The organism is Micromonospora sp. NPDC047793 (assembly GCF_040642635.1).
Taxonomy (GTDB): Bacteria; Actinomycetota; Actinomycetes; order Mycobacteriales; family Micromonosporaceae; genus Micromonospora.
The window spans coordinates 98,639-152,716 of the sequence record NZ_JBEYSG010000011.1 but is presented as its reverse complement, the minus strand read 5'-3'; the positions used below and the strand labels follow the sequence as shown (position 1 = coordinate 152,716).

The window sequence follows — 54,078 nt, the reverse complement described above, 5'->3', positions numbered from 1 at the left end:
ACTCCTCGCGCTCACCGGAGCCAACCTTTCGTTCGCGACTCCGGGGCTCGCAACCCCGGCTCACTCCTCGCGCTCACCGGAGCCAACCTTTCGTTCGCGACTCCGGGGCTCGCAACCCCGGCTCACTCCTCGCGCTCACCGGAGCCAACCTTTCGTTCGGGAACTCGGCCGACTCACCGGTTCACCGCCTCGTAGACGAAGTTCAGCAGTGCCTCGTCGCCGTCGCGCCGGCCGTACCCGGCGGCGGCCTCACTCATCGCGTGCAGCCGCTGCGGGTCGCGGACCAGCGGGATCACCGTCCGCTCCAGCCAGTCCGGGGTCAGCTCCGCGTCGTCGACCAGCAGGCCGCCACCGGCCTCCACCACCGGCAACGCGTTGCGCTTCTGCTCCTGGTTGCTGTGCGGGTACGGCACGTAGATGGTCGGCAGGCCGATCGCGGCCACCTCGGCACAGGTCATCGCCCCGCCCCGGCCCAGCATCAGGTCCGCGGCGGCGTACCCGGCATCCATGTCGGAGAGGTACGGCAGGCTCACGTACGGCACCGGGAGGTCGGTCGGGACCGGCACCGGCTCGTTGCGGGCGCCCATCACGTGCAGCACCTGGATGCCGTTGCGGGCCAACTCCTTGGCCGCCCCGGCCACCGCCAGGTTGATCGAGCGGGCGCCCTGCGATCCACCGGCGACGAACAGCACCGGCAGGTCGGGACGGAGTCCGAAGTGGGCGCGGGCGGCGTTGCGCATGGCGGCCCGGTCCAGCCCGGCGATGGCCCGGCGCAGCGGCACCCCGACCACCCGGGCGTCACGCAGCGACTCGGCCTGGGCCGGCTGGTGCGGGAAACCCACCGCGATGTGCTTGGTGAACTTCATGCCCAGCCGGTTGGCCACCCCCGGTGGCACGTTCACCTCGTGGATCACGATGGGCAGCTCCCGCCGCCACGCGGCCAGGTACGCCGGCACTGACACGTACCCGCCGAAGCCGACCACCGCGTCGGCGCGCACCTCGTCGATCACCTTGCCGGCCGCGCGGGCCGCCGTCCACATCCGGCCCGGGGTACGGACCAGGTTCAGGTTGACCGACCGGGGCAGCTGGTAGGCCGGGATGTTGCGCAGGTCGTAGCCGGCCGGCGGGATCAGCTCGTTCTCCAGGCCCTTGGGTGTGCCGAGGCAGGTGATCCGGACGCCGGGGTCGTGTCGGCGCAGGCAGTCGGCGAAGGCGAGCAGCGGGTAGATGTGCCCCCCGGTGCCACCTCCTGCGAGCACCACCGAACGCAGCGGACCCATCAACGTCTCCTCTCGTCCGCCGACCCGCCACGGCCCCGGCCCTCCCGGGTGCCACGCGGTGCGGCCTGGTCGTCACTGCGCCGCTTGCGTGCCTGGGGTACGGACCCACGGGCAGCCGTCGGCGGCGCCGCGCGGCGGCGTCGGCCGGGAAGCGGCGGCAACGGAGCCCACACTAGTCGGACCCACCGGGCCGGCGGACGGGCATGCAGGGCCCGGGCCGCATCGGGTTCCGCCCGGGCGAACGAGGCCAGCATGCCGACCGCCGCGAGCGTGACGACCAGGGCGCTGCCGCCGTCGGAGATGAACGGCAGCGGCACACCGGTCAGCGGCAGCAGGCCGATCACGCCACCCATGTTGATGAACGCCTGGCCGACCAGCCACGCGGTGGCCCCGGCGGCGGCCAGCCGGCGGAACGGGTCGTCCACGCGGCGGGCGATCCGCAGGCCGGTGTAGGCGAGGACGGCGAACAGCACCACCACCACCGCGCAGCCGACCACCCCGAGTTCCTCGGCGATGACCGCGAAGATGAAGTCGTTCTCGGCCGCCGGCAACCAGGCCCACTTGGTGCGCCCCTGCCCCAGCCCGGTGCCGAACCAGCCGCCGTTGGCGATGGCGTAGCGCGCCTGGACCATCTGGTAGCAGAGCGCGTCGCGGCAGTCGTCCAGCGGCGGCGGGTTGAAGAAGACGGTGAGCCGGGCGAGCCGGTAGTTCTCCTCACCGCGTACGCCGGAGCCGGCGCCGAGCGAGGCCACCGCGACCAACAGGCCGATGCCGGCCAGGCCGATCGCGCCGAGCGCGGCGAAGATCCGCAACCGCACCCCGGCCGCCCAGAGCAGGCCGACCACCAGGGCCAGCAGGCAGAGCATGCTGCCCAGGTCGTTGTAGCCGACCAGGACGAACATCAGGGCCACCACCGGGAACAGCGGGGTGGCCAGCTCCCGCCACCAGCCCAGCGCCGCGCCCTTGCGGGCCAACACGTACGCCCCCCACAGCACCAGGGCGAACTTCGCCAGCTCGGAGGGTTGCAGGCCGAACCCGAACACGTACAGCCAGAGCAGATCGGCCTCCAGCGGGCCGATCCGGGGCTCGCCGTCGGTCAACCGCCCGTACGCCTCCAGCAGGTTCAGCACCACCAGCAGTGCCACCGAGACGGCCAGCGCCGGCCGACCCAGCGACCGGTAGGTGCTGGCGGGCAGCCGCTGGCAGGCCCAGAACACCACGATGCCGATCACCGCGAAGATCGCCTGCCTGGTCAGCGACGTCGAGGCGCTGCCGCCCTGCGCGTAGTCGCGCACGCTGGTGGCCGAGAAGACCATCGTCAGGCCGATCAGCAGCAGCAGTCCGGCGCTGGCGAGCAGCAGGTGGTAGGAGGCCAGCGGCCGGGAGAGCAGGCCACGCAGCGCGGCGAGTCCGCCCACCGCGTCCAGGCCACGCCACGGCCCACCACCCGGCGTCTCGCCGGACGCACCGGACCCGCCGGCACGACCGGTACCCGCCCCGGCTGTCGCGGCACCGGCCGTGCGCGTGCCACCGGCCGCTCCCGATCCGCCGGGTCGCGCCGCGTCCTCGGTTCCGACCGCCGCGGCCGATCCCCCGGTGGTTCCTACCCGGGACGACCGCCGGGTCGACCGCGCGCCGTCGTCTTCTCGCACCTCCCCCACAGCGCCATCATCGCCGCTCCGGGGACCTGACACCGGCGGTACCGGCTGGTCGGCGTGTCGAACGTGCGTTCAACCACACTCCGCCGCCTACCGATCACCCTCCGCCACCCACACACCCCTCCCCACCCCACCGCCCGCCCCGCCCGCGCCCGCCCGCTCGCCCCCGCGATCAGGGAGTAGTGGTCGGCGTTTCATGCCGGTACGGACGCATTCGTCCATACCACGACTCCATGATCGCGGGGGCGAGGTCGGCGGGAAGGCCGCGAGGGCGGGTGGGGCGGGTGGGGGTGGGGGTCAGGGGGTCGGGGGGGTCTGGGGGTCAGCCCATGTTGGCGAGGAAGTCGCTGTAGAAGAGGCCCAGGGCGATGGCGACACCGATGCCGGCGATGATCCAGAACCGGACCACGATGTTGACCTCGCTCCACCCGGCCAGCTCGAAGTGGTGTTGCAGCGGCGACATCCGGAACACCCGCTTGCCGGTGGTCTTGAAGGAGATGATCTGGATCACCACGGACATCGTGATGATCACGAAGAGCCCACCGATGATCGGGAGTAGCAGCACCGTCCGGGTGGACATCGCCATGCCGGCGATCAGGCCACCCAGGCCGAGCGCGCCGGTGTCGCCCATGAAGATCCGGGCCGGTGAGGTGTTCCACCAGAGGAAGCCGACACAGGCACCGGCGGCGGCACCGGCGATCAACGCGATCTCCAGCGGATCCCGGACCGCGTAGCAGTAGTTGTTCGGGTTGGCGGTGTACGACGGGTCGGCGCACCAGTGCCGGTACTGCCAGAACGCGATCACCGCGTACGCGCCGAGCACCATCACCGAGGCGCCGGTGGCCAGGCCGTCGAGGCCGTCGGTGAGGTTGACGCCGTTGGTCGCCGCCATCACCACGAAGATGAAGATGACCACCGCGCCGATCTTGGTGACGTCCAGCGCCGGGATGTCCCGGATGAAGCTGAGCGTCGTGCTGCCGACGGTCTCGGTGTTGGTCACCTCGCCGCTGGCGTCGGTCATGGTGGACGGGAAATAGAGCGCCACGACCCCGAACAGCGCGCCGACCAGGATCTGGCCGAGCAGCTTGCCCCGGGCGCTCAATCCGCCGCTGTGCCGCTTGCGCACCTTCAGGAAGTCGTCGACGAAGCCGACCGCGCCGCAGAAGACCATCAGGCCCAGCAGCACCAGCGCGGTGATGGTCGGCTCGACCTGGGCGATCTGCGCGTCCGGCAGGGTGGTCAGAGCCAGGTGGCCGGCCACGTACGCGATCACGGTGGCCAGGATGAACACCACCCCGCCCATGGTCGGGGTGCCCTTCTTGCCCTGGTGCATCTGCGGGCCCTCGGCCCGGATCGGCTGGCCGGCCTTGAGCCGGGTGAACACCTTGATCGCGATCGGGGTGCAGAACAGCGAGACGAGGAAGGCCACCCCGATGGCCACGATGACCGCTCTCACGAAGCGTCACCCTCGCCGTCTGCGGCCACGTCGACGCGCAGCGCGTCGGCCACCTCCCAGGTCCGGTACCGAGAGCCCTTCACCAGGACGACATCGCCCTGCCGTAGCTCGCTTCGCAGCACCTCGACGGCCGCCGCCTGATCGGTGAGCAGCACCGACTCTCCTCCCCAGTCACCTACCGATGTCGCCCCGTGGTGAATCGGCGCCGCGGCCTCACCGACCACCAGCAGCCGGGCGACGCCCAGCTCGGCCGCGAGACGGCCCATGTCGGCGTGCCCCTGCGTCTCGAAGTCACCCAGCTCGGCCATGTAGCCGAGCACCGCGACGGTACGCCTCCCGCTGCCGATGCCGGCGAGCGCACGCAGCGCCACCGCCATCGACGCCGGGTTGGCGTTGTACGAGTCGTCGATCACGGTCACCCCGTCGGTGCGTTCGAAGACGTCCATCCGACGGGTCGAGACCAGCCCGAGCGCGCCCAGCGCGACGGCCAGCTCGGTCAACGGCATGCCCAGTTCCCGGGCCACCGCCGCGGCGGCCAGGCTGTTGGAGACCTGGTGCCGTCCGGTGAGCCCGAGCCGCACCGGCGCGTCGCCCTCCGGCGTCACCAGGGTGTACGACGGCCGGCCGCGCTCGTCCAGCGTCACGTCCTCGGCACGGATGTCGGCGTGCGCCGCCTCGCCGTAGCGGACCACCCGGGCCACCGTACGGCTCGCCATCGCGTCGACCAGCGGGTCGTCGGCGTTGAGTACCGCCAGGCCGTCGGCCGGCAGCGACTCCACCAGTTCGCCCTTGGCCACGGCGATGTTCTCCTGGGAGCCGAACTCCCCGATGTGCGACACCCCGACGTTGAGCACCACGGAGATGCGCGGCGGTGCCACCTCGCAGAGGTAGCGCACGTGGCCGATGCCCCGCGCGCCCTTCTCCATCACCAGGTAGCGCGTCGTCGGCCCGGCCTGCAACGCCGTGTACGGGTGCCCCAGCTCGTTGTTGAACGAGCCGGGCGGCGCCACCGTCTCGCCGAGGCGCGCGGTGAGCTGGGCGATCAGATCCTTGGTGGTGGTCTTGCCGGAGGAACCGGTCAACCCGATCACGGTCAGCTCCGGCAGCCGGTCCACCACGGTCCGGGCCAGCCGACCCATCGCGGTCAACGCGTCGGCGACCACGATCATCGGTACGCCGGGCACCTCGCGGGTGCCCAGCACCGCCACCGCGCCGTCCGCCACGGCCGCCGCCGCGTAGTCGTGCCCGTCGACCTTCTCCCCGTCGAACGCGACGAACAGTCCACCGGCGGCGACCTTGCGCGAGTCGAACTCGACGCTGCCGATGATCCGCGCGTCGGGGTCGGCGTCGACCAGTCGACCGTCGACGGCCGAGGCGACCTCGGCCAGGCTGAGCGCGATCACCGCTGCCCCGCCAGGTCCCCGAAGCGGGCCCGCAGCGCGTCGGCGAGCTCCGTCCGGTCGTCGAACGGGTACGTCTCGCCGGCGATCTCCTGGCCGCGTTCGTGCCCCTTGCCCAGCAGCGCCACCACGTCCTGCGGCTCGGCCAGCCGGACCGCCTCGTCGATCGCCGCGCGACGCCCGGCCACCTCGACGATCCGGGCCGCCGTACCAGCCTGGTGGGCACCGGCGAGCACCTCGGCGCGGATCGCCGACGGCTCCTCGGTACGCGGGTTGTCGTCGGTCACCACGACCACGTCGGCTCCCTCCGCGGCAGCGGCACCCATCAGGGGCCGCTTGCCCCGATCCCGGTCGCCGCCCGCACCGATCACACAGATCAGCCGGCCGGCGCTGAGTCCGCGCAGTGCGGCCAGCGCGGCCACCACGGCGTCGGTCTTGTGTGCGTAGTCGACCACCCCGCGTACCCCGCCGGCCACGCCCACCGACTCCAGACGCCCGGGTACGCCACCGCAGGCGGCCACACCCTCGGCGGCGGTCACCGGATCGACTCCGGCGGCGACCAGGGTGGCGATGGCCAGCAGGGCGTTCGCCACGTTGTGCCGGCCGGGCAGCGCCACCCCGGCGGGCAGCGTCAGCCCGTCCGGGCCGTGCACGGTGAAGCGCTGGGCGTACCCGTCGCCGTCGACCTTCTCGGCCCACCACGTGGCGGTCGGGTCACCGGCCGCCGAGTAGCTGACCGTGGCCGGGGTGAAGAGCGGTTCCAGCGCCGGGTCGTCGCGGTTGAGCACCTCCACCGCGCAGCGCCCGTCGAAGAGGCGCGCCTTGGCCGCGAAGTAGTCCTCGGCGTCGGCGTGGAAGTCCAGGTGGTCGGAGCCGAAGTTGGTCCAGCCGCCGACGCCGAACCGCACCCCGCCGACCCGGCCCATCGCCAGGGCGTGGCTGGAGACCTCCATGACCACCGCGGTGACGCCCCGCTCGCGGGCGGCGGCGAGCATCGCGTGCAGGTCGGTGGCCTCCGGCGTGGTCCGCACGCTGTCCACCACGAGGTCGCCCAGGCGCGTCTCGACGGTGCCGATCAGGCCGGTGGTGTGGCCGGCGGCGCGCAGCCCGGACTCGACGAGGTAGGCGGTGGAGGTCTTCCCGGCGGTGCCGGTGACCCCGATCGTCAGCAGGTGCGCGGTCGGGTCGCCGTAGATCGTCGAGGCGACCGGGCCGAGCGCCGCGCGTGGGTCGTCGACCACCAGGACCGGCAGTCCGGTGCCGGCGGCCGACTCGGCACCGGCCGGGTCGGTCAGCACGGCGACCGCGCCGGCCTGGGCCGCACCGGCGGCGAACTCCGCGCCGTGCCGGCGGGCGCCGGGCAGGGCCGCGTACAGGTCGCCGGGTCGGACCTCCTGACTGGCATGGGTCGCCCCGGTCACCACCGGATCGGCGCTGGTAGAGGGCGCCACGGCGAGCCGGGCGGCTAGGTCACCGAGCCGGATTCCGGTCACGGTACGGGGACGAGGATTGCCGCGCACGGCGTCAGACCCTACCCGGTCGCCCGGGTCCGGCCGCACGGCGCGCCTGAATCTCCGCCGCACGAAGTCGAACCGCAGGTGGCGGCCGGTGGATGCGGCAGGCGTACGCCCGACGGCCACGATCGGGCACCCGACCGGCGGGTGTCCCGGCGACCGTCCGCCTCCCCAGGGCGACCGCCCGCCTTCTCGTTAGGACGCGACCAGACGACTTCCGGCGTCGACGACCATTCCCGCCGACGACGGATACGGAAAGACGACGCATCCGGGCACGGTCGCCACGAAAAGGCCGGAAAGCACACCGGCGAATATGCGTACGTCAATTCCTCGGGTCACCGGTGACGGAACCGGTGACCCGAGGATTGACGTCGACGACAGTTACGGGAACACGGTGAATTTCGGGGCCGGATCACTCGACGGCGGCACCCGGAAATGGCGCAGCGCGAAGGTCATCATTTCCTTGAACGCCGGCGCCGCGACCCGGCCACCGCCGCCACTCGGGCTGTGCACGAAGACCGCGATCACGTACTGCGGCTTGTCCGCCGGGGCCATCCCGATGAACGAGGCGACCTCGCCGGGCTGCTTCTTCCCCTCGACCAGCCGCCACCCGGTCCCGGTCTTGCCCGCCACCCGGTAACCGGGCACCGCCGCGGACAGTCCGGTGGCGTTGTCCACGGTGGTGACCGCCTCCAGGATGTGCCGCAACTCGGCGGCGTTCTTCGGGCTGAGCACCTGACGGGTCACCGGCTCCTCGGCCGGTGTCGGCTTCCCGTCCGGCCCGATCGTCTCCTTGACCAGCCTCGGCTGCACGTACGTGCCGTCGTTGGCGATGGCGGCGTACGCGGCGGCCATCTGCAGCGGCGTGGCGTCCACGCTGTGCCCGATCGGCACCGAGCCGTGCGACGACTCGCTCCACTCCTGCACCGGCAGCAGTCGTCCGCCCGCCTCGCCGGGCATGCCCACACCGGTCGGCTTGCCGAGCCCGAACCGCTGCTGGTAGTCGAGCAGCCGTTCCGGGCCGAGCTGGTCGGCGATCTGGATGGTGCCGACGTTGGAGGAGTGGGCCATCATCCCGGACACGCTCATCCGCTTGCCGTCCGCCGGGAACGTGTCCCGGAACCAGGTGTCACCCTTGCGGATTCCGTTGGCGACCGGGAAGACGGTGTCCTTGGTGATGACGCCCTCCTGCAACGCCGCCCCGAACGTGATCGCCTTGTGCACCGAACCCGGGTCGACGATGAAACTGGTGGCCGCGTCCTCCCGGTCGGTGGGGTCGCTCGCCTGCGGTTTCGCCGCGTTGTAGGTGGGATGGCTGGCCTGGGCCAGCACCTCCCCGGTCCGCGCGTCGAGCACCACCGCGGCACCCGTGCTGCCCTGCACCGCCTTCATCTGCTCGCTGAGGATCCGCTGCACCGTGTACTGCAGGTCACGGTCGATGGTGAGCACGATCGAGCTGCCCGGCTTGGCCTTGGTGGTGCGGCTGTAGCCGCCGGGGATGGGCGCGGCCAACGCGCCCAGGCCGACCTCGAAGACACGCTGGCCGTCCTCGCCGTGCAGCAGGTCGTCGTAGCGCGCCTCCAGGCCCTCCAACCCGACCATGTCCAGGCTGGTGAAACCGATCAGGTTGGCGGCCAGGTCACCGCCGGGGACCTCGCGCCGCTCGTCGCGGTGCACGGCGATGCCCGGCAGACCCAGCTCCATGATCTCCCGGGCCCGGGCCACGGTGACCCCGCGCGCCAGGTACTCGAACTGGGAGTCGACGCCACTGATCCGCTTGCGGGGCTTCATCTTCTCGGCCAGGTCCGAAGCGGGCATGCCGAGCAGCGGGGAGAGCGTCTGCGCGGTCGCCGGGATGTCCTCGATCCGGGTCGGGTCGGCGTAGACGTACCGGGCCTCGACGCTGTGCGCCAGGGCGGCACCGTCGCGGTCGAAGATCGCCCCGCGCGGCGCGGGCAGCGGCACGGTTCGCAGCCGGTCGGCCATGCCGCCGTCGGCGTACGCCGGAGTGTCGACGGTCTGGAGCACGACGAGCCGCACGCCGATGGCGACGAAGAGGGCCAACGCGAGCGCGGTACCCAGCCGCAGCCGGCGTCCCGGGTCGGCGAGCCGGGGCGGACGCGGCGCCTTGCGGGCCGGGCGGCGCGGGGCGGCCGGGCGGTCGCCCCGGCGCGGCTCCCGTCCCCCGACGCGACGCCGGGGCGTCCCGGCCGGCGCCTCGCCCCGAGGGGTGCGGTCGGTGACGGTCCGGACCACGGTGGTCCTGCCGGCGGTGGACTCCCGCCGGGATGCGGCACCCGACCGGGCACCGGCGCGGGTGGCGGCGGAGCGTCCGCCGTCGAGCACCTGCAACGCCGGGCGGAACGGGTCCTGGGTCCGGCTGGTGCGCGGGCTGCGCCGCTGCTCGGCCCGGCCGCCGCCGTCCCGGACGGTGCGCCCCCGGGGGGTGTACGCGCGGGCGTCGGAGATGCCGCCGATACCCGGCTCGCCGCCGCGCTCGTCCGGTGCACCCCCGTTACGGGAAGAACCGCGCCGGGAGCCTGTGGCGTCCCGGCGCGGTTCGTCTGATCTCGAGGGCACGGCCTACCCCTCCGAGCCCTGCTGGCTGGTGATCGACACCTGCCCGCTGGCCGGCTGCGGCACGCCGATCATCTTGCCGTCCGGCAGCCGGATGTACGCCAGCTCGCCCGACTCGACCAGCCCCAGACGGCGGGCCTGGGCCTCCAGGTTGCCCGGCGACTCCGACTCGGCGATCTGCTTCTTCAGCTGCTGCTGCTCCACGTCGAGCTTGGCCTGCTGCTGCTGGAGTTCGTCGAGCCGGAACGCATTCTCGTTGATCTTCGTGTTGACGGCCAGGATGCCGAGCACTCCACCGACGACGAGCACCACCACGAGCGCCGCGAACGGTGCCCGGGGCACCCGCACCGGCGGCGGCGGGGCGACCCGCAGCCGCGGCGACTCGGCCCTCTCCGGCTTGCCGGTGTCGGCCCGTTCCACCGGACGCAGTGCGGCGCTGCCCTGGACGGGAAACTCGCGCGCCCCCCGGGCGCGAGTGTCGTCCAGCCGGCTCACCCGGTCCTGCCGCCGGGTGTCGTTCCCGGCTACTCGGGTCCGCTCCGCCGCGATCCGGCCCCCCGACCGCGGTGTGCGCTGCCCGACGCCGGCGACGTCCCGACGCTTGCTCACATTCATATTCCCTCCCCCTCTTCGTCCGTGTCCCCCGGCGTCCGCCGCGGTCCCCCTCCGGTTTCCGCGGCCGACCCCATCCCCGGTTGGTGCATCGCCTTGACCCGGCGCCGGTACCGTTCGCGGTCGGTACGCCCCTGGTGCCGGGCCTGCGGGTCGATCCGTTCCGCCGCCCGTAGCCGCACCGATGCGGCTCGCGGGTTGGCGGCGACCTCCCTCTCCCCGGGCAGCTCCGCGCCCCGGCTGAGCAGCCGGAACGTCGGCTCCGACCCGGGCAGTTCGACCGGGAGGTCGACCGGGCCCGTACTGCGGACCCGGCCGGCGAGCGCCTGCTTGGTGAGCCTGTCCTCCAACGAGTGGTAGGACAGGACCACCATGCGACCGCCGACGGAAAGTGTGTCCAGAGCGGCCGGCAGCGCCGTCTCCAGCACTGCCAGTTCTCTGTTTACCTCGATCCGTAAAGCCTGAAACGTTCTCTTTGCCGGGTGTCCCCCGGTTCGCCGGGCCGGCGCCGGGATCGACTCCCGCACCAGCTCGGCCAGACGCGCCGACGAGGTGATCCGGCCCCGGTCCCGTTCCCGGATGATCGCCGAGGCGATCCGGCCGGCGAACTTCTCCTCGCCGTACACCCGCAGCACCCGGGCCAGGTCCGGGTGCGGATAGGTGTTGACCACCTCCTCGGCGGTCACCCCCCGGGTCTGGTCCATCCGCATGTCCAGCGGCGCGTCCTGTGCGTACGCGAACCCGCGGTCGGGCGCGTCGAGTTGCAGTGAGGAGACACCGAGGTCGAAGAGCACACCGTCCACGGACGGGTAGCCCAAGCGGTCCAGCACCTCGGGCAACTCGTCGTAGACCGCGTGTTCCAGATGGACGCGATCGGCGAACCGGGCCAGCCGTACCCGAGCGTGTGCGAGTGCCTCGGTGTCCCGGTCCAGGCCCACCAGGATCGTCTCCGGATGCGCCTGCAACACCGCCTCGGCGTGCCCGGCCAGGCCGAGCGTCGCGTCGACGTGGACAGTACGGCCGCCTCGACCCAGCGCGGGGGCGAGCAGCTCGAGACACCGCTCAAGCAGCACCGGCACATGCGTGCCGCGTAGCTCCCCCATGTCGCCCCCCACTGGTTGAACCGGTCTCGTTGTCGCGTCCTGCTCGTCGGACGACGCCGTGCCGTCGTACCGCCAGATCCCCATCCGCTCTCGACTCGTGCGCCTGGCACCGGGGAAGGGATGCCAGGAACTCGAAAGCGGCTGGAGATCTCGCAGTACGTCGGGCGTCGCCACGCCCTACAGACCGCCTGGCAGCACCCCCTCCTCGATGTCGGCGAAGTCGTCTTCGCTCTCGGCGAGGTAGGTCTCCCAGGCGACCTTGTCCCAGATCTCCACCCGGGTGCTCGCGCCGATGACCACCAGGTCCCGGTCGAGCCCCGCGTAGCTGCGCAGGTGTGCCGGGATGGTCACCCGGCCCTGCTTGTCGGGTATCTCGTCGTGCGCGCTGGCGAAGAAGACACGGCTGTAGGCCCGGGCCGCCTTGTGCGTCATCGGCTGCGCGCGCAACTGCTCCGCGATGTGCTGGAACTCAGGCGTCGGAAAGACGTAGAGGCAGCGCTCCTGCCCTTTGGTGATCACGACACCCCCCGCCAGCTCATCCCGGAACTTCGCCGGAAGGATCAACCGGCCTTTGTCGTCCAGGCGCGGAGTGTGGGTGCCGAGAAACATCGGCCCAACCCCCTCGCCCTTTAACGGCGTTCGCGCGCCGTTGACCCCCCGGGCCGGTGGGCCCCTCCCGGCCCCACCAATGCGCCCCACTCTACTCCACTTCCCTCCACCCGCAACCAGAATCGACCGCGCGGCGCGTCGCCGCGCGCCACAAAACCGCACGTCAGCCGGGGTGGAGCGGAGTGGAGGGCGGCGGGGCGGCGGACGTGGTCCGCTATCCGACATAGATCCACTCGGGCCGGTCCGGACGCCCGCCGCCCCGCTCACCGACGAAGTGGACAGAACGGAACACCCTCGGCGGCGATCTGAGGGGTGGTCTGGTCCGGTAACCTCGCTCGCGTGACGGACGCGAAGATGCCCCTACGGGCGAAGGTGGCCAGCTCCGTGTCACGGACCGCCGCAGCCCTGTCGCGGGCTGCGGGCCGTGGCGACGGCTCGGTGATCGGTGGCTGGATCGGCCTGAAGATCGACCCGGACCTGCTGGCACACCTCTCCGCCGGACGGGCCATCGCACTGGTCTCGGGCACCAACGGCAAGACCACCACCACACGGCTGGCCGCCGCCGCCGTCGGCGTGCTCGGCCGGGTCGCCACCAACTCCTTCGGCGCCAACATGCCCACCGGGCACACCTCGGCCCTGGCCAAGGCGGGCAGCACCCCGTACGCGGTGCTGGAGGTCGACGAGCACTACCTTGCGCAGGTGATCGAGGCGACCGAGCCGCACGTCGTGGCGCTGCTCAACCTCTCCCGCGACCAGCTCGACCGGGCCAAGGAGGTCGCCATGATGGCGCAGCTCTGGCGCGCGGCCCTGGTCCGCCACCCGGACATCCGCATCGTGGCCAACGCCGACGACCCGATGGTGGTCTGGGCGGCCACCCCGCCGGCCGCCCACGACCAGCGGATCACCCCACCGCACGTCACCTGGTTCTCCGCCGGTCAGCGGTGGCACGACGACTCGTGGGTCTGCCCCGAGTGCGGCTCGACCATCCAGCGCTCCGGCGAGCAGTGGTGGTGCAGCGGATGCCCGCTGCGCCGCCCGCAGCCGCAGTGGACGGTCGACGACGAGGGCGTCCTCGACCCCACCGGCGCCTGGTACAAGGTGAAGCTCCAGCTTCCCGGCAAGGTCAACATCGGTAACGCGGCCACCGCGCTGGCCCTGGCCGCCGAGTTCGGCGTACGCCCATTCGACGCGGTCCCCCGCCTCGGCGACGTCACCTCGGTCGCCGGACGGTACGCCCAGGTCGAGCGGGACGGTCGGCTGGTCCGGCTGCTGCTGGCGAAGAACCCGGCCAGTTGGCTGGAGGCGTTCGACATGGCCGAGCACACCGCGACCCTGCTCTCCATCAACGCCCGCGACCCCGACGGGTTGGACACCTCCTGGCTCTTCGACGTCGACTTCGCCCCGCTACGCGGACGTCAGGTGCTCATCACCGGCGACCGCGCGTACGACCTGGCGGTCCGGCTGGACGTCAACGGCGTGCCGTTCCAGCACGTCCGCACGTTCGACGACGCCATCCGGGCGGTGCCGCCGGGGCGGCTGGAGGTCATCGCGAACTACACCGCCTTCCAGGACATCCGAGCGGAGTTGGACCGTGTCAACTGAGACCCTGCGCATCGTCTGGATCTACCCCGACCTGCTCTCCACCTACGGCGACCGGGGCAACATGCTGATCCTGGCCCGGCGGGCACAGCAGCGCGGCTTCCCGATCGAGGTGCTGGAGGTCCGCTCCGACCAGCCGATGCCCACCACCGCCGACATCTACCTCATCGGCGGCGGCGAGGACGGCCCGCAGGCGCTCGGCGCCCAGCGGCTGCTCACCGACGGCGGCCTGCACCGGGCGGTCGCCCAGGGCTCGGTGGTGTTCGGCGTCTGCGCCGGATACCAACTGCTCGGCACGTCGTTCTTCGCCAAGGGCACCCAGTACCGCGGCCTGGAACTGCTCGACCTCTCTTCCGACCGGGGCGAGACCCGGGCCGTCGGCGAGCTGGCCGGTGACATCGACGCCCGACTCGGCCTGCCTCCGCTGACCGGCTTCGAGAACCACGGCGGCCGTACCCGTCTCGGTGCCGAGGTCTCCCCGCTGGCCCGGGTCACCGCCGGGATCGGCAACGACGGCGCCACCGAGGGCGCGTGGCGCGGCAAGCTGCTCGGCACGTACTCCCACGGTCCGGCGCTGGCCCGCAACCCGGCCCTGGCCGACCTGCTGCTGCGCTGGGCCACCGGCGCACAGCAGCTTCCGCCGCTCGACGACACCTGGGCCGACCGGCTGCGGGCCGAACGTCGGGCCGCGGTGGCCGCCGCCCGGGCATGACCCCGGCCGTCCGGCGGCTCACACGGTACTGGCGATCGGTGCAGCCGGTCGCCACCACACCGTCGGTCGTCCGGTTCGGCCTGCTGCTACTCCTGATCGCCGGGTTCGGGGTGACCCTGATCCTGGTCCCCCACCCCGACCCGACGGCGCTGCCGCAGTTCGGCGACCGACTGGGCGGTCTCGCCCCGGTCGCCGGAGTCCTCGGCGGCGCGCTGCTGCTGGTGGCACTGGTCCCCCGTACGTTCATCACGCTCGCCGCGGGCGCGCTCTTCGGCGCCCTGGAGGGTGCCGCGTACGCGCTGGGGGCCGCCCTGCTGGCGGCGGCGATCGGCTTCACCGTCGGCCGGGTGCTCGGGCGGGAGTTCGTCGCCGAGCGCGTCCGGGGCCGGTTGGCCCGACTGGATCGCTGGTTCACCCGGCAGAGCGTGCTCGGGGTGATCACCGTACGGCTGCTGCCGATCTCCGGCTACGGCCTGGTCAGCTACGGCTACGGCACCACCGGCGCGCGAATACTGCCGTTCCTCGTCGGCAGCGTGATCGCCTCCGCCCCGTCGGCGTTCGGCTACGCCGCCGTCGGCGCCGCCGTCACCAGTCCCGGCGAGGTCAACTGGCTCGCCGCCACCCCCGCCGCGCTCGGCTTCATCGCCAGCGCGGTGCTGCTCACCCGCTGGTGGCTCGCCGAACGCCGACGCCGCACCACCCAGATGTAAGGAGGGGTCCCCTGCTAACAACTCGGCAAGCGCGATCGTGCCGCGCCCCCGCTCTCGCCGCATCGCGCTCCATGATCACGCTCGATCCTGGATCGAGTGGCCTCGGTGTCAGCACGAGACCACTCGATCCCGGATCGAGCACGACCTTGCGACGAGTCGCCGCACCCCGGGAACTCGAAGACGCCGCCTTCGTAGCGCCGGAGCGTGCGGCACGTCTTCTTCCCGCCCACGTGGCCCCACGGGTGCCCGCCGCAGCGCCGGCTCGCACCGCACGCGCGCCCGCATACCGTGCACTGGAGGGCTCGGCCGCCGCACCGAGCACGGCGTTCGAACGTTAGAAAGGGTCCCCTGCTATGCACGAGGCGTTAGCAGGGGACCCTTCCTTTCACCAACAACAGCTCACCTACACCAACAGCTCGCCAACAGCGTCAGGCGACGACGGACACCATCCGGCCGGGGATCACGATGACCTTGCGCGGTTCCTTGCCGGCCAGCACCCCCGCCACCGCTGCCAGCGCGGCGGAACGCACGTCGTCCTCGGCGGCGTCGGCCGGCACCTCGACCCGGCCCCGGACCTTGCCGTTGACCTGCACCGGGTAGGTGACGGTCTCGGCGACCAGCAGCGCCGGGTCGGCGACCGGGAAGTCCGCGTACGTCAGGGAGGTCTGGTGACCCAGCCGCCGCCACAGTTCCTCGGCGATGTGCGGGGCCAGCGGCGCCACCATCAGCACCAGCGGTTCGGCCACCTCGCGCGGGGTCGTCGCCAGCTTGGTCACCGCGTTGGTCAGCTCGATCAGCTTGGCGATCGCGGTGTTGAACCGGATGCCCTCCATGTCGCCCCGGACGCCGTCGATCACCCGGTGCAGCAACTGGCGGGTCTGTTGGTCGGCCGGTTCGTCGGTGACCCGCGACTCGCCGGTCTGCTCGTCGACGACCGCCCGCCAGACCCGCTGCAGGAACCGGTACGAGCCGACCACCGCCCGGGTCTCCCACGGGCGGGACACCTCCAGCGGCCCCATCGACATCTCGTAGACCCGGAACGTGTCGGCGCCGTACGCGGCGCACATCTCGTCCGGGGTGACCACGTTCTTCAGGGACTTGCCCATCTTGCCGTACTCGCGGTTGACCTGGACGTCGCCCAGGAACCAGTCGCCGTCGCGCTCGACGACCTCTTCGGCCGGGACGTAGGCGCCCCGGGCGTCGGTGTACGCGTACGCCTGGATGTAGCCCTGGTTGAACAGCTTGCGGAACGGCTCGAACGACGACACGTGCCCCAGGTCGAACAGCACCTTGTGCCAGAACCGGGCGTACAGCAGGTGCAGCACGGCGTGCTCGGCGCCGCCGACGTACAGGTCCACGCCACCGCAGTCGCCCTCGCCGCGCGGCCCCATCCAGTACCGCTCGTTCTCCGCGTCGACGAACCGTCCCTCGTTGGTCGGGTCCAGGTACCGCAGCTCGTACCAGCAGGAGCCGGCCCACTGCGGCATCACGTTGGTCTCCCGGGTGTACCGCTTCGGCCCGTCACCCAGGTCCAGCTCGACCTCGACCCAGTCGCGGCGGCGCGACAGCGGCGTCTCCGGGTCGCTGTCGGCGTCGTCGGCGTCGAAGGTGCGCGGCGAGAAGTCGTCCACCTCGGGCAGTTCGACCGGCAGCATCTCCTCCGGCAGCGCGATCGCGGCACCGTCGGCGTCGTAGACGATCGGGAACGGCTCGCCCCAGTACCGCTGCCGGCTGAACAGCCAGTCCCGCAGCCGGTAGGTCACCGCGCCCCGACCGGCGCCGGTGGACTCCAGCCAGGCGATGATGCGGGCCTTGGCGTCGGCCACCCCCAGTCCGTTCAGGTCCAGGTCGCGGTCGGGCGCGGCGCTGTTGATCGCCGGCCCCTCCCCGGTGTACGCGGTGCCGTCGAAGCCCTCCGGCGGCTGCACGGTACGCACGATCGGCAGCTCGAAGAGATCGGCGAACTCCCAGTCCCGCTCGTCCTGCGCGGGTACCGCCATGATCGCGCCGGTGCCGTAGCCGGCCAGCACGTAGTCGGCGATGAAGATCGGCACCTGCCCACCGGTGACCGGGTTGACGGCGTACGCGCCGATGAAGACGCCGGTCTTCTCCTTGGTGTCGGCCTGCCGCTCGACGTCGGTCTTGGCCGCCGCCGCCTTGCGGTACGCCTCGACGGCTGCCCGGGGATCGGTGTGCCCACCGGTCCACGCGTCCCGGGTCCCCTCCGGCCAGGCCGCCGGCACCAGCGCGTCGACCAGCTCGTGTTCGGGTGCCAGCACCATGTAGGTGGCCCCGAAGACGGTGTCCGGCCGGGTCGTGAACACCCGGATCGGCGCGGTCGGGGTCGGGAAGTCGATGTGCGCACCGGTGGATCGGCCGATCCAGTTGCGCTGCATGAGCTTGATCGGCTCCGGCCAGTCCAGCTTGTCCAGGTCGTCCAGCAGCCGGTCACCGTACGCGGTGATCCGCATCATCCACTGCTTCAGGTTGCGCTTGAAGACCGGGAAGTTGCCGCGCTCGGAGCGACCGTCGGCGGTGACCTCCTCGTTGGCCAGCACCGTGCCCAGCCCGGGGCACCAGTTCACCGGCGCCTGCGACACGTACGCCAGGCGGTGGTCGTCGACGATCGCGCGACGCTCGGCGGACGACAGCTCGGCCCACGGGCGGCCGTCCGGGGTACGCCGGGTACCGCCGGCGAACTCGGCGATCAGCTCGCTGATCGGGCGGGCCCGACCGGCCTGGCGGTCGTACCAGGAGTTGAAGATCTGCAGGAAGATCCACTGAGTCCAGCGGTAGAAGTCGGTCTCGATGGTGGCCACCGAGCGCCGCTGGTCGTGGGCCAGTCCCAGCCGCCGCAGCTGCTCCCGGTACCGCTCGATGTTCGCCTCGGTGGTCGTCCGGGGGTGCGTGCCGGTCTGCACCGCGTACTGCTCGGCGGGCAGGCCGAACGCGTCGAAGCCCATCGCGTGCAGCACGTTGCGCCCGGCCATCCGCTGGTAGCGGGCGTAACAGTCGGTGCCGATGTAGCCCAGCGGGTGCCCGACGTGCAGTCCCGCGCCGGACGGGTACGGGAACATGTCCAGCACGTACAGCTTCTCGGCGCCGGAGCGCGGGTGGGCCGGGTCGGCCAGCGGGCCGGACGGGTTCGGCGCGTGGAAGCTGCCCTCGCGTTCCCAGTGATCCTGCCAGCGGCGTTCGATCTCGTCGGCCAGCACGGCGGTGTACCGGAACGGTGGGGTGTCGTTGGCGGCTGCCTCGGTCATGGCCTTCTCCTCGCGTCGACCGGCGGGGTCTTCTCCGTGCTGGCTGGTCTCGTGTCCGTGCTCGGCGGCCCGCCCCGGGCCCCGGCGGGCACGAAAAAGCCCCTCGCGCAGGAGGGGCCGCCGTGCTGTCGCGCCGTCAGCGCATCAGCACGGCTCGGTAAGAAGCAGGAAGACTCCGGCCATGACCGGCAGTGTACCGCGACCCCTCGGGCACCGCCGCCCAGTACCCCGTCAGCCGGTGTCGGGGCGACCGTCGCCGACCCGGCCGTCGAGCTCGTCGTAGCGGGTGATCGGGGCCAGCGGCGCACCGGCCCGGTACGCCGCGCGGGCCAGCGCGTAGCCACCCACCGGGGCGGTGAACAGTTGCAGGCCGACCGCCACCAGCACCACCACGGCGGTACGCACGCTCGGGATCAGCAGCAGCACCCCGAACAGCACACAACTGAGGCCGAGGCTGGCCGCCTTGGCGACCGCGTTCATCCGGTGGTAGACGTCGGGCAGGCGGACCAGGCCCACCGCGCTGATCGAGATCAGGACGGTGCCGAGCAGCAGCAGCGCCCAGGCCAGTGCCGTGCGGATCACCGCTGCCCCCGGCGCACCAGCCGGGCCATCGCCACCGTGGCCAGGAAACTCACCAGCGTCCCGGTGAGCACCAGGTCCAGCAGGTCCGGCGCGTCCAGCCGGGCGGCGAGCACCGCCAGGGCGGCCAGGAAGACGAAGAAGCCCAGGTCCAGCGCGGCGGCCCGGTCGGCGTCGGTCGGTCCGCGTACCAGCCGGCCGATCACCACCGCCATCGCGCACGCCAGGACCACCAGCACCACGTCCAGCAGGATCATCGCGACCTCCACGTCTCGGGCGGGTCGTTCTCGGACGGACCACCGTCGTCGGAGGAGCCGTCGTCGGGTCGGCCGCCGCCGGCCGGGTGCGTGGCCGGGCGGATCGCGGCGAGCACCCGCCACTCCAGTTCGGTGACCTCGCGGCGGAACGCGACCGGGTCGGCGGCGTACACGCCGTGCACCCAGAGGGTCGCGGGCTCCCGCCGGATCGCCAGGGTCAGCGTGCCCGGGGTCAGGCTGACCGCCAGGGCCACCGCGGCGACCTCGACGTCGGTGCCGGCCCGTAGCGGCACCCGCACCACCGCCGGTTCCAGTCGCGACCCCGGCGTGAGGATCTCCCACGCCACGGCCAGGTTCGCCTGCACCAACCGGACCGCGAAGTAGCCGGTGAACCGTAGGATCCGGCCCAGGCGTACCACCGTCCGGCGGGCCAGCGCCGGTGTCGCGCTCATCGCCCGGTCACCGCCCGCACGTAGCCGGCCGGGTCGCGGAGTCCGTCCGCCGCCGTCTCCGCCACCGTCAGCAGCGGCTGCGCGGCCAGCCCCGCGACCAGCGAGAGCACGGCCAGGGCCAGCGGCGGGGCGACCAGCGACCGCCCGATCCGGCCGGTGACCGCGTCGGTGGCCGGCTCACCGGTGAACAACGCGCTCCAGATCTTCAGCATGGAGAGCAGGGTGACCAGGCTGACCAGCACCGCCACCGTCATCGCCCACCACGCGTCGACCTCGGCGGCGGCCCGCAGCAACAGGAACTTCGCCAGGAAGCCGGAGAACGGCGGCAGTCCGGCCAGCGATAGCGCCGCACCGGCGAAGGCCAGGGCCAACGCGGGGCGCTGCACGGCGAGGCCACCGGTGCCGTCCAGCCGGTCGGTGCCCCGGCCGGCGCGTACCGCCGCCGCGCAGAGCAGCAGCGCCGCCTTCACCAGCACGTACTGGGCCAGGTAGTACACCGCCGCGGCCAGGCTCGCGGCGGTGAACAGCGCCACGCCGAGCAGCACGTAGCCGATCTGGCTGACCATGTGGAAGACGAGGATCCGGCGCATCGAGCCCTCGCCGACCGCGCCGAGCACGCCGACCACCATCGACAGCAGCGCCACCACGCCGAGCAGCCAGTGGTACGCCGGGTCGCCGCCGTACACCACCGCGTAGATCCGGATGACGGCGTAGAGACCCACCTTGGTCAGCAGGCCGGAGAAGAGCGCCACCACCACCGGCGAGGCCACCGGATAGGTGCGGGGCAGCCAGTCGTGCACCGGGACCAGCGCGCTCTTGACGCCCAGGGCGAGCAGCACCACGCCGCCGGCCACCGCCACGGCCGGCTCGTCGCGGGCCGCCCCGGCGAGGTCTCCCAGTCCGACCGCTCCGGTGGTGCCGTAGACCAGCGCGACTCCGCCCAGCAGCAGGGTGGAGCCGAGCAGGTTCGTCGACACGTACACCCGGCCCGCACCGCCGCGCCCGATGCCCCCGGCGAGGCTCAACAGCACGTACGAGGGCACCAGCATGACCTCGATCAGCACGAACAGGTTGAACAGGTCGGTGGTGAGGAACGCGCCGTACGCCCCGGCCGAGAGCACCAGCACCAGCGGCAGGAAGTACGGGCGGCGGTCGTCGCCGGAGCCCACGGCCGACACCAGACAGCCGAGCACCACCACCGCCGACACGGTGACCAGCAGGGCGCCGAACGCGTCGGCGGCGAGGCTGATGGCCACCGGTGGCGGCCAGCCGCCGACCCTCAGCACCGGGATGTCCCCGGCGACGGTGGTGGTCACCAGCAGCGCCACGCCCGCCGACAGCACGGCGACGGTGGTGACCAGTGCGGCGACCCGGTGCGTCCGGAGCCGCCCCGGCAGGGCGAGCAGCCCACCGGCCACCAGCAGGGGCCCGGCGACGGGGAACAGGAGCAGCAGGGTCACCGCCGTACCCCGTCCGGTCCGGTCGGTGCCGGACCACTCTCGGGATCGCCGTCCCCGGCACGCTCGTCGGCGTCGGTCTCGCCCGGGCCGTCCGGGTCGGTGACGCCGCCGGGGCCGTCGGCGTCGGCGTCCGGGTCCGCGGAGCCCCGACGCAGCAGGCCGAGCAGGTGCACGGTGACCCCGAAGGTGATCACGATCGCGGTCAGCACGAACGCCTGCGGCAGCGGGTCCGCCGTGTCCGGGCCCACCTCACGGACCGGCGCCGTGCGGCGGCCGAGCCCGCCGGCGGCCAGCAGCACCACGTTGACCGCGTGGCCGAGCAGGACGAAACCCAGTACCACGCGCAGGTGTCCGGGCCGGACCAGCAGGAACACCCCGGCGGCGACCAGCGTGCCGACGAGCACGGCGGCGCTCATCGGGCGGCGCCGACGGGCGGGGCGGCGGCGGGCGGGGCGCCCGAGGGCAGCCCGAGCCGCCGGACGGCGGCCACCACCAGCGCCAGGACCATCAGGTAGACGCCGAGGTCGAACACCAGCGCGGTGGAGAGCGTCGGCAGCGGGTCGGGCGTGCTCAGGCCGAGCGGGGCGAGCAGGGGTTCGCCGACGGCCAGCGGGGCCGCCCCGGCGCCGACGGCGATCAGCAACCCGGCGGCCACCAGCGGCACCGCCGGCACCCGGCCCAGCAGGGGCGCCCCGCCGGGATGGGCCAGTTGCCCGAGCCCGACCGCCGTACCGGCCAGCAACGCCCCGATGAATCCGCCGCCGGTGGCCTCGTGCCCGCGTAGGAACAGCAGCGCCGAGACGACCAGCATCACCGGTGCCAGCATCCGGTAGGCGAACGCGAGCACCACGTCGTCGTCGGCCGGGTCGCCGACGTCGGGCCGGGCCGGGCGGTCAGCGCCGAGCCGGACCAGCCCGAGGGCCACCACCGCGAGCACCACCGCCTCGCCCAGGGTGTCCAGGGCGCGGAAGTCGACCAGGATGGTGTTGACCACGTTCGCGCCGCCGGTCAACTCCTCCGCCCGGTCGAGGTACCACCGTCCCGGACCGGACGGTTCGCCCCGGCCGGTCAGCACGGCGGTGCCGGCCGCCGCGGCGACACCGGTCACCACCGCGAGCGCGGCGGCGGCGGTCACCGACCAGCGCCGCCCGACCGGGGCCAGCCGGTCCGGCTGCTGGCGCAGGGCCAGCATCACGACGACCGCGGTCAGCACCTCGACCAACATCAGGGTCAGTGCCACGTCCGGCGCGCCGACCGTCAGGAACCAGGCCGACAGCAGCAGACCCACCACCCCGGTCAGCCCGATCGCGGCCAGCGCGGACCGCGCCGCCAGCAGACCGGCGAGCGTCGTGACGAGCAGGCCGACCAGCAGCCAGTCGCCGGGGCGGGCCGGGTCGACGTGCGGCAGGGGCGCGACGTCGGCCAGCAACGCGGCGCCCGCCGCCAGCACCACCACCGCCACCAGCGGGCGGACCAGGAAAGGCGCCGGGCCGGTGGCGTGCGCCGGGCGGGCCACCAGCGCGCCGACCCGGAGCAGCCGTCGCCGGCCGCGTTCGACCAGCTCGGCGAAGGGCGGTGTGGTGGGTACGGCCCGCAGCAGCCGGTCCACCCGGACCCGGCCGAGGAACATCAGCGTGCCCAGCAGCACGGTGGCGGCGCTGAGGCCCAGTGCGGGCGTGAAGCCGTGCCAGAACGCCAGGTACGGCGGTGTGCCCTCCGGCCGGGCCGCGTCGGCGGCGCGTTCCACCAGTGGACTCAGCACCGACACCGCCGGACCGAGCACGGTCGCCGTCACCGCGGCGACCGCCGCCGGGGCGAGGAACGCCCAGGAGGGTTCGCGCAGTCGCCGCTGCCGGGTCGGCCCCTCGACCATCCCGTGCACCAGGCGGGCCGCGTACGCGAAGGTGAGCACGGAGGCGAGGACACCGAGCCCGGCGGCGACCCAGCCCAGCCGGCCGACGCCGTGCGCATCGCCGAATGCCTCGAAGATCGCCTCCTTGCCGACGAACCCGATGGTGGGCGGTAACCCCGCCATCGACATCGCGGCCAGCACGGTGAGCCAGACCGTCACCGGCATCACCCGGTGCAGACCGGACAGCTCCCGGACGTCCCGGCTGCCCGCCTGGTGGTCGATGATGCCGACCAGCATGAACAGCGTCGCCTTGAACAACGCGTGCGCGACGGTGTACAGGATCGCCGCCGCGTCGGCCGCCGGGGTGCCCACGCCGATCACGCCGACCAGCAGCCCGAGCTGGCTGACGGTCGAGTACGCCAGCAGCGCCTTGAGGTCGTACTGCCGCAGCGCCAACAGCGCGCCGACGATCGCGGTGAGCAGCCCGACCGACATCAGTGTGACGTCCCACACCACCGTGCCGCCGAACACGGCGGAGAAGCGCATCAGCAGGTAGATGCCGGCCTTGACCATCGTCGCCGCGTGCAGGTACGCGCTCACCGGGGTGATCGCCACCATCGCGCCGGGCAGCCAGAAGTGGAACGGCAACTGGGCCGACTTGGTGATCGCGGCGAGCACGATCAGGGCCCCGGCCGCCCAGGCGGTGCCGCCGCGCAGCCGCTCCGGCTCGGCGACGATCGTCTCCAGGCTGGTGGTGCCGGTCTGCACCGCCAGCAGCACGATCGCGGTCAGCAGGGCGAGCCCGCCGGCCACGGTGACCAGCAGCGCCTGCACGGCCGGGCCGGTGGCCGCCGGACGTCCGCCCTGTCCGATCAGGACGAACGAGAGGATGGAGGTCAGCTCCCAGAAGACGAAGAGGACCAGCAGGTCGTCGGCGAGCACCAGGCCCAGCATCGCGGCGGCGAACAGGGTCATGGTGACGTACACCCGCTCCTGCCCGTCGTCGTCGACGCTGAGGTAGCGGGGGCAGTAGGCCATGATCAGCGCGCCGACGCCGAGCGCCAGCAGCGCGAAGACCAGACCGAGCGCGTCCATCCGCAACGCGGCGTCGACTCCGAGGCCGGGCAGCCACCGCCAGCCGAGGGTGACGTACCGGTCGTCCAGGATCGTCGGCAGCCGGGTGAGCAGCAGACCGGCCGCGACCAGGTAGCCGACGGCCAGTGGGTAGCCGGCGTTCCGCCCGAGGCGCCGGGTCAGCAGCGGTACGCAGGCCGCCAGCCCGAGCTGCCAGGCGAGCGCCACGGCGAGGATCACGACGCCGCCCGCCCGGCCGGGAGCACCTCGGATGCCGGTGCCGTCGCCATGTCAACGCCCGGTGGCACGGTCGCCGGACGCCCCCGGGCCGGGGCGGCCCCACGGGGTCTGCGTCCGGTCGCGCATGTCCCTCCTCGGTCAGGTGTCGGGGCGTCCGGCGCCGCTTACCCGGCAGAACCGACGACATGCGCTGCGTGAACCACAAATCAGTCAGTAAGCACCCAAACACCTGCGCCAGTCGGCGTTGGCGAGAAACATGGTTAGCCTGAGAGGCCAGTGAGATTGTTGCGGCAGACGAGGCTCGCACGTCGCGAACCCAACGGCGGGTCCAGGTGCTCCGTACAGAGCTGCCGTGACGGCGACGAGGAGGAGGCCCGTGACTCAACAGACCTGGGACGAAGTTGGCGGATTGCTGCCGCACGACGAGTTCCGCGCAGCGAGCGACGCCATCGTGGCCAACATCGAACAGGTCATCGAGGGCAAGACCGCCACCGTGCGGCTTGCTCTGGCCGTCCTGCTCGCCGAAGGGCATCTGCTCATCGAGGATGTGCCCGGCGTCGGCAAGACCAAGCTGGCCAAGGCCCTCGCGCGCTCCATCGACTGCTCCGTCCGCCGCATCCAGTTCACCCCCGACCTGCTGCCCAGCGACGTCACCGGCGTCAGCGTCTACAACCAGGAGACGCACGACTTCGAGTTCCGGCCGGGTGCCGTCTTCGCCAACCTGGTCGTCGGCGACGAGATCAACCGGGCCTCGCCGAAGACCCAGTCCGCGCTGCTGGAGTGCATGGAGGAACGGCAGGTCACCGTCGACGGGGTGACGTACCAGTTGCAGACCCCGTTCATGGTGATCGCCACCCAGAACCCGATCGAGATGGAGGGCACGTACCCCCTGCCGGAGGCGCAGCGGGACCGCTTCACCGCCCGGATCGCGATGGGCTACCCCGACCCCAGTGCCGAGCTGGCGATGCTCGACGCCCACGGCGCGGTGGACCCGCTGCCGGCACTGCGCCCGGTCTCCGACGCCGACACCGTGCGCCGGCTGATCGGTCACGTCCGGCAGGTGCACGTCGCCGACGCGGTCAAGCAGTACGCGATCGACCTGGTCACCGCCACCCGCGAGGCACCCGAACTGCGGCTCGGCGCGTCCCCGCGATGCACCCTGCAACTGCTGCGCACCGCCCGCGCGGTGGCCGCCCTCGACGGGCGCGACTACGTCCTCCCCGACGATCTCCAGGTACTCGCCGTACCGGTCCTGGCGCACCGGCTCATCCCCACCGCCGACGCCCAGCTCGCCCGGCGTACCACCGACGCGATCGTGGCGGACCTGGTGCACCGGCTGCCGCTGCCGCACGACCGCCAGCGTTCGCCGTACGACAGCCGCCCGCCGGCCGGCAACGGTCGCGCCCCGTTCGAACCCCGGAGGCCGTGACGTGCGTGACGGCTTACGCGGCCTGACCACCCGCGGTCGCTCCTTCCTGGCCGCCGCGCTGGCGGCCGCCGTCTCCGCCGGCATCCTCGGCGAGAAGGACCTGCTGCGAGTGGCCGTGCTGCTGGCCGTCCTCCCGCTGCTCGCCGCGCTCTACGTCGGCCGCAGCCGTTACAAGCTCGCCTGTCACCGCTCGCTGGACCCGCACCGGGTGCCGGTCGGCGCCACCGCCCGGATGGTGCTGCGGTTGCAGAACCTGTCCCGGTTGCCCACCGGAACCCTGCTGCTGGAGGACCGACTGCCGTACGCGCTCGGCAGCCGGCCCCGGGTGGTGCTGGAACGGCTCGGCGCGCACCAGGCCAGCTCGGTGGCGTACACCGTGCGGGCGGACGTGCGCGGCCGGTACGAGGTGGGGCCGCTGGTGGTCCGGATGACCGACCCGTTCGGTCTGTGCGAACTGAGCCGGGCCTTCCCGGGCACCGACTCGCTGACCGTGGTGCCGCAGGTGGTGCCGCTGCCGGCGGTGCGGCTGCCCGGTGAGTACGCCGGCAGCGGCGAGAGCCGGGCCCGCTCGGTGGCGGTGCACGGCGAGGACGACGCGGCGACCCGCGAGTACCGGCGCGGCGACGACCTGCGCCGGGTGCACTGGAAGTCGACCGCGCGCACCGGGGAGCTGATGGTGCGCCGGGAGGAACAGCCCTGGGAGAGCCGCGCGACGGTCCTGCTGGACACCCGGGCGTACGGCCACCAGGGCGACGGCCCGACGGCCAGTTTCGAGTGGGCCGTCTCGGCCGCCGCCAGCATCGCCGTGCACCTGCGTCAGGCCGGCTACAAGCTGCGCCTGGTCACCGGCTCCGGCGCGGACGTGAACGCGACCGAGGGCGCCGGTGACGGTCTGCTCCTCGACCAGCTCGCGGAGGTCCGGCTGGACGAACGCGTCGAGATCACCGCCCTGGTGCAACACGTCCGGCAGCGCTCCGACGGCGGTCTGATCATCGGCGTCTTCGGGTCGCTGAGCACCGCCGAGGCGGAGGTGCTGTCCGGGCTGCGGGCCAACGGCGCCACCTGCGTCTGCTTCCTGCTGGACAGCTCTGCCTGGCTGAACCTGCCGGCGCAGGCCCGGACCGAGGCCGACCAGGCACACGACACCGCCGCGCTGGCCCTGATGCAGTCCGGCTGGCGGGTGATCGGCGTCGACCACGGCGGCCGGTTGCCGGCGCTCTGGCCGCAGGCCGGCCGGGGCTCGCAGGGTTTCGCCCTGCGGGCCGCGATGGCCGAGACGGTGGCCGGCGGCGTGCGATGAACGGAAGGTCCCTCTCATGATCGCCCATCGGAACCTGGGTCTGGTGGCCGCCGCCGCGACCCTGCTCGCCGCCGCGCCCCTGTCGGCCATCTTCGAACAGTGGACCTGGCTGGTGCAGTCGGTCATCGCGGTGGCCGCGGTGGCCGCCGCGGCGGCCCTGTCCCGGCTCGGCCGGACCCCGCTGTGGGCCCAGATCCTGGCCATGGTCGCCGGCCTCACCCTGGCCCTGACCTGGCTCTTCCCCAGCGGCGAGGAACTGCTCGCGGTGCTGCCCACGCCGGCCACCTTCGGGCACTTCGCCGAGTTGCTCAGCTCCTCGGTCGACGACATGCGCTCGCACGGCGTGAAGGTGCCGGACACCGACCCGCTGCTGTTCATCACCGTGCTCGGCGTCGGCGGCGTCGCGGTCCTGGTCGACGTGCTCTGCGTCGGGCTGCGCCGGCCCGCCCTGGCCGGCCTGCCGATGCTGGCCATCTACTCGGTGCCGGTGGCGGTCTACGTGGACAGCGTGCCGCCGCTGCCGTTCGCCATCGGGGCCGCCGGCTTCCTCTGGCTGCTGGTCACCGACAACGTCGACCGGGTCCGGCGGTTCGGCCGGCGGTTCACCGGGGACGGCCGCGACGTCGACGTCTGGGAGGCGTCCCCGCTGGCCGCCGCCGGACGGCGGCTGGCCGTGGTGGGCCTGGCGCTGGCCGTCCTGGTGCCGCTGGCCGTACCGGGCATGACCTCCGGCCTGATGAACAACCTGAACTCCGGCGTCGGCAGCGGTCTGGGCGGGCAGGGCTTCGGCGGCGCGCCCGGCCGCGTCGACCTGTTCGCCGCGCTCAGCGGCACGCTGAACCAGTCCGAGACCACCGACCTGGTCACCGTGACCACCACCGAGGAGGAGCCGTTCTATCTGCGCTTCGGCGTCGCCGACGAGCTGCGCGGCGACGGCTTCCGGGTACGCGGACCGAACGGCAGCCGGGTCACCGGTGAGCTGCCCGACCCGTCGGAGCAGCAGGTACGGGGGGTCGAGCGGACCCGGCACCGGGCCACCGTCGAGGTGACCCGGGCCCTGGCCATGCCGCTGATGCCGGTGTACGCCGAGCCGGTCGACTTCACCGACCTGAACCGGAACTGGTTCTACGACCAGGACCTGCAGGTGGTCTTCTCGAACCGGGAGAACTCCCGGGAGAAGTCGTACTCGTTCGACTACGTCCGTTCGACGTACACGCCGCAGGCCCTGCGCGCGGCCCGGGCGCTGTCCGCCGACGACCCCCGCCGGGTCCAGCAGACCGTCACCCCCGACGTGCCCGAGGTGCGGACCCTGGTCGCCGACCTGATCCGGGGCAAGCGCACCGAGTACGACAAGGTGCGCGCGATCTACGACTACTTCTCAGAGGAGAACGGCTTCACCTACCAGCTCAGCACCGAACAGGGCACCAGCGGGCAGGAGATCCTCGACTTCCTGGAGAACAAGGCCGGCTACTGCCAGCAGTACGCGGCGGCGCTGGCCTGGATGGTCCGCGACGCCGGCATCCCCGCCCGGGTGGCCTTCGGGTTCACCAACGGCAGTCGGCGTACCGCCGACACCCTCACCCTGACCAACCGGAACCTGCACGCCTGGACCGAGGTGTACTTCGACCAGATCGGGTGGGTGCCCTTCGACGCCACCCCGACCTACGGCGTGCCGGGCTCGGCCCGTTCCGCGTGGGCGCCGGACGTCGACGCCCCGGAGGACAACACCCCGCAGACCGACGCCACGGAGGCGCCCGACGCGGATGACCCGTCAGCCGGGCCGGACGCCGGACCGGACCAGTTCCAGGAGGGCGACGACCCGGCCGTCGGTGCCGCCCCGGGCGCGCCCACCCAGCAGGCGCCGCGCTGGCCGTGGCTGCTCGCCGTGGGCGTACTCGCCCTGCTGGCGCTGCTCGCCGTGCCGGCGCTGCGCCGGCTCGCGCTACGCCACCGCCGAGGTCGGCCGGCACCGGTGATCCGGACGGTCGACGCGACGGAGGCCACCGCCACCGGAGAGCACCGACCGGCGGTGTCGGTCGGCGCCGACCCGGACCGGGCACGGGCGGACGCGCACGCCGCCTGGGACGAACTGCTCGACACGCTTGTCGACTACCGGATCCGGGTGGACCGGACGGAGACCCCCCGGGCGACCGCCGACCGGCTGGTCCGGGAGGCCCTCGCACCGGACACCGGGGCGGGGACGGCGGCCCGTCTGCTCGGTCGCGCCGAGGAGCGGGCCCGGTACGCGCGCGACCCGCTGACCGGGGAGCCGCTGCCCACGGCCCTGCGCACGGTACGCGGTGCGCTGGCCGAGCGGGCCGACCGGCGAACCCGCCTGATGGCGACCGTGTTGCCGCCGTCGGTGCTGCAACGCTGGCGCACCACCGTCGCGGACACCTCGTCGCGGCTGGTGAACTCCGGCGGTCAGGTACGCCACCGGCTGCTGCGGTTCAGTCCGCGCCGGCTGATCGCGAACCGCGCGAGTCGCTGACCGCCCACCCGGTCCGGGCACGACAGGGCACGGTCCGGGCACGACGACACGGGCCGGGTGCCGGTGGACATCCACCGGTACCCGGCCCGTCGTGGTCTGCTGTCGCTCGCCGCCTGCTGGGGGTCGTGCTCTTCTCTCGGCCGCTCGCTGGGCAGCACGGAGCGCGCCACGTCACCGCCTTCGCCCTGGGCGCCCGAAGGACACCCGGAGCACACATCCGTCGTCGCACGCCGCTACGCCCCGGACCGATCAGGTCCGGGACGAATGCCCCGCCGTCAGGAACAGCGGGTCAGCGGTGCCCCTCCGGGCGCTGACGCCACCGGTCCTCCATCCGGTCGAGGAAACCCCCCGACCGGCGACCGGACCGTCCCCGGGACCGGCGACGACTCGCCGTGCCTCCGACGACGTGCAGGTCCGGTGACTGCGCCCGGCGGTGCGACTGCACCGCGAACGCCGCCGAGGCCAACATGACAACGAATCCCGCCACTGCCAACGGCGGAGTTTTGATCACCGCGCCATAGACCAACAACGCCAGGCCAGCGACGATCACGCCGGCAGCGACGAGCAGGCGACGCCGCGCGTGGAAACGCGGGTCGCTGGCGCGCACGGCCGAGGCGAACTTGGGGTCCTCGGCAAGCGACCGCTCGATCTGCTCGAACAGCCGCTGCTCGTGCTCCGAGAGCGGCACGGCACTCCTCCCCGGTCACGTTGGTCGGTCCGGTCGGACCGACAGACCGTGGCAGCCAACCGGCTGCTTACCCGCAAGTCTACGAGGGCCCTCGCGCGTCGGAAAGCGGGACGACCTACGGCCGCGTCGGATTTTCATTTCGTCGGGGATCACGCCCCCCGAGAAGACTGGCCGGTCCTATGACGGACCGCCCGAATCGGGCAGCCGCAGCGTCCGCCGCGACCTCCGCCTCGCGCCATCCCCGCTCGGGCGCACCGAGCGCGAGCTGCCGGGGCGTCTCGTCCGCGGAGGTCAGACCCTCCGCGCGTACGCCGACGAGGCGGATCCGCTCACCAGGCGCCAGAGCGGTGTAGAGGGACCAGGCCGTGTCGAACATCTCCCGCGCCACGTCGGTGGGCACGTCCAGGGTGCGCGACCGGCTCACCGTGCGGAAATCGGCCATCCGCACCTTGAGCGACACGGTGCGCCCCACCAGCCCACCGGCACGCAACCGGCCACCGACCTTCTCGGCGAGCGCCAACAGGGTGCGCCGGATCTCGGTCGGATCATTGACATCGACGTCGAAGGTGACCTCCGCGCCGACCGACTTCTCCGCGTGCTCGGGGCTGACCCGACGCGGATCGCGTCCCCACGCCAACTCGTGCAGGTGCCCGGCCGCCGCCGCGCCGACGGCGGTCCGCACCAACCCCAGCGGGGCCTGGGCCAGGTCGCCCACCGTGCGCAGCCCGAGCCGCAGGAGGTGCTGCTCGGCCCGCTCCCCCACTCCCCAGAGGGCGGCGACCGGCAGCGGATGGAGGAAGTCGAGGACCTGGGCGGCCGGGACCACGAGCAGGCCGTCCGGCTTGGCCCGGGTCGACCCGAGCTTGGCCACGTACTTGCTCGACGCCACCCCCACCGAACAGGTCAGCTCCTGCTCGGCGGCGACCCGCTCGCGGATCCGGCGGGCGATCGCGGCCGGCGGCCCGAACAGTCGCCGGGCACCCGCGACGTCCAGGAACGCCTCGTCCAGGGAGAGCGGCTCGACCAGCGGCGTGACGTCCCGGAAGATCTGCATGACCGCCCGCGAGGCGGCCGAGTAGCGGCTGAAGTCCGGTGGCAGGAACACCGCGTGCGGGCAGAGCGCCCGGGCCCGCATCGTCGGCATCGCGCTGCGGACGCCGTACCGCCGGGCCTCGTAGCTGGCCGAACTGACCACCCCGCGTGCGCCGACCCCGCCGACCACGACGGCCCGGCCGCGCAACTCCGGTCGGTGCCGCACCTCCACCGAGGCGAAGAAGGCGTCCATGTCGACGTGCAGGATCGAACAACCGGCGTCGTCGGCGTCCGGCCCGAACCGGGGATCGCCACCCCGGGGCAACGACTGGCTGCGTCCCACCCCGGCAGGTTAACCCCGGGGTGGGACAGGACGTCCGGTCAGCCCCGCAGCACCAGCAGCGGAATCGTCATCTCGGCCGCGGTGTCCGCGCCGTGGAAGGCCACCAGCCGGGAGACCATCGGGCTCTCCGACCGGCTGGCCAGCACGGCGTACGTGTCGTTGCAGACCACCACCACGTCGCCGACCCGCTCCAGGTGCGCCTCGGGCACCGGCCCGAACCAGCCGGCGGCCACCGCCTCGTCGCGCACCAGCACCCGGGCGGCGTCACCGAGCACAGCCGACCAGGCCGCCACCACGTCGGCGGTGGCACCCGGCGCGGTGTGCAGATACCGCACCCGGGGCTCGCCCGCGACGACCCGCACCCCGTCGGTCAGCCGAGGGTCGGTGTCCAGGTCGAACCGGTGCGCGGCGGGCACGTCGAGCTGGCCGTGGTCGGCGGTGACCAGCAACGCCCCGTCCGGCGGCAACCCGTCGACCAACCGGGCCAGCATCCCGTCCACCTCGGCCACCGAGGCCCGCCAGGGTGCCGAGTCGACGCCGCTGAGGTGCCCGTCGCGGTCCACGTCCGGGTGGTACCCGGAGACCAGGGTGGGGCCTCGGCCGGCGGTCAGCGCGGCCAACATCGTGGTGGCCACCGCGTCGACCCCGGCCGCGCCCCGGTAGTCGCCGCCCCGGTTCGCGGCCAACGTCAGGCCACTGCCGCCGAACTCCGGCCGGCTGACCACGGTCACCGCCACCCCGGCGGCCCGGGCCCGCTCCAACTGGGTGGCGACCGGCTGCCAGCGCAGCGGCGACGGGTCGCCGGACCACTCGATGTGGTTGAGCACCCGCTCGGTGCCGGGCACCCGCAGCGTGAACCCGAGCACCCCGTGCGCGCCGGGTGCCGCCCCGGTGCCCAGGGTGACCAGGCTGACCGGGGTGGTGGAAGGGAAGCCGCAGGTGAGCGGCCGACCGGCCGCCGCGGTCAACCCGGCCAGGGTCGGCGCGTACGGCGCGGCGGTCGGGATCTGGTACCACCCGAGCCCGTCGACCAGCAGCACCGCGATCCGGCGTACGCCGGAGAGGTCGGCACCGAGGTCGAGCAGATCGGCGGCACCGGGCACACCGAGCACCGCGAGCGCGCTGGGCAGCACGTCGGCGATGCTCCCCCCGCCGTACTCCGGCGTGACAGGTGCAAGGAAGGGCACCTTGTTAACGCCTGGTGCATAGGAAGGGCCCCCTCCTAACACCGGGGGGCGCACGGCTGCTCCCTCCGGGCCGGTCATGCCGGACGGCGGGCGAACAGGTGCAGTTGCGCCGCCAGATCCCGCCAGGGCGGCCGGGCGGCCAGCGCCCGTTCCAGCTCCAACAGGGCGCCCGGCTGGCCATCCGCCACGGCTGCGGGCAGCAGGTCGGCGAGCACGCGTACGCCGTGGATCTCCTCGACGGCGAGCCCGGCGGCGGCCAGCAGCGCGGTGGCGCCGTCGGCGTCGAAACGTCGCCGCAGCGTGTCCCGGGAACCGGCGGTGCCGTCGGGGTCGGCGGCGAGCGTCGTCGCCACGTCCAGGTGGCCGTTCATCGCCCGGCCGAGCACCGCCGCCGCCCGCCCGGCGACCAGCACGCTGGCCGCACCGCCCGGCCGCAGCGCCCCGGCCAGCGCGGCCACCACCGGCGCCGGATCGTCGACGACCTCCAGGACGGCGTGGCAGAGCACCAGGTCCACGCTGGCCGGCTCGACCAGTCCGGCGAGCGCGTCACCGTCGCCCTGCACGGCGCGTACCCGCTGCGCCACCCCGGCCTCGGCGGCCCGGCGGCTGAGCGCGGCCAGCGCGTCGGGGCTGGCGTCGACCACGGTGACCCGGTGCCCGGCCCGGGCCAGCGGCACGGCGAAGCCACCGGTGCCACCGCCGACGTCGAGCACGGTCAGCTCGGCGGCGGGTCGGCGGTCCAATTCGGCGCGGAGCACCGACCAGACCACGGCGGTACGGGGGGTGAGCGGCGGCCCGGCCGGATTCGGGGTCTGTTCCACCCGGTCGAGCCTAGGGCCTGCCCGGCCGGTCATGTGCGGCGAGGCACGCCGTCGGGGCGGCGCGGGCCGACGACGGGACACGCGGCCGGCGACGCGCGGGCCCGACGGCGAGACGCACCGCCGGCGGCGGATCGGTCAGCGGAAGTCGCGGGACGCGGGGCTGACCGGTGGCTCGATCGCGTCCAGCCGGTCGGCGACCAGGTTGACCACTCCCTCGTGCCGCTGCAACAGCCCGCGCACCACCAGCGCGGCGCTGGTCCGGGCCACCCGCCGGTGCCGCTGCCACAGCCCCGGGGAGCAGGTGACGTTGAGCATGCCGGTCTCGTCCTCCAGGTTGAGAAAGGTGACCCCACCTGCGGTCGCCGGGCGCTGCCGGTGGGTGACGATGCCGCCGACCCGGATCCGTCGGCCCGGCTCCACCCGCCCCAGCCGGTCGATCGGCACCGCGCCCAGGGCCTCCAGCCGGGGACGGATGAACCGGGCCGGGTGGTGCTCCGGGGACAGGCCGGTGGCCCACACGTCGGCGACCAGCCGGTCCACCTCCTCCATGCCGGGCAGGGTGGGCGCCGTCGCGCCGGTCACCGTGCCGGGCAGGCGATCCGGCCGGTCCTGCGCCGCCGCGCCGGCCGCCCAGAGCGCCTGCCGCCGACTCAGTCCGAAACAGGCGAAGGCGTCCGCGGTGGCCAGCGCCTCCAGGTGAGCCGAGGTCAGCCCCACCCGCCGGGCCAGATCCGGCATGTCGCGGTACGGCCCGTGCGCCGTCCGCTCCGCCTCGATCCGCTCGGCCACCGGATCACCGAGCGTACGCACGCTGGACAGCCCCAGCCGTACGGCCGGACCGCCCAGCCCCCAGGCGTGCGGCGGCTCACCGGGCCGGCTGCCCCAGCGGGTCTGCGGGGTCGACTCCAGCACCGGCTTCGCGCCGCTGGCGTTGACGTCCGGACGGCGTACCTCCACACCGTGCCGACGGGCGTCGTCGACCAGGGTCTGCGGCGAGTAGAAGCCCATCGGTTGGGCGCTGAGCAGCGCGGCCAGGAACGGACCCGGGTGGTAGCGCTTGAGCCAGGAACTGGCGTAGACCAGATAGGCGAAGCTCATCGCGTGGCTCTCCGGGAAACCGTAGCTGGCGAACGCGGTGAGCTTGCGGTAGACGTCGTCGGCCAGCTCGCCGGTGATGCCGCGCTCGGCCATGCCGCGATAGAGCCGGTCGGCGATCTTTGCCATCCGCTCCACCGACCGTTTGGCCCCCATCGCCCGGCGCAACTCGTCGGCCCCGGCCGCGTCGAACCCGGCCAGGTCGATGGCGAGCTGCATCAACTGCTCCTGGAACAGCGGTACGCCGAGCGTCTTCTCCAACGCGTTGCGCATCAGCGGATGCGGGAAGGTCACCGGCTCCTGCCCGCTCTTGCGCCGGATGTACGGGTGCACCGAGCCGCCCTGGATCGGGCCGGGACGGATCAGTGCCACCTCGACCACCAGGTCGTAGAACGTCCGGGGCCGCAGCCGGGGCAGCGTGGCCATCTGGGCGCGGCTCTCCACCTGGAACACCCCGACCGAGTCGGCCCGGCAGAGCATGTCGTAGACCTCCGGATCCTCCAGCGACATGTCGCCGAGGTCCAGACTCATCCCGATCATGTCGTACCCGTAGTGCAACGCGGAGAGCATGCCCAGGCCGAGCAGGTCGAACTTGACCAGGCCGACGGCGGCGCAGTCGTCCTTGTCCCACTGGAGCACGCTGCGGCCGGGCATCCGGCCCCACTCCACCGGACAGACCTCGATCACCGGCCGGTCGCAGATCACCATGCCGCCGGAGTGGATGCCGAGGTGCCGGGGGAAGCCCGCCCACCTCCCCGAGCCACCAGTCAGTTCGTTGGCGTACGCGATCACCTGCTCGGGGATCTCCGGCACGTCCACCGTGGCCACGTCGCCCCACCGGTCGATCTGCTTGCTCCACGCGTCCTGCTGCCCCGGCGAGAAACCGAACGCCTTGGCCACGTCCCGCACCGCCGACCGGGGTCGATAGGAGATCACGTTGGCCACCTGGGCGGTGTGCTCCCGCCCGTACCGGGCGTAGACGTGCTGGATGACCTCCTCCCGACGGTCGGACTCGATGTCCACGTCGATGTCGGGCGGGCCGTCGCGTTCCGGGGCCAGGAAACGCTCGAACAGCAGCCGGTGCCGCACCGCGTCCACGTTGGTGATCCGCAGGGCGTAGCAGACCGCCGAGTTCGCCGCCGAGCCCCGGCCCTGGCAGTAGATGTCCGCCCGCCGGCAGAAGTCGACGATGTCGTAGACCACCAGGAAGTAGCCGGGAAAACCCAACTCCTCGATCATGTTCAGCTCGTGGTCGAGCTGCGCGTACGCCTGCGGGTGCGCCTCGCGCGGGCCGTAGCGTTCCCGCGCCCCCTCGTCGGTGAGGTGCCGCAGCCAGCTCATCTCGGTGTGCCCCGGCGGCACCGGGTACGCCGGCAGCCGGGGCGCGACGAGCTGGAGGTCGAAGGCGAGTTCCGCGCCGAACTCGGCGGCCCGGGCCACCGCCCCCGGGTACGCGGCGAAGCGCGCCGCCATCTCGGCACCGCTGCGCAGGTGGGCGGTGCCGGCGGCGGGCAGCCAACCGTCGATCTCGTCCAGGCTGCGCCGGGCCCGCACGGCGGCGACGGTGGTGGCCAGCCGACGCCGCCCGGGGGTGGCGTAGTGCACGTTGTTCGTGGCGACCGTGGGCAGCCCGGCGGCGGCGGCCAGCTCGGCCAGCGCGTCGTTGCGGTCGCCGTCGACCGGGTGCCCGTGGTCGGTCAGCTCCACCGCCACCGTCTCCGCGCCGAACAGCGCGGTGAGCCGGTCCAGCTCCCGGGCCGCCGCGTCCACCCCCTCGGTGAGCAGGGCGGACGGCACGTGTCCCTTGCGGCAACCGGTCAGCACCAACACGTGGTCGCGCAGGTCGGCGGCCACCTCCTCCAGTTCCCCGTAGACCGGGCGTCCCTTCTCCCCGCCCCGCAACTGGGCGCGGGCGATGGTCGTGGCCAGCCGCGCGTACCCCTCGTGGCCGTGCGCCAGCACCAGCAGGTGGTTGCCGTGCGGGTCGGGTACGCCCTGCTGCGGGCCGGGCAGACCGAGGGACAGCTCCGCCCCGAAGATCGTCGGCAGGTCCAGCGTGCGGGCTGCCTCGGCGAAGCGCACCACGCCGTAGAAGCCGTCGTGATCGGTGACGGCGAGCGCGGTCAGCCCCAGCCGGACGGCCTCCTCGGCCAGTTCCTCCGGGTGGCTGGCCCCGTCGAGGAAGCTGAAGTTGGTGTGCGCGTGCAGCTCGGCGTACGGCACCACACCGTCGGGGCGGGCCAGCTCGGGCGGACGGTACTGCTCCCGGCTCCGACTCCAGGCCGGCGAGTCACCCCCGTCGGCGTCGACCGCGAGGGGATCCACCACCCGCAGGTGCCGTTCACCCTCCCCGGTACGCCCGGAGAGCACCCGCTCCAGCTCCGACCAGGGCAGCCGAGGATTGTGGAAACTCACCGCCCCACCCGGCCCACCGAGATCCCGGTGCGTTCCGGCCCTCCCCGGGGACGGAACGCACCACGATTCACTTCCGCCTCAGTCATAGACCGCCTCCACGAGCCACCGACCGGCGTCGACGGCGAGCAGCAGGGCGCTGCCGTCGGCCAGGCTGACCTGGAAACGGGCCCGCCGACACGCCTCGACCGGGTCCCACCACCGCTCGTCGACCGGCCACGGGCCCGCCCAGCCGACGATCTCGACCGGCACCCCGGCCCGGCCGGAGATCCCGGCCCACGCACCCCCCCGGCCGGCGCCCCCGGCTGACCCGCCACCCCGACCGGTGCCGTCCGCCGTACCACCCGCACCGGCGGTCCCGGCCGGTGCGCTGATCCGGCCGACCTGGGCACCGCCCTCCACCGCGATGATCAACTGGGTCGGCGGGGCGCTCACCGCCAGTCGCGCGCTCACCACGACCGGTACGCCGGTGGCGTCCAGCACGCTCGCGGCGAGCGGGGTGGTCAGCACCACCGCCGGCGACGGCGGCGGCAGCCGCCCCGGCCAGGACGGTACGGCCGCACCGGCGCCGGGACCGGCCGGTGACCGCTCGTCGCCCCAGGGCACCAGCCGCGTCTGGTCGGCCGGTGACCGACCTCCACCGAGCACGGCGGTGACCACCGCCTCCGGGCCGAGCAGACCCTGCACCCGGCTCAGGGCCCGATGTGCCCGCTCGCGTTCCGCACCGGTCTCGCCCCACAGCCCCGGTTGCAGACCGGCCTGGGCCAGCACCCCGTCCGGCACCAGCCGCAGCCGGACGATCCCCGCAGTGGGCCGGGGCGGTCGGTCGCCACCGCGCCGGCCACCGCCGGAGAGCCAGCCGTCCAGTTGCCAGCGGACCCGGTCGGCGATCGCCGCCGCGCTGAGCAGGCCGTCGTGCCGCCAGACCCGGTGCAACTCCTGACCGTGCGCGGTCACCGCCTCGATGCCGAGCCGGGTGCAGGCCAGCCCGTGCCCGGCGAGCCGCTCGTGCAGCCGTTCGGCCAGCGTCCGGGCCGCGAACGCCGCCACGTCGACGCGCTCGATCGGCTCGTCCAGGTCGGCGGCGACCGTCAGGTCCACGGGCGGGCGCCGGACCGCCAACGGCCGGTCGTCGCCACCGCTGGCCCACCGGTGGGCCAGCGCACCGTCGAACCCGAACCGGGCGAGTACGTCACCGGCGGCCAGTGCGGCGAAGTCCCCGAGCGTACGCACTCCGAGCCGGCGCAACAGGTCAGCCAGGGCGGGCCGCCCGAGTGCCTCGACCGGCTGGGCGGCCAGGAACTCCGGCGTCCCACCGGGCGGCACGATCCGCCCCTCCCGCGCGGCCAGCCCGGCGGCGAACACCCCGTCGGCGATACCGACCTGGCTCTCCACCGCGCAACTCTGGGCGACGTGCTCGACGATCCGTTCGGCGGCCGCCTCCTCACCGCCGAAGTACCGGACCGGACCCCGGGCGGCCAGCGCGCAGGCCCCGGGGCGGACCACCTCGACCCCGACCGCCACCTCCTCGACCGCGGCCACCACCGGCTCGAACGCCCGCGCGTCCCGACCGGGATCGTGGTCGACGACGGTGAGCCCCGGGCAGCGTCCCTGCGCCTCCCGTCGGCGCAGCCCCCGGCGGATCCCCTCGGCCCGGGCCTGCTCGGAGCAGGCGACCACCCGGTTGCCGTGCAGCACCGCGACCGGCCCGGTGGCGGGCACCCCGTCGACGATCTCGGCGGCGAGCACCGGCCAGTCCGGGCACCAGAGCAGCAACGTCCGAGCAGGCGCGCTCATGTCGACGCTCCGCGCCGCCATGAGTCACCACGGAGCCGATGACTCACTCGCTGACGCTCGCTCATGTCGCGTGCTCCGCCGGGTGGGGGGAGGCCAGCACGCGGAACCGGGCGGGAGGTGACCGGTCGGCGGTGGTGGCGGAGCGGGGGATGACGCGGGTCAGCTCGTCACCGGGCAACCACACCGTGAGCTCCTTGGCGCGGGCGGCCGCGCCCCGCCCGTGTGCCGAGATGGTCACCTCCCGGCGGCGCAGCCGCCCCCGCCCCGCCCCGAGTCCCTCCCAGGTGCCCCGGACCACCTGGAGTGTCAGGTCCGCCCCGTCCCACCGGCCGTACGGCACGAGCACGCTGCCGCGTTGGCGGGCCCGTGCGGCCAACCGGGCGGCGACCGAGGCGGAGACGGTGGCGGGTACCGCGGTGACCACCACGTCGACCCCGTCGATGAGCGCGGCGACGACGGTGGGCCACTCGGGGCCGGGCTGCGGCACCAGGGCGAGCCGGTCCAGGGCGATCCCGGCCTCGGCCGCCGCACCCGCGCCGAAGGTCGGCATCCCGACCACGGCACACCACGAACCGGCCCGGGACGCCTCGGCGAGCAGGGCGAGCAGCAGCGAGGTGGTGCCGCTGTGCCGGGGCTGCCCGAGACCGACCGCGATGGTGCTGCCCCGCCGCAGTCCACGACCGGGCAGCAGCCCGGTCAGCTCGGGCCGGACGGGGAGTATCCGGTGACCACCCACCGGGTCGGGTGCGCTGGCCGGACGCACCAACCCGGCCAGCGCGGCGGAACCGACCACCATGCGGCCCGCCATCGGACCTACCCCCCGTCGTGTCGCCACCGGGTGCCGCCGGTGGATGGTGCTGATCAGGCGACGAGACCGTCGATCGCCGGCTGATGTGCCAGGCCGAGCGCGGCCTCCACCACCGTCACGAACTCCTCGGCGGCACGGAGCAGGTCGTCGGCCTCCCGGGCGGTGACCACCCGGGGTATGCCGGCCTCGGCGGCGGCGCGCTTGCCGGCGCCGAGGGCGAAGTAGGCGGCCCACTCGTCGAGTTCGGGGGCGACGACGGCGAGCAGCACCCAGACGCTGGTGATCCGGTTGCGGCGGGTGGGTGCGGGACGGGCACGGGCGGCGAGCACCGCGGCGGCGGCGCGCAGCGCCGCGAGGTGGGCGGCGGCGTACCGGAGGCCGTCGGGGCCGGTCCGGCCGGCCTCGGCGAGGCCCTGCCGGGCCACGGTGAGCAGTTGGGCGGGAGTGCGGTGCGGCAACACGTGCGCGGGCACCGTCGGCGCCTGGGCCGGACTGGTCGGCATGGTCTCCTCCACGTGGGCCGGAGCGGGGCGGTCGCGCGACGGGTGGACCCGTCGGCGCGGTACGCGCCCGCGGCGGGCGGTGCGGAGGAAGACGCACCAGGTAGGTGGCCGGCCGGGTGCGGAGCTTCCCCACACCCCACCCGGCCGGCGTTACCGGCGGGTCCGTCGGCCGCCGCCCGGGGGTCGTGGGCGGCGGCCGACGGCCTGCCTGACGGGTCCGGACTCGCGACTGCCCGGAGCCCAGGTGCGATCCGCGGCACCGCACCTGTCCGGGAGCCGGTGCCGCGAAACACCCGCCCCCGAGGGGTTGGAACGAACGTTCGATTTAGCTGGCGACACCAGCAATCGAACACTCGTTCTAACTACTGCTGACAGTACACCCTCCCTCTGACGAAAACGCAACGTGTGACGCGCCGGGCCAGCCACGTCACCCGCCTGGTCAGGGCGACCGGTTCCGCATGCTGTGGCCGGGTGCGCCGGCCGTCGGCGTACCGGGAAGAATGGCGGGATGCAGTCACACCCGAACGTCGAGGCGGTGCAGGACGCGCTCGACGGTCCGTACACCCGCAACGGCTCCGGCAAGCGGGCCCTGGTCCGGTTGCTGCCCGACGCGGTGCACACCGCCGCGGCCGCCGCCGAGGCGCTCGGTGTCGACGTGGGCGCCATCGCCAACTCGCTCGTCTTCGACGCCGACGGTGAACCCCTGCTGGTACTCACCTCCGGCGCGCACCGGGTGGACACCGACGCCCTGGCCGCCCGGCTCGGGGTCACCCGGCTGCGCCGGGCCACCCCGCAGTTCGTCAAGGAGCACACCGGACAGGTGATCGGCGGGGTCGCCCCGGTCGGCCACCCGCGCCCGCTGCGTACGCTCGTCGACACCGCGCTGGAGAAGTACGACGAGGTCTGGGCCGCCGGTGGCGTGCCGCAGGCGGTCTTCCCCACCACGTACGCCGAGCTGCTGCGGGTCACCTACGGGACCCCGACCGACGTGGCGTGAGTACCACCGAGACCGTTCCCGGACTGGTCACCCTGCACGTGTGGCGGATCCCCCGGGCCGCCCTGGGCCGGGCGCTGGGCCGGATGGCGCTCGACCCGCGCCGGTTGCGCGCGCTGCCCGGCGTACGGTTCGGCAAGCTGCTCGGCACCGGGACCGGCACCGGCTTCGGGCCGGGCGACGCCGACCTCACCCGCTGGGCCGCGCTGACGGTGTGGGACTCCCCCGCCGAGGCGGCCCGGTTCACCGGCTCGCGGGTGGATCGGGCCTGGGCCGACATAGCCCGGTCCGGCGTCCGGCTCGACCTGCGTCCGCTGACCAGCCGGGGTGAGTGGTCCGGTCGGCGACCGTTCGGCGAGCCCGCCGGCGGGCCGGTCCACGGCCCGGTGCTGGCACTGACCCGGGCCCGGCTGCGTCCGGCGCGGGCGCTCACCTTCTGGCGGGCCGTCCCACCGGTGGCCGCCGCCCTGCACGCCGCGCCCGGCCTGCTGGCCCGTTTCGGCGTCGGCGAGGCGCCCCTGGGCTGGCAGGGCACGGTGAGCGTGTGGCGGGATCCGGCGGATCTGGTGGCGTTCGCGTACCGTCACCCGGAGCACCGGGCCGCGATCACCCGCACCCCGACCGAGCGGTGGTACGCCGAGGAACTCTTCGCGCGATTCGAGGTACGTGACGTGGTCGGTGACCGGACGGTACTGGGGTGGGTCGGCGACGCGGACGACCCGGCGAAGGGTGGACAGGCGTGAGGTTGGTGCGGTGGACACCGGACGATCTCCTCCGGCGGCTGGACGACGTGGTCGCCGTCTACGGCGAGGCGATGGGATACCGCGCCGACCTGCTGGAGGCCCGTCGTGGCTACATCGCCACCCACGTACGCCGACCCGGTTTCCGTGCCGTGGCCAGCCTGACCAGCGAGGGTCACCTGGCCGGTTTCGGCTACGGCTACGTCGGCGGGCCCGGCCAGTGGTGGCACGACCAGGTCTGGCGGGCACTGGAGCAGGGCGACCGGAAGCGCTGGCTGACCGACTGCTTCGAGGTGGTCGAGCTGCACGTCCGGCCCCCGGCGCAGGGGCACGGCCTGGGCGCCGGTCAACTGCGTGCCCTGCTCACCATGGCCGAGGGCAGCACCACGCTGCTCTCCACCCCGGAGGCCGACGAGAACACCTCGCGCGCCTGGCGGCTGTACCGCCGGTTCGGCTTCGTCGACGTGCTGCGCGACTTCCGGTTCCCCGGCGACGAGCGCCCGTTCGGCGTACTCGGTCGGGACCTGCCCCTGCCGGCACCGACGCCGCCGGCCCGTCCCGGACAGCCATGACGCCGTCCGCCCGCCGGGCCCGGGTCTACGCCTGGGCGATGCTCGCCCTGCTGGTGCTGGCCCAGATCGGCTACCCGCTGACCGACGGGACGACCCGCGCCCGGCTGACCGTGGCCACCGTCGTCCTCGGCTACCTGCTCTCGGTCGGCCACGCGCTGCTGTCGCGTGGGCCGCGTACGGCTGCGGCGCTGATCGCCACGGCGACCGGGGGCGGGTTCGCCATCGAGGCGCTCGGCGTCGCCACCGGATTTCCGTTCGGCAGCTACGACTACTCGGGGCAGCTCGGCCCGAAGCTGGCCGGCGTACCGCTGATCATCCCGCTGGCCTGGACCTGGATGGCCTGGCCGGCGTGGCTGGTGGCGACCCGGCTCACCACGCGGATCACGGTGGCGGCGGGTCGCTGGCGGTGGCCGACCCGGATCGCGCTGGCCACCCTCGGCCTGGCCACCTGGGACCTCTTCCTCGACCCGCAGATGGTGGCCGAGGGGCACTGGGTGTGGCGGGACCCGACCCCGGCACTGCCCGGCCTGCCCGGCATCCCGATCAGCAACTACCTCGGCTGGCTGCTGTTCGCGGTGCTCATGATGAGCGCGCTGCGCCCGCTCGCCGGACCGGCCGTGGACACCACCGACGCCACCGACACTCCGCTGTACGCGCTCTACCTGTGGACGTACGGCTCCAGCGTGCTGGCTCACGCGGTCTTCCTCGACCTGCCCGCCTCGGCACTGTGGGGTGCGGCCGGCATGGCGGTCGTCGCGGTGCCGCTGGCGGTCAGCCTGCTGCGGCAGCGCCGCACGGGACGCGCCGACACCGCGCCCCGCCTCCGGGCCGACGTCCCGACATGAGCGAGCCCCGGCGAGCGAATCGTCAATACAGTGCGGACGTGCCTCATGGCGGCGCGCAGCGAAGCGAAGCACCGACATGAGCGAGCGCCAGCGAGCGAATCATCGACGCAGTGCGAAAGTGCCTCATGGCGGCGCGCAGCGAAGCGAAGCGCCGACATGAGCGAGCCCCGGCGAGCGAATCATCGACGCAGTGCGAAAGTGCCTCATGGCGGCGCGCAGCGAAGCGAAGCGCCGACATGAGCGAGCTGTCGCTCGCCGTGTTCGGGGTGCTCGTCGTGTTGACCGGGCACACCCTGGTCAACGCCGGCCGCTGGTTGCGCCGTCCCGCGTCGGGGCCGGTCGAGGTCACCGAAGCGGTGACGGTGCTGCTGCCGCTGCGCGACGAGGCCGCCCGGGTGACCCCGTGCCTGCGGTCCCTGCTCGCCCAGCGTGGCGTACCCGGGCTGCGGGTCGTGGTGCTCGACGACGGCTCCACCGACGGCACCGCCGACGTGGTCCGCGCGGTGGTCGGCGACGATCCCCGGGTCACCCTGGTCACCGGGATCGCGCCGCCACCGGGCTGGTTGGGCAAGCCGCACGCCTGCTGGCAACTGGCCGACCGCGCCGACGCGTCGACCACCGCGCTGGTCTTCGTCGACGCCGACGTGGTGCTCGACCGGTACGCGGTGGCGGCGGCGGTGACCGAGCTGCGGGCCGCCGGGGCGGCGCTGCTGTCGCCGTACCCGCGGATCGTGGTGCGCACGGCGGCGGACCGGCTGGTGCAGCCGTTGTTGCAGTGGTTGTGGCTGACCTTCCTGCCGCTGCGCGCGATGGAGCGCTCGCCCCGGCCGTCGCTGGCCGCGGCGGGCGGTCAGTTCCTGGTCGTGGACCGCGCCGGTTACCTGCGCGCCGGTGGGCACGCGGCGGTGGCCGACCGGGTGCTGGAGGACATCGAGCTGGCCCGGGCGGTGAAACGGTCCGGCGGCCGGATCGCCCTCGCCGACGGTTCCCGGCTGGCCGTCTGCCGGATGTACGACGACTGGCCGCAACTGCGCGACGGTTACACCAAGTCGCTCTGGGCCTCGTTCGGGCATCCGCTCGCCGCCGCCGTGGTCATGTCCCTGCTGCTCCTGCTCTACACCGCGCCGCCGCTGGTCGCCGTCGGCGCGCTGCTGGCCGGTGCGCCGGTGGTGGCCGCGCTCGCGCTGTCGGCGTACCTGCTGGGGGTGGTCGGGCGGGTGGTCAGCGCACGCGCCACCGGTGGGCGGGCCTGGCCCGACGCGCTGGGCCACCCCGTGTCGGTCGCGGTCCTCGGTTGGTTGACCGTACGGTCGTACCATCTGCGCAAGCGGCGGCGCCTGTCCTGGCGCGGCCGACCGGTCGGCTAGGCCCTGGTAGGCCCACTCTGGGAGGACATCGCATGGCGCGGATCGTGGTCGTCGGCGCCGGAGTGGGTGGACTGGCGGTCGCCGCCCGGCTGGCCGTCACCGGCCACCAGGTGACCGTCCTCGAACGGGCCGACACGGTCGGCGGCAAACTCGGGCGGTACACGCACGACACCGCCTCCGGGCCGTTCCACTTCGACACCGGTCCCAGCCTGCTCACCCTGCCCGGGATCTTCCACGAGCTGTTCGAGGCGACCGGGGCCAAGCTCGACGAGTACCTCGACCTGGTCCCGTTGGACCCGATCGTGCGGCACGTCTTCCCCGGCGGCGGGCCGGTGCTGGACTCCTGCGCCGACCCGACCGAGTTCGCCGCCCGCATCGGCGCCGTCCTCGGCGATCGGGCGGCGACCGACTGGCAGCGGCTGTGGCGACGCGCCGGCCGGGTGTGGCGGGCCTCCGAGCACGACATCCTGCGCCGCCGCGTCGACTCGCCCCGGGACCTGACCCGGCTGGCCTGGCGGCTCGGTGACCTGGCCGCCATCCGGCCCGGTCAGAGCCTGCGCGGGCTGGGTCGCGCCCACCTGTCCGACCCCCGGCTGCGGATGCTGCTGGACCGGTACGCCACCTACACCGGTGCCGATCCACGCCGCGCGCCGGCCGCGCTGGTCGCGGTCCCCTACGCGGAGCTGGCCTTCGGCGGCTGGTATCTGCGCGGCGGGCTGGGCAGCCTCGCCGACGCGCTGCTGTCGCGCTGTCTGGACCTCGGCGTGGTGATCCGCACCGGCGCCACGGTCACCCGGATCGACGCGGCGGGCGGGCGGGCACACGGCGTACGCGTCGCCGGGCAGGCCGCCCCGGTGCCGGCCGACGTGGTGGTGGCCAACGTCGACGCGCTCACCGTCTACCGGGACCTGCTGCCCGACCCGCGTCGGCTGGCCGGGCTCACCGACCGCAGCCTGGCCGGTTTCGTGCTGCTGCTCGGCGTACGCGGCAACTCCGGGCTGGCCCACCACACCGTTTTCTTCCCGCGCGACTACGACGCCGAGTTCGACGCGATCTTCGGTGCCCCGGGGCGGGGAGTACGCGCCCGTCCGGCCACCGACCCGACGGTCTTCGTCACGGCGGCCGACGATCCGGCGGTCCGCCCGACCGGACACGAGGCATGGTTCGTGCTGGTCAACGCCGCCCGTCACGGCACCGCGCCCGGGGCGGTGGACTGGCGGCGACCGGGGCTGGCGGCGGCGTACGCCGACCGGATCCTGGACGTGCTGGCCGAACGGGGCATGGATGTCCGGGACCGGCTGGTGTTCCGCGAGATCCGCACCCCGGCCGACCTGGCCGACTCCACCGGCGCGCCGGGCGGGACCATCTACGGCACGGCCGGCGGTCTGCTCCGCCCGGCCAACCGGGGGGCGGCGCACGGCCTGTGGCTGGTCGGCGGCTCCAGCCACCCGGGGGGCGGCCTGCCGATGGTGGCCCTGTCCGCGCAGATCGTCGCCGACGAGATCGGCCCCGCCTGGTAGGGGGCGGGATGTAAGGAAGGGCACCTTCTTAACGCCTGCGGTAGAGAAAGGGCCCCTTGTTAACACCCGCAGGCCGACGCACCCGGCGGGCCGACGCGCACACCGGCGGGCCGACGCGCACACCGGCGGGCCGACGCGCACACCGGCGGGCCGACGACTCAGTCGGCGTCGATCAGGGCCCGGCGGACGGCGGAGAGCAACTGCCCCAGGCCGAAGGCAGCCAGCAGCACCCACACCGCCGTCGCCATGGTGATCGTGCCGGCCGCCAGGTCCAGGTCGATCAGCCCGGTCAGGCCGGCCAGCAGCAGCCCGGCGACGGCCACGCAGACCCGGGTGGGACGCTCCCCCACCGTCACCGCGCCGATGTCGCGCATCCCGGCGGCGACCGCCCGGGCCCGGACGTACTCGTGCAGCCAGGACAGCGCGCCCGCCGCGGCGACCAGCCCACCCGGCGCGCCGACCAGCCAGAACGCCACCAGCCAGGCGGCCTCGCCGATCCGATCGGCCAGCGAGTCGTAGACGTAGCCGAGCCGGGTGGTGCGGCCGGTGGCCACCGCCACCGCGCCGTCGACGCTGTCCGCCACCGAGGCGAGCAGCACGAACAGCGCGGCCAGGAACGGTCCGTCGCCCGGTCGCCCGGCGAACAGTGGCACGCAGAGGCAGAGCAGTACGCCGAAGACGGTGACCGCGGTCGGGCCGACCCGGAGCCGGCCCAGCAGGAAACCGACCTGGTAGGCGAAACGGAGCCAGCCGCGTACCACGGGGGTGGCCGCCCGGGGGTCGAACCCGCCGTGCAGCCGGGCCCACGCGACGGCGTACTCGTTCCAGTTCAGCTGTCTGCCCACCACGGTTCAACCGACCCGACGGCGCTGAGGTGTCGCGCCCGCCGCGTCACGTCGCGGCGCCCACCCGCAGGTTCTGCCAGATCTCCCGGGTCGCGGTGGAACGGTTGAAGGTGATGAAGTGGATCCCGGGGACGCCCTCGTCGAGCAGTCGCCGGCACATTTCGCTGGTCTGCTCGATGCCGAGCCGACGGACCGCTTCCGGGTCGTCGGCGACCCGCTCGAACCGCGCCGCCAGGGCCGGCGGGAACGGCGCCCCGGAGAGCTGCACGGAGCGTTCGATCGTGCCGATCTTGGTCACCGGCATCACGCCGGCCAGGATCGGCGTGTCGCAGCCGGCGGCGGCCACCCGGTCGCGCAGGCGAAGGTACTCGTCGGCGTCGAAGAACATCTGGGTGATCGCGAACTCGGCACCGGCCCGGCACTTGCGGACGAAGTACTCGGTGTCGGTCTGGACGTCCACCGAGCGCGGATGACGGTACGGGAAGGCGGCGACGCCGACACTGAAGTCACCGGAGCGGCGGACCAGGCGGACCAGGTCCTCGGCGTAGTCCACGCCGTCCGGGTGCGGCACCCACTCGCCGTTGGGATCTCCGGGCGGGTCTCCCCGGACCGCCAGCACGTTGCGCACCCCGACACTGGCCAGCCGACCGATCACGTGCCGCAATTCGGCCACCGAGTGGTTGACCGCGGTCAGGTGCGCCATCGGCAGCAGGGTCGTCTCGGTGGCCACCCGCTCGGTGACCGCGACCGTGGTGTCCCGGGTCGTCCCGCCGGCACCGTAGGTGATCGAGACGAACGAGGGGCGCAACGGCTCCAACTCACGGATGGCCTGCCAGAGCTGCCGCTCGCCCTGCTCGGTCCTGGGCGGCCCGAACTCGAAGGAGAAGGTCGGCTGGCAGTCGCGGACCAACTCCCCGATCGCCGGTTGCGAATTCGGGAGGATCGAGGGAAGTCCGAGCGCCACGTACCGACTCTAGCGGCCGGTCCCCCGTACCCCCAGCACCTTCCCAGGGGTGGGGACGTGACCGATGCCCACCCCGGGCGGCCGGTACGCAGGTGAGCCACGGCGCGCCGGACGGTGGGTGGGTCGCCGTGTCCGGCCCCGACCCATTAGCGTCGGGAACGTGACCCACGCTGCTCCTGTCTCCCCCGTCGACCGTGCCGGCCTGCGCCAACGCGTCGACAAGGCACTGGCCGACTTCCTCGCCGCCCGCCGCACCTGGATGACCGGTGTCGACGACGCGCTGGTGCCGGTGGCCGAGGCGATCGAGGCGTTCGTGCTCGGCGGCGGCAAGCGGCTGCGGCCCGCCTTCGCCTACTGGGGGTTCCGGGGCGCCGGTGGGGTGGACACGGACCCGGTGGTGACCGCCCTCGCCGCGCTGGAGTTCGTCCAGGCCAGCGCCCTGATCCACGACGACCTGATGGACCGGTCGGACACCCGACGGGGTGAGCCGGCGGTGCACCGGCGGTTCGCCGCCCGGCACCGGTCGGCCGGCTGGGGTGGCGATCCCGACGGGTTCGGCGACGCGGCGGCGATCCTGCTGGGTGACCTCTGCCTGGTCTGGTCCGACGAGCTGCTGCACTCCGCCGGGCTCGACCCGCGGACGGTGGCCCGCGCCCGCCCGGACTTCGACGAGATGCGCACCGAGGTCACCGTCGGGCAGTACCTGGACGTGGTCACCCAGGCCACCGGCGACACGTCGCTGGAACGGGCCGGCAAGGTCGCCCGGTACAAGTCGGCCAAGTACACGGTGGAGCGGCCGCTGCTGCTCGGCGCGGCGCTGGCCGACGCGCCCGCCGACGTCCGCATCGCCTACTCGGCGTACGGGCTGCCGCTGGGCGAGGCGTTCCAGTTGCGCGACGACGTACTCGGCGTCTTCGGCGACCCCGCGCAGACCGGCAAGCCGGCCGGTGACGACCTGCGCGAGGGCAAGCGGACCTACCTGGTCGCGGCGACGATGGAGGCGGCCGACGAGGCCGGGCGCGCGCTGCTGCTGGCCGGGCTCGGCGACGCCGAGCTGGACACCGAGGGCGTGGCCCGGCTGCGTGAGCTGATCTCCTCGACCGGGGCGCTCGCCCGCACCGAGCAGCGCATCGTCACGCTCACCGACGCGGCGCTCGCCGCGCTGGTCGCCGTGGACCTGGACACCGAGGCCCGGCAGGCCCTGGTGGACCTGGCCATCGCCGCCACCCGCCGGGCCGACTGAACGGCGCGACCCCGCGACCGATCCGGCCGTCCGGGCGCGGATGGTCCGGGCGCAGGCCGGTCCCGGTCGCACCCGGGTCGGAAGCCGAAGGGCGGCCCGGCCCGGCCCGGGTGACGGGTCGACTGCGGGTCAGAAGCCGAGAGCCTGCGCGCGGCGCTTGATCTCGCGGGCCTGGTCGCCGCCGAGGGCGGTGGCGGGGGTGCCGCCGGGTAGCGACGGGTCGGGCTCGTAGAGCCAGCGCAGCGCGGCCTCGTCGTCGTAGCCGGCGTCGTCCAGCAGGGTGAGCACGCCGGGCAGATGCTTGAGCACGGTGCGGTTGGCCACCAGGTCGGCGGGGATCCGCCGGACGCCGTCGCGGCGTACCGCGATCAGCTCACGATCCCGGATCAGCTGGTGCACCTTGCTGATCGTCAGGTCGAGCCGTTCGGCGACGTCCGGCAGGGTCAGCCAGTCGGCGGGGCCGGCCTCGGGCGCGGTGCCCTCGGCGGGTACGGAGTCGGTCACCGGACCACCCTGCCATGCCACCCTCCCCCCGGGTCAACGACCTCCCGTCAGTGCACTGAGCAGGGGCGGCGACAGCCGGAGTACGCAGGGTGGCCCCACGGGGGCGGTTGCGGCGGTAGCATCCAGTTCTATCTCCACCTGGACACAGAAATTCTATCTTCTTCCCCCGGACACATAGACTCCCTGCCGATGGACACACAGGTCGCCGACACGTTGCTGGGCTCGCTGATCGACGGGCGCTACCGCATCCGCGGTCGCGTGGCTCGTGGCGGCATGGCGACCGTGTACACCGCCACCGACGAGCGGCTCGAACGCACCGTCGCGCTGAAGACCATTCACGCCACCGCCGGCGCGCCGGCACGCCCCGGACTGGCCGGTTTCGTCGACCGCTTCACCGACGAGGCCAAGGCCATCGCCCGGCTCACCCACCCCAACGTGGTGGCGGTCTACGACCAGGGCACCCACGACGGCATGCCCTACCTGGTGATGGAGTACGTGCGCGGTCGCACGCTGCGCGAGGTGCTGGCCGAGCGCCGCCGACTCAACCCGGACGAGGCGCTGGCCATCACCGAGCAGATGCTCGCGGCGATCGCCGCCGCCCACCGGGCCGGGCTGGTGCACCGCGACATCAAGCCGGAGAACGTGCTGGTCGCCGAGGCACCCAGCGGCGGTCCGGCCAACCTCGTCGACGGGGTTGTCAAGGTCACCGACTTCGGACTGGCCCGCGCCGTCGAGGCCAGCACCGACCACGACAACGGCAACCAGCTGATGGCCACCGTGGCGTACGTCGCGCCGGAACTGGTCAGCGACGGTCGCGCGGACGCCCGTACCGACGTCTACTCGGCGGGCATCGTGCTGTTCGAGATGCTCACCGGCCGGGTGCCGTACGAAGGTGACCGGCCGATCGACATCGCCTGGCAGCACGTCGACCGGGACGTCCCGGCACCGTCGACGCTGGTCCCCGGCCTGCCCAGGGTGCTCGACGACCTGGTGGCCCGGGCCACCCGGCGTGACCCGGCGGCCCGCCCCTCCGACGCCGCCGCCCTGCTGGCCGAGGTGCAGGTGGCCCGGGACGGGCTCGGCACCGCGAACAGCCACACCACCATGCTGCCGTCGCTCGCCGACGGGCCGGTGGTCTCCCAGCCCACGATGGTGGTCTCGACGGTCCGCCCGCCCGAGCGGCCGCCCTGGGCCCGGCTGCCCGAGGGCAGCCCCCCGCCCCGGGGCCGGCGCCGGGCCGCGCCGAGCGGCGGCAGCGGACTGCCCGCCCAGGTGGCCGCGCTGCGGGCCCGCCTGTTCGGCGGGGACTCCGGCGGACGTCTGGCCATCGCCGCCGTCGTGGTGGTGCTCGGGCTGGTCGCCGCGCTCGGTGGCTGGTGGTTCGGGGTCGGCCGGTACACCACCGCCCCGGAACTGGTGAGCATGAGCAAGGCCGAGGCGGAGTCCCAGGCGTCCCAGGGCGGCTTCACGGTGCGCTACGCCGAGCCACGGCACGACGGCGAGGTCCCGCGCGACGGTGTGCTGGCGCAGGAGCCGGCCTCCGCCGCCCGGATCCTCAAGGGCGGCACCCTGACCCTGACCCTGTCGTTGGGACCGGACCGGTTCCCGATGCCGGACGTCGTCGGCAAGGACTTCGACCTGGCCGAGGCGGACCTGGCCAACGCACAACTCGAGGTCGTCAAGGGCGCGGCCCGGTTCGACGACGGCCTGCCCGAGGGCATGGTGGTGGCCACCAAGCCGGAGGCCGGCGAGGAGGTCAAACCGGGGCAGGAGATCACCGTCTTCCTCAGCAAGGGACGGGCCCCGATCACCGTGCCGAACCTGGTCGGCAAGAGCCTCAACGAGGCTCGCGGGATCATCGGCCAGCTCGGTCTGGTGCTGGTCGAGCCCACCTACAAGGATTCCGACAAGCCCCGTGACGAGGTGCTCGGGCAGAGTCCGGCCGACGGCAGCGGAGTGGAGAAGGGCGCCCAGGTCCGGCTGGAGGTCAGCAAGGGACCACCGCAGGTGACCGTCCCCCGCGTCGTCGACCTGCCCTGCCAGCAGGCCAAGCAGGTGCTGGAGAGCCAGGGCTTCCAGGTGTCCGTGCAGTTCAACCCGAACGCCGTCGCCCGGTTCCAGAACCCGAGCGAGAACGCCCAGGTGCCGCCCGGCAGCCAGATCACCATCGGGTGCTTCTGATGACGGCCGCACACCCCGGCCACCGGCCGCTCGGCTCGCACACGCCCGCCTCCGGTGGGCTGGCGAAGGCGGCACTGCCGTACGTCGACGCGGCCGGCTCCGAGGTGGCGCAGGTCTACGTCGGCAACTCCCGGGGTTGGGCGACACCGACCGGTGACCCGGTGCAGGACGCGCTGTTCCGCGACGGTTGTGCCGAACGCGGCGTGGCCGCGTACATCCACGCGTCGTTGCTGGTCAACCTGGGGTCGCCGACGCAGGCCACGGTCGAGCGCTCGGTGCAGACCCTCGCCCACGCGTTGCGCCGGGGTGCCGCGATCGGCGCGCGAGCGGTGGTGTTCCACGCCGGCAGCGCGGTCGACGCCGGACACACCGAGACAGCCATGCGGCAGGTACGCGAGTCGCTGCTGCCGCTGCTGGACTCGGCCGCCGCCAGTGGCGGGCCGATGCTGCTGGTGGAACCGAGTGCCGGTGGCGGCCGGTCCCTGGCCAGCCGCGTGGAGCATCTCGGGCCCTACCTCGACGCGGTGGACCGCCACCCCGGGCTCGGCGTCTGCTTCGACACCTGCCACGCCTGGGCGGCCGGGCACGACCTGGCCGCCGAGGGCGGGATGACCGAGACGCTCGACGTCCTGGTGGCCACCGTCGGCGCGGACCGGCTGCGGCTGGTGCACGCCAACGACTCGAAGGACCTGTGCGGATCCACCCGCGACCGACACGAGACCATCGGCAAGGGCACGATCGGCGAGCCCGCCTTCGCCGAGCTGATGCGGCACCCGGCCACCGCAGGCGTGCCGATCCTGGTGGAGACCCCCACCGAGGGGTACGAAGGCCACGCCGCCGACATCGCCACGCTGCGCCGCCTCGCCCCCGCCTGACCGGCTCCCCCGGTCTCCGGCCGTACCCGCCGCTTCGCCCCGCGCGAACGCGGCGGCGGGCGGGTCAGCGACGCAGGATGCGGGTGAGCACGGTGGCCGCCTGGTCCACGGCGTCGTCGCTCACGTCCAGGTGGGTCACCAGCCGGGCGGTACGCGGGCCGAGGACCGAGATCAACACACCGTCGGCACGGGCCGCGGCGGCCAGCGTCGGCGCGTCCAGGGACGCCTTGGTCAGATCCAACGGCACCAGGTTGGTCCGCGCGACATTCGCCAGCACCCCGAACGGGGCGATCGCCTCGGCCAGCCGGGCCGCCTTCGCGTGGTCCTCGGCGAGCCGCTCGACATGATGGGCCAGGGCGTACCGTCCGGCGGCGGCCAGAATGCCGGCCTGGCGCATCCCGCCACCCATCCGCTTCCGGATCGACCGGGCCCGGTCGATCCGCTCGGCACTGCCGATCACCAGCGAGCCGACCGGTGCGCCGAGCCCCTTGGAGAGACAGACGGACAGCGTCTCGAACAGCGCACCGTACCCGGCCAGCGGCACCCCGTCGGCGACGTGCGCGTGCCAGATCCGGGCGCCGTCGCAGTGCAGCGCCGCCTGCGCCGAGTCGGCCACCTCCCGCAGCGCGCGGAGCGTGTCCAGGGGGAGCACCCCGCCGCCACTCCGGTTGTGGGTCTGCTCCACGGCGATCGCCCGGGTGGGCACCGCCCAGTAGCCGTCCGGACGGACCATGCCGGCGACCACGTCGGGGTCGATCTCCGCGCCCACCGCAGGCCAGGTCCGCGAGGTGATCCCACCGTACGCGGCAGCCGCACCCATCTCGTACGTGATGACGTGCGCGTCGGCGTCGCAGAGCAACTCCGCACCGGGCGGCACCACCAGTTGCAGGGCGATCTGGTTGGCCATCGAGCCGCTCGGGCAGTACAGCGCCGCCTCGTGCCCGAACAGCGCGGCGACCTCCGCCTCCAGCGCGTTGACCGTCGGGTCCTCACCGTAGACGTCGTCACCGACCTCGGCGGTGGCCATCGCCTCCCGCATCCCGGCGGTCGGCCGGGTCACCGTGTCCGACCGCAGGTCGATCACACTAGCCACGGTTCTCCCTTCGGCCGCCGAC

At 73.6% G+C, this 54,078-nt stretch carries 43 protein-coding genes; 15 read left to right on the top strand and 28 right to left on the bottom strand.

Annotation, left to right across the window (positions count from 1 at the left end; all coding sequences use genetic code 11):
• Positions 1-173: 173 nt before the first annotated feature.
• The 9 genes from murG to mraZ all read right to left on the bottom strand — a co-directional run bounded on the left by murG (position 174) and on the right by mraZ (position 12,209).
• The gene (gene murG, locus ABZ738_RS21870) at positions 174-1,280 is read right to left on the bottom strand and encodes an undecaprenyldiphospho-muramoylpentapeptide beta-N-acetylglucosaminyltransferase (protein WP_131057404.1); all 1,107 of its coding nucleotides are present in this window, start codon (positions 1,278-1,280) and stop codon (positions 174-176) included.
• Complete coding sequence (locus ABZ738_RS21865; protein ID WP_176095948.1) at positions 1,280-2,707, bottom strand: putative peptidoglycan glycosyltransferase FtsW; 1,428 nt, start codon at positions 2,705-2,707, stop codon at positions 1,280-1,282. Before ABZ738_RS21865 ends, murG begins: the two co-directional genes overlap by 1 nt.
• A 553-nt stretch (positions 2,708-3,260) precedes the next feature.
• Positions 3,261-4,394 carry a phospho-N-acetylmuramoyl-pentapeptide-transferase gene (gene mraY, locus ABZ738_RS21860; RefSeq protein WP_131056879.1) on the bottom strand — a complete coding sequence of 378 codons (1,134 nt, stop codon included), beginning with the start codon at positions 4,392-4,394 and terminating at the stop codon, positions 3,261-3,263.
• Positions 4,391-5,797, bottom strand: a complete 1,407-nt coding sequence (murF, locus tag ABZ738_RS21855) for a UDP-N-acetylmuramoyl-tripeptide--D-alanyl-D-alanine ligase (protein ID WP_357215818.1) — start codon at positions 5,795-5,797, stop codon at positions 4,391-4,393. Before murF ends, mraY begins: the two co-directional genes overlap by 4 nt.
• Positions 5,794-7,353 carry a UDP-N-acetylmuramoyl-L-alanyl-D-glutamate--2,6-diaminopimelate ligase gene (locus tag ABZ738_RS21850; protein ID WP_357215815.1) on the bottom strand — a complete coding sequence of 520 codons (1,560 nt, stop codon included), beginning with the start codon at positions 7,351-7,353 and terminating at the stop codon, positions 5,794-5,796. The genes murF and ABZ738_RS21850 overlap by 4 nt, the downstream gene beginning before the upstream one ends.
• A gap of 336 nt (positions 7,354-7,689) precedes the next feature.
• Positions 7,690-9,888, bottom strand: coding sequence for a penicillin-binding protein 2 (locus ABZ738_RS21845; protein ID WP_357215812.1), 2,199 nt, complete (start codon positions 9,886-9,888; stop codon positions 7,690-7,692).
• 3 nt (positions 9,889-9,891) lie between these two features.
• Entirely contained in the window at positions 9,892-10,500 is a 609-nt protein-coding gene (locus ABZ738_RS21840) for a septum formation initiator family protein (protein ID WP_131053912.1), read from the bottom strand.
• Positions 10,497-11,600 (bottom strand): 16S rRNA (cytosine(1402)-N(4))-methyltransferase RsmH, encoded by a 1,104-nt coding sequence (rsmH, locus tag ABZ738_RS21835; protein ID WP_357215808.1) that lies wholly within the window; start codon positions 11,598-11,600, stop codon positions 10,497-10,499. Before rsmH ends, ABZ738_RS21840 begins: the two co-directional genes overlap by 4 nt.
• Positions 11,601-11,777: 177 nt before the next feature.
• On the bottom strand, positions 11,778-12,209 hold the full coding sequence (mraZ, locus tag ABZ738_RS21830; protein WP_131053914.1) for a division/cell wall cluster transcriptional repressor MraZ: 432 nt from the start codon (positions 12,207-12,209) through the stop codon (positions 11,778-11,780).
• Positions 12,210-12,563: 354 nt separating this feature from the next.
• Here mraZ and ABZ738_RS21825 point away from each other — a divergent pair, with 354 nt between their 5' ends.
• The 3 genes from ABZ738_RS21825 to ABZ738_RS21815 are packed head-to-tail and all read left to right on the top strand — an operon-like array spanning position 12,564 to position 15,230.
• Positions 12,564-13,811, top strand: a complete 1,248-nt coding sequence (locus tag ABZ738_RS21825) for a MurT ligase domain-containing protein (protein ID WP_131053923.1) — start codon at positions 12,564-12,566, stop codon at positions 13,809-13,811.
• Complete coding sequence (locus ABZ738_RS21820; protein WP_131053915.1) at positions 13,801-14,520, top strand: glutamine amidotransferase; 720 nt, start codon at positions 13,801-13,803, stop codon at positions 14,518-14,520. The genes ABZ738_RS21825 and ABZ738_RS21820 overlap by 11 nt, the downstream gene beginning before the upstream one ends.
• Positions 14,521-14,558: 38 nt before the next feature.
• Positions 14,559-15,230, top strand: a complete 672-nt coding sequence (locus tag ABZ738_RS21815; RefSeq protein WP_343232773.1) for a VTT domain-containing protein — start codon at positions 14,559-14,561, stop codon at positions 15,228-15,230.
• A 428-nt stretch (positions 15,231-15,658) separates the two neighbouring features.
• Here the strand turns inward: ABZ738_RS21815 and leuS are convergent, their stop codons facing one another.
• The 7 genes from leuS to mbhE all read right to left on the bottom strand — a co-directional run bounded on the left by leuS (position 15,659) and on the right by mbhE (position 24,407).
• Complete coding sequence (gene leuS, locus ABZ738_RS21810; protein WP_357215804.1) at positions 15,659-18,493, bottom strand: leucine--tRNA ligase; 2,835 nt, start codon at positions 18,491-18,493, stop codon at positions 15,659-15,661.
• A 231-nt stretch (positions 18,494-18,724) separates the two neighbouring features.
• A complete protein-coding gene (mnhG, locus tag ABZ738_RS21805) occupies positions 18,725-19,075 on the bottom strand; it encodes a monovalent cation/H(+) antiporter subunit G (protein ID WP_131053918.1) in 351 nt (116 codons plus the stop codon).
• Positions 19,072-19,329 carry a monovalent cation/H+ antiporter complex subunit F gene (locus tag ABZ738_RS21800; RefSeq protein ID WP_357215802.1) on the bottom strand — a complete coding sequence of 86 codons (258 nt, stop codon included), beginning with the start codon at positions 19,327-19,329 and terminating at the stop codon, positions 19,072-19,074. The genes mnhG and ABZ738_RS21800 overlap by 4 nt, the downstream gene beginning before the upstream one ends.
• Positions 19,326-19,781, bottom strand: a complete 456-nt coding sequence (locus ABZ738_RS21795) for a Na+/H+ antiporter subunit E (RefSeq protein ID WP_131053920.1) — start codon at positions 19,779-19,781, stop codon at positions 19,326-19,328. Before ABZ738_RS21795 ends, ABZ738_RS21800 begins: the two co-directional genes overlap by 4 nt.
• Positions 19,778-21,241 (bottom strand): proton-conducting transporter membrane subunit, encoded by a 1,464-nt coding sequence (locus ABZ738_RS21790; RefSeq protein WP_131053921.1) that lies wholly within the window; start codon positions 21,239-21,241, stop codon positions 19,778-19,780. Before ABZ738_RS21790 ends, ABZ738_RS21795 begins: the two co-directional genes overlap by 4 nt.
• A complete protein-coding gene (locus ABZ738_RS21785; protein WP_131053922.1) occupies positions 21,238-21,657 on the bottom strand; it encodes a sodium:proton antiporter in 420 nt (139 codons plus the stop codon). The genes ABZ738_RS21790 and ABZ738_RS21785 overlap by 4 nt, the downstream gene beginning before the upstream one ends.
• On the bottom strand, positions 21,654-24,407 hold the full coding sequence (gene mbhE / locus ABZ738_RS21780) for a hydrogen gas-evolving membrane-bound hydrogenase subunit E (protein WP_357215798.1): 2,754 nt from the start codon (positions 24,405-24,407) through the stop codon (positions 21,654-21,656). The genes ABZ738_RS21785 and mbhE overlap by 4 nt, the downstream gene beginning before the upstream one ends.
• Positions 24,408-24,783: 376 nt before the next feature.
• On the opposite strand from mbhE, the gene ABZ738_RS21775 reads away from it, so the two are divergent.
• The 3 genes from ABZ738_RS21775 to ABZ738_RS21765 are packed head-to-tail and all read left to right on the top strand — an operon-like array spanning position 24,784 to position 29,627.
• The gene (locus ABZ738_RS21775) at positions 24,784-25,836 is read left to right on the top strand and encodes a MoxR family ATPase (protein WP_176094881.1); all 1,053 of its coding nucleotides are present in this window, start codon (positions 24,784-24,786) and stop codon (positions 25,834-25,836) included.
• A 1-nt stretch (position 25,837) separates the two neighbouring features.
• A complete protein-coding gene (locus ABZ738_RS21770) occupies positions 25,838-27,136 on the top strand; it encodes a DUF58 domain-containing protein (protein ID WP_131055598.1) in 1,299 nt (432 codons plus the stop codon).
• Between the two features lie 16 nt (positions 27,137-27,152).
• Entirely contained in the window at positions 27,153-29,627 is a 2,475-nt protein-coding gene (locus ABZ738_RS21765) for a DUF3488 and transglutaminase-like domain-containing protein (RefSeq protein WP_357215795.1), read from the top strand.
• A gap of 289 nt (positions 29,628-29,916) precedes the next feature.
• Here the strand turns inward: ABZ738_RS21765 and ABZ738_RS21760 are convergent, their stop codons facing one another.
• The 8 genes from ABZ738_RS21760 to ABZ738_RS21725 all read right to left on the bottom strand — a co-directional run bounded on the left by ABZ738_RS21760 (position 29,917) and on the right by ABZ738_RS21725 (position 40,313).
• Positions 29,917-30,315 carry a DUF3040 domain-containing protein gene (locus ABZ738_RS21760; RefSeq protein WP_131056765.1) on the bottom strand — a complete coding sequence of 133 codons (399 nt, stop codon included), beginning with the start codon at positions 30,313-30,315 and terminating at the stop codon, positions 29,917-29,919.
• A gap of 115 nt (positions 30,316-30,430) precedes the next feature.
• Positions 30,431-31,690, bottom strand: coding sequence for a DNA polymerase IV (locus ABZ738_RS21755; RefSeq protein WP_131056763.1), 1,260 nt, complete (start codon positions 31,688-31,690; stop codon positions 30,431-30,433).
• Positions 31,691-31,728: 38 nt separating this feature from the next.
• Positions 31,729-32,877: a nucleotide pyrophosphatase/phosphodiesterase family protein gene (locus ABZ738_RS21750; protein ID WP_357215791.1), complete on the bottom strand. Its 1,149-nt coding sequence runs from the start codon at positions 32,875-32,877 to the stop codon at positions 31,729-31,731.
• A 74-nt stretch (positions 32,878-32,951) separates the two neighbouring features.
• On the bottom strand, positions 32,952-33,731 hold the full coding sequence (locus tag ABZ738_RS21745; RefSeq protein WP_176094886.1) for a methyltransferase domain-containing protein: 780 nt from the start codon (positions 33,729-33,731) through the stop codon (positions 32,952-32,954).
• Positions 33,732-33,833: 102 nt separating this feature from the next.
• Positions 33,834-37,208, bottom strand: a complete 3,375-nt coding sequence (locus ABZ738_RS21740; RefSeq protein ID WP_176094887.1) for an error-prone DNA polymerase — start codon at positions 37,206-37,208, stop codon at positions 33,834-33,836.
• A gap of 78 nt (positions 37,209-37,286) precedes the next feature.
• A complete protein-coding gene (locus ABZ738_RS21735) occupies positions 37,287-39,002 on the bottom strand; it encodes a DNA polymerase Y family protein (protein ID WP_357215787.1) in 1,716 nt (571 codons plus the stop codon).
• A 61-nt stretch (positions 39,003-39,063) separates the two neighbouring features.
• Entirely contained in the window at positions 39,064-39,810 is a 747-nt protein-coding gene (locus ABZ738_RS21730; RefSeq protein ID WP_236146053.1) for a hypothetical protein, read from the bottom strand.
• A 53-nt stretch (positions 39,811-39,863) separates the two neighbouring features.
• On the bottom strand, positions 39,864-40,313 hold the full coding sequence (locus ABZ738_RS21725) for an SAV_6107 family HEPN domain-containing protein (RefSeq protein WP_176094889.1): 450 nt from the start codon (positions 40,311-40,313) through the stop codon (positions 39,864-39,866).
• A 508-nt stretch (positions 40,314-40,821) separates the two neighbouring features.
• On the opposite strand from ABZ738_RS21725, the gene ABZ738_RS21720 reads away from it, so the two are divergent.
• The 6 genes from ABZ738_RS21720 to crtI all read left to right on the top strand — a co-directional run bounded on the left by ABZ738_RS21720 (position 40,822) and on the right by crtI (position 46,351).
• Positions 40,822-41,310: a YbaK/EbsC family protein gene (locus tag ABZ738_RS21720; protein WP_131054315.1), complete on the top strand. Its 489-nt coding sequence runs from the start codon at positions 40,822-40,824 to the stop codon at positions 41,308-41,310.
• A complete protein-coding gene (locus ABZ738_RS21715; protein WP_131054316.1) occupies positions 41,307-42,050 on the top strand; it encodes a monooxygenase in 744 nt (247 codons plus the stop codon). The genes ABZ738_RS21720 and ABZ738_RS21715 overlap by 4 nt, the downstream gene beginning before the upstream one ends.
• Positions 42,047-42,619 (top strand): GNAT family N-acetyltransferase, encoded by a 573-nt coding sequence (locus ABZ738_RS21710; RefSeq protein WP_131054317.1) that lies wholly within the window; start codon positions 42,047-42,049, stop codon positions 42,617-42,619. Before ABZ738_RS21715 ends, ABZ738_RS21710 begins: the two co-directional genes overlap by 4 nt.
• The gene (locus ABZ738_RS21705; RefSeq protein WP_357215783.1) at positions 42,616-43,464 is read left to right on the top strand and encodes a carotenoid biosynthesis protein; all 849 of its coding nucleotides are present in this window, start codon (positions 42,616-42,618) and stop codon (positions 43,462-43,464) included. The genes ABZ738_RS21710 and ABZ738_RS21705 overlap by 4 nt, the downstream gene beginning before the upstream one ends.
• Positions 43,465-43,700: 236 nt before the next feature.
• Positions 43,701-44,831, top strand: coding sequence for a glycosyltransferase family 2 protein (locus tag ABZ738_RS21700; RefSeq protein WP_357215781.1), 1,131 nt, complete (start codon positions 43,701-43,703; stop codon positions 44,829-44,831).
• A gap of 32 nt (positions 44,832-44,863) precedes the next feature.
• Positions 44,864-46,351 carry a phytoene desaturase family protein gene (crtI, locus tag ABZ738_RS21695; RefSeq protein WP_131054320.1) on the top strand — a complete coding sequence of 496 codons (1,488 nt, stop codon included), beginning with the start codon at positions 44,864-44,866 and terminating at the stop codon, positions 46,349-46,351.
• Positions 46,352-46,509: 158 nt separating this feature from the next.
• Here crtI and ABZ738_RS21690 read toward each other — a convergent pair whose 3' ends face one another.
• Both ABZ738_RS21690 and metF read right to left on the bottom strand, forming a co-directional pair.
• On the bottom strand, positions 46,510-47,199 hold the full coding sequence (locus tag ABZ738_RS21690) for a CDP-alcohol phosphatidyltransferase family protein (protein WP_131054321.1): 690 nt from the start codon (positions 47,197-47,199) through the stop codon (positions 46,510-46,512).
• A 43-nt stretch (positions 47,200-47,242) separates the two neighbouring features.
• Positions 47,243-48,160 carry a methylenetetrahydrofolate reductase [NAD(P)H] gene (metF, locus tag ABZ738_RS21685; protein WP_131054322.1) on the bottom strand — a complete coding sequence of 306 codons (918 nt, stop codon included), beginning with the start codon at positions 48,158-48,160 and terminating at the stop codon, positions 47,243-47,245.
• A gap of 160 nt (positions 48,161-48,320) precedes the next feature.
• On the opposite strand from metF, the gene ABZ738_RS21680 reads away from it, so the two are divergent.
• Positions 48,321-49,403 carry a polyprenyl synthetase family protein gene (locus ABZ738_RS21680; RefSeq protein ID WP_131054323.1) on the top strand — a complete coding sequence of 361 codons (1,083 nt, stop codon included), beginning with the start codon at positions 48,321-48,323 and terminating at the stop codon, positions 49,401-49,403.
• Between the two features lie 129 nt (positions 49,404-49,532).
• Here ABZ738_RS21680 and ABZ738_RS21675 read toward each other — a convergent pair whose 3' ends face one another.
• Positions 49,533-49,907, bottom strand: a complete 375-nt coding sequence (locus ABZ738_RS21675) for an Rv2175c family DNA-binding protein (protein WP_131054324.1) — start codon at positions 49,905-49,907, stop codon at positions 49,533-49,535.
• A gap of 189 nt (positions 49,908-50,096) precedes the next feature.
• On the opposite strand from ABZ738_RS21675, the gene pknB reads away from it, so the two are divergent.
• Both pknB and ABZ738_RS21665 read left to right on the top strand, forming a co-directional pair.
• Complete coding sequence (pknB, locus tag ABZ738_RS21670; RefSeq protein ID WP_357215774.1) at positions 50,097-52,088, top strand: Stk1 family PASTA domain-containing Ser/Thr kinase; 1,992 nt, start codon at positions 50,097-50,099, stop codon at positions 52,086-52,088.
• Positions 52,088-52,963: a deoxyribonuclease IV gene (locus tag ABZ738_RS21665; RefSeq protein WP_131053847.1), complete on the top strand. Its 876-nt coding sequence runs from the start codon at positions 52,088-52,090 to the stop codon at positions 52,961-52,963. Before pknB ends, ABZ738_RS21665 begins: the two co-directional genes overlap by 1 nt.
• A 64-nt stretch (positions 52,964-53,027) precedes the next feature.
• Here the strand turns inward: ABZ738_RS21665 and ABZ738_RS21660 are convergent, their stop codons facing one another.
• On the bottom strand, positions 53,028-54,056 hold the full coding sequence (locus ABZ738_RS21660; RefSeq protein ID WP_357215771.1) for a GntG family PLP-dependent aldolase: 1,029 nt from the start codon (positions 54,054-54,056) through the stop codon (positions 53,028-53,030).
• Positions 54,057-54,078 lie beyond the last annotated feature (22 nt).

Coding starts and splice junctions, on each gene's coding strand:
- murG (WP_131057404.1), bottom strand. CDS start 1,280: ATGGGTCCGCTGCGTTCGGTGGTGCTCGCAGGAGGTGGCACCGGGGGG.
- ABZ738_RS21840 (WP_131053912.1), bottom strand. CDS start 10,500: ATGAATGTGAGCAAGCGTCGGGACGTCGCCGGCGTCGGGCAGCGCACA.
- rsmH (WP_357215808.1), bottom strand. CDS start 11,600: ATGGGGGAGCTACGCGGCACGCATGTGCCGGTGCTGCTTGAGCGGTGT.
- mraZ (WP_131053914.1), bottom strand. CDS start 12,209: ATGTTTCTCGGCACCCACACTCCGCGCCTGGACGACAAAGGCCGGTTG.
- ABZ738_RS21825 (WP_131053923.1), top strand. CDS start 12,564: ATGCCCCTACGGGCGAAGGTGGCCAGCTCCGTGTCACGGACCGCCGCA.
- leuS (WP_357215804.1), bottom strand. CDS start 18,493: ATGACCGAGGCAGCCGCCAACGACACCCCACCGTTCCGGTACACCGCC.
- ABZ738_RS21800 (WP_357215802.1), bottom strand. CDS start 19,329: ATGATCCTGCTGGACGTGGTGCTGGTGGTCCTGGCGTGCGCGATGGCG.
- ABZ738_RS21795 (WP_131053920.1), bottom strand. CDS start 19,781: ATGAGCGCGACACCGGCGCTGGCCCGCCGGACGGTGGTACGCCTGGGC.
- ABZ738_RS21785 (WP_131053922.1), bottom strand. CDS start 21,657: ATGAGCGCCGCCGTGCTCGTCGGCACGCTGGTCGCCGCCGGGGTGTTC.
- ABZ738_RS21765 (WP_357215795.1), top strand. CDS start 27,153: ATGATCGCCCATCGGAACCTGGGTCTGGTGGCCGCCGCCGCGACCCTG.
- ABZ738_RS21745 (WP_176094886.1), bottom strand. CDS start 33,731: ATGACCGGCCGGGCAGGCCCTAGGCTCGACCGGGTGGAACAGACCCCG.
- ABZ738_RS21735 (WP_357215787.1), bottom strand. CDS start 39,002: ATGAGCGCGCCTGCTCGGACGTTGCTGCTCTGGTGCCCGGACTGGCCG.
- ABZ738_RS21730 (WP_236146053.1), bottom strand. CDS start 39,810: ATGGCGGGCCGCATGGTGGTCGGTTCCGCCGCGCTGGCCGGGTTGGTG.
- ABZ738_RS21725 (WP_176094889.1), bottom strand. CDS start 40,313: ATGCCGACCAGTCCGGCCCAGGCGCCGACGGTGCCCGCGCACGTGTTG.
- ABZ738_RS21720 (WP_131054315.1), top strand. CDS start 40,822: ATGCAGTCACACCCGAACGTCGAGGCGGTGCAGGACGCGCTCGACGGT.
- ABZ738_RS21705 (WP_357215783.1), top strand. CDS start 42,616: ATGACGCCGTCCGCCCGCCGGGCCCGGGTCTACGCCTGGGCGATGCTC.
- ABZ738_RS21700 (WP_357215781.1), top strand. CDS start 43,701: ATGAGCGAGCTGTCGCTCGCCGTGTTCGGGGTGCTCGTCGTGTTGACC.
- crtI (WP_131054320.1), top strand. CDS start 44,864: ATGGCGCGGATCGTGGTCGTCGGCGCCGGAGTGGGTGGACTGGCGGTC.
- pknB (WP_357215774.1), top strand. CDS start 50,097: ATGGACACACAGGTCGCCGACACGTTGCTGGGCTCGCTGATCGACGGG.
- ABZ738_RS21665 (WP_131053847.1), top strand. CDS start 52,088: ATGACGGCCGCACACCCCGGCCACCGGCCGCTCGGCTCGCACACGCCC.